The organism is Siccirubricoccus deserti, from assembly GCF_014283215.1.
In the GTDB taxonomy this organism is placed as follows: domain Bacteria; phylum Pseudomonadota; class Alphaproteobacteria; order Acetobacterales; family Acetobacteraceae; genus Siccirubricoccus; species Siccirubricoccus deserti.
Map to the genome: position 1 here is coordinate 1 of NZ_JACOMF010000034.1, position 54,036 is coordinate 54,036.

General features: G+C 70.4%; 47 protein-coding genes, 1 tRNA gene and 2 pseudogenes. 16 read left to right on the forward strand and 34 right to left on the reverse strand.

Going from position 1 to position 54,036, the window contains the following annotated elements; translation table 11 throughout:
* Window positions 1-280: 280 nt before the first annotated feature.
* Window positions 281-703, reverse strand: a complete 423-nt coding sequence (locus tag H7965_RS20730; RefSeq protein WP_229682725.1) for a DUF1489 family protein — start codon at window positions 701-703, stop codon at window positions 281-283.
* Window positions 704-859: 156 nt separating this feature from the next.
* Here H7965_RS20730 and H7965_RS20735 point away from each other — a divergent pair, with 156 nt between their 5' ends.
* The 3 genes from H7965_RS20735 (at window position 860) to H7965_RS20745 (ending at window position 2,995) form a co-directional block, all read left to right on the forward strand.
* On the forward strand, window positions 860-1,288 hold the full coding sequence (locus tag H7965_RS20735; protein WP_186772494.1) for a cysteine peptidase family C39 domain-containing protein: 429 nt from the start codon (window positions 860-862) through the stop codon (window positions 1,286-1,288).
* A gap of 93 nt (window positions 1,289-1,381) precedes the next feature.
* On the forward strand, window positions 1,382-1,846 hold the full coding sequence (locus H7965_RS20740) for a 6TM ABC transporter family protein (protein WP_186772495.1): 465 nt from the start codon (window positions 1,382-1,384) through the stop codon (window positions 1,844-1,846).
* A 174-nt stretch (window positions 1,847-2,020) separates the two neighbouring features.
* Window positions 2,021-2,995 (forward strand): glycosyltransferase family 2 protein, encoded by a 975-nt coding sequence (locus H7965_RS20745; RefSeq protein ID WP_186772496.1) that lies wholly within the window; start codon window positions 2,021-2,023, stop codon window positions 2,993-2,995.
* Between the two features lie 71 nt (window positions 2,996-3,066).
* On the opposite strand, the gene rpsD is transcribed toward H7965_RS20745, so the two are convergent.
* Window positions 3,067-3,684, reverse strand: a complete 618-nt coding sequence (rpsD, locus tag H7965_RS20750) for a 30S ribosomal protein S4 (protein ID WP_186772497.1) — start codon at window positions 3,682-3,684, stop codon at window positions 3,067-3,069.
* Between the two features lie 188 nt (window positions 3,685-3,872).
* Between rpsD and H7965_RS20755 the strand changes: the two genes are divergently transcribed.
* The gene (locus tag H7965_RS20755) at window positions 3,873-4,124 is read left to right on the forward strand and encodes a hypothetical protein (RefSeq protein WP_229682724.1); all 252 of its coding nucleotides are present in this window, start codon (window positions 3,873-3,875) and stop codon (window positions 4,122-4,124) included.
* Window positions 4,125-4,287: 163 nt separating this feature from the next.
* Here H7965_RS20755 and H7965_RS20760 read toward each other — a convergent pair whose 3' ends face one another.
* Entirely contained in the window at window positions 4,288-5,088 is an 801-nt protein-coding gene (locus H7965_RS20760; RefSeq protein WP_186772537.1) for an RNA methyltransferase, read from the reverse strand.
* A 403-nt stretch (window positions 5,089-5,491) separates the two neighbouring features.
* Window positions 5,492-6,919 carry a cysteine--tRNA ligase gene (gene cysS / locus H7965_RS20765; RefSeq protein WP_186772498.1) on the reverse strand — a complete coding sequence of 476 codons (1,428 nt, stop codon included), beginning with the start codon at window positions 6,917-6,919 and terminating at the stop codon, window positions 5,492-5,494.
* 323 nt (window positions 6,920-7,242) lie between these two features.
* On the opposite strand from cysS, the gene H7965_RS20770 reads away from it, so the two are divergent.
* The 5 genes from H7965_RS20770 (at window position 7,243) to H7965_RS20790 (ending at window position 14,152) form a co-directional block, all read left to right on the forward strand.
* Window positions 7,243-8,637, forward strand: coding sequence for an amidase (locus H7965_RS20770; protein WP_186772499.1), 1,395 nt, complete (start codon window positions 7,243-7,245; stop codon window positions 8,635-8,637).
* A 39-nt stretch (window positions 8,638-8,676) separates the two neighbouring features.
* The gene (locus H7965_RS20775; RefSeq protein ID WP_186772500.1) at window positions 8,677-9,561 is read left to right on the forward strand and encodes a fumarylacetoacetate hydrolase family protein; all 885 of its coding nucleotides are present in this window, start codon (window positions 8,677-8,679) and stop codon (window positions 9,559-9,561) included.
* Entirely contained in the window at window positions 9,558-10,538 is a 981-nt protein-coding gene (locus H7965_RS20780) for a Bug family tripartite tricarboxylate transporter substrate binding protein (protein ID WP_186772501.1), read from the forward strand. Before H7965_RS20775 ends, H7965_RS20780 begins: the two co-directional genes overlap by 4 nt.
* Window positions 10,539-10,598: 60 nt before the next feature.
* Entirely contained in the window at window positions 10,599-11,786 is a 1,188-nt protein-coding gene (locus tag H7965_RS20785) for a M20 family metallopeptidase (RefSeq protein ID WP_186772502.1), read from the forward strand.
* A gap of 194 nt (window positions 11,787-11,980) precedes the next feature.
* Window positions 11,981-14,152: a malate synthase G gene (locus tag H7965_RS20790; protein WP_186772503.1), complete on the forward strand. Its 2,172-nt coding sequence runs from the start codon at window positions 11,981-11,983 to the stop codon at window positions 14,150-14,152.
* A 221-nt stretch (window positions 14,153-14,373) separates the two neighbouring features.
* Here H7965_RS20790 and rfbA read toward each other — a convergent pair whose 3' ends face one another.
* Genes rfbA through rfbC form a run of 4 tightly spaced genes read right to left on the reverse strand, consistent with a single transcriptional unit; the run spans window position 14,374 to window position 17,814 of the window.
* Complete coding sequence (gene rfbA, locus H7965_RS20795) at window positions 14,374-15,246, reverse strand: glucose-1-phosphate thymidylyltransferase RfbA (RefSeq protein ID WP_186772504.1); 873 nt, start codon at window positions 15,244-15,246, stop codon at window positions 14,374-14,376.
* Window positions 15,243-16,145 (reverse strand): dTDP-4-dehydrorhamnose reductase, encoded by a 903-nt coding sequence (rfbD, locus tag H7965_RS20800; RefSeq protein WP_186772505.1) that lies wholly within the window; start codon window positions 16,143-16,145, stop codon window positions 15,243-15,245. Before rfbD ends, rfbA begins: the two co-directional genes overlap by 4 nt.
* On the reverse strand, window positions 16,145-17,212 hold the full coding sequence (rfbB, locus tag H7965_RS20805) for a dTDP-glucose 4,6-dehydratase (protein WP_186772506.1): 1,068 nt from the start codon (window positions 17,210-17,212) through the stop codon (window positions 16,145-16,147). The genes rfbD and rfbB overlap by 1 nt, the downstream gene beginning before the upstream one ends.
* Window positions 17,213-17,220: 8 nt before the next feature.
* Complete coding sequence (gene rfbC, locus H7965_RS20810) at window positions 17,221-17,814, reverse strand: dTDP-4-dehydrorhamnose 3,5-epimerase (RefSeq protein WP_186772507.1); 594 nt, start codon at window positions 17,812-17,814, stop codon at window positions 17,221-17,223.
* Between the two features lie 267 nt (window positions 17,815-18,081).
* Here rfbC and H7965_RS20815 point away from each other — a divergent pair, with 267 nt between their 5' ends.
* The gene (locus H7965_RS20815) at window positions 18,082-18,915 is read left to right on the forward strand and encodes a flagellin (RefSeq protein WP_186772508.1); all 834 of its coding nucleotides are present in this window, start codon (window positions 18,082-18,084) and stop codon (window positions 18,913-18,915) included.
* 191 nt (window positions 18,916-19,106) lie between these two features.
* Window positions 19,107-20,078 (forward strand): Bug family tripartite tricarboxylate transporter substrate binding protein, encoded by a 972-nt coding sequence (locus tag H7965_RS20820; protein ID WP_186772509.1) that lies wholly within the window; start codon window positions 19,107-19,109, stop codon window positions 20,076-20,078.
* A 46-nt stretch (window positions 20,079-20,124) separates the two neighbouring features.
* Here H7965_RS20820 and tcuA read toward each other — a convergent pair whose 3' ends face one another.
* Window positions 20,125-21,615 (reverse strand): FAD-dependent tricarballylate dehydrogenase TcuA, encoded by a 1,491-nt coding sequence (gene tcuA, locus H7965_RS20825; RefSeq protein WP_186772510.1) that lies wholly within the window; start codon window positions 21,613-21,615, stop codon window positions 20,125-20,127.
* 165 nt (window positions 21,616-21,780) lie between these two features.
* Window positions 21,781-22,446, reverse strand: a complete 666-nt coding sequence (locus H7965_RS20830; protein WP_186772511.1) for a GntR family transcriptional regulator — start codon at window positions 22,444-22,446, stop codon at window positions 21,781-21,783.
* Between the two features lie 104 nt (window positions 22,447-22,550).
* Between H7965_RS20830 and H7965_RS20835 the strand changes: the two genes are divergently transcribed.
* Window positions 22,551-23,414, forward strand: a complete 864-nt coding sequence (locus tag H7965_RS20835; RefSeq protein ID WP_186772512.1) for an HpcH/HpaI aldolase/citrate lyase family protein — start codon at window positions 22,551-22,553, stop codon at window positions 23,412-23,414.
* 42 nt (window positions 23,415-23,456) lie between these two features.
* Here the strand turns inward: H7965_RS20835 and H7965_RS30425 are convergent, their stop codons facing one another.
* The 11 genes from H7965_RS30425 to fusA all read right to left on the reverse strand — a co-directional run bounded on the left by H7965_RS30425 (window position 23,457) and on the right by fusA (window position 36,080).
* Window positions 23,457-24,371, reverse strand: coding sequence for a hypothetical protein (locus H7965_RS30425; RefSeq protein WP_222440726.1), 915 nt, complete (start codon window positions 24,369-24,371; stop codon window positions 23,457-23,459).
* 38 nt (window positions 24,372-24,409) lie between these two features.
* The gene (locus tag H7965_RS20845; RefSeq protein ID WP_222440727.1) at window positions 24,410-24,829 is read right to left on the reverse strand and encodes a hypothetical protein; all 420 of its coding nucleotides are present in this window, start codon (window positions 24,827-24,829) and stop codon (window positions 24,410-24,412) included.
* A 106-nt stretch (window positions 24,830-24,935) separates the two neighbouring features.
* Window positions 24,936-25,793, reverse strand: a complete 858-nt coding sequence (ypfJ, locus tag H7965_RS20850; protein ID WP_186772513.1) for a KPN_02809 family neutral zinc metallopeptidase — start codon at window positions 25,791-25,793, stop codon at window positions 24,936-24,938.
* A gap of 75 nt (window positions 25,794-25,868) precedes the next feature.
* Window positions 25,869-27,107, reverse strand: coding sequence for a CaiB/BaiF CoA transferase family protein (locus tag H7965_RS20855; protein ID WP_186772514.1), 1,239 nt, complete (start codon window positions 27,105-27,107; stop codon window positions 25,869-25,871).
* Window positions 27,104-28,078: a Bug family tripartite tricarboxylate transporter substrate binding protein gene (locus H7965_RS20860; protein ID WP_186772515.1), complete on the reverse strand. Its 975-nt coding sequence runs from the start codon at window positions 28,076-28,078 to the stop codon at window positions 27,104-27,106. Before H7965_RS20860 ends, H7965_RS20855 begins: the two co-directional genes overlap by 4 nt.
* A gap of 5 nt (window positions 28,079-28,083) precedes the next feature.
* Entirely contained in the window at window positions 28,084-29,640 is a 1,557-nt protein-coding gene (locus H7965_RS20865; protein ID WP_186772516.1) for an ABC transporter substrate-binding protein, read from the reverse strand.
* The gene (locus H7965_RS20870) at window positions 29,640-30,494 is read right to left on the reverse strand and encodes a fumarylacetoacetate hydrolase family protein (RefSeq protein ID WP_186772517.1); all 855 of its coding nucleotides are present in this window, start codon (window positions 30,492-30,494) and stop codon (window positions 29,640-29,642) included. The genes H7965_RS20865 and H7965_RS20870 overlap by 1 nt, the downstream gene beginning before the upstream one ends.
* Window positions 30,495-30,497: 3 nt before the next feature.
* Window positions 30,498-31,400: a TauD/TfdA dioxygenase family protein gene (locus tag H7965_RS20875; protein ID WP_186772518.1), complete on the reverse strand. Its 903-nt coding sequence runs from the start codon at window positions 31,398-31,400 to the stop codon at window positions 30,498-30,500.
* Between the two features lie 49 nt (window positions 31,401-31,449).
* Window positions 31,450-32,310, reverse strand: coding sequence for a phytanoyl-CoA dioxygenase family protein (locus H7965_RS20880; protein ID WP_186772519.1), 861 nt, complete (start codon window positions 32,308-32,310; stop codon window positions 31,450-31,452).
* A 107-nt stretch (window positions 32,311-32,417) separates the two neighbouring features.
* Window positions 32,418-33,854 (reverse strand): bifunctional D-glycero-beta-D-manno-heptose-7-phosphate kinase/D-glycero-beta-D-manno-heptose 1-phosphate adenylyltransferase HldE, encoded by a 1,437-nt coding sequence (hldE, locus tag H7965_RS20885; RefSeq protein WP_186772520.1) that lies wholly within the window; start codon window positions 33,852-33,854, stop codon window positions 32,418-32,420.
* Between the two features lie 144 nt (window positions 33,855-33,998).
* On the reverse strand, window positions 33,999-36,080 hold the full coding sequence (fusA, locus tag H7965_RS20890; protein ID WP_186772521.1) for an elongation factor G: 2,082 nt from the start codon (window positions 36,078-36,080) through the stop codon (window positions 33,999-34,001).
* 333 nt (window positions 36,081-36,413) lie between these two features.
* On the opposite strand from fusA, the gene H7965_RS20895 reads away from it, so the two are divergent.
* Window positions 36,414-36,490: transfer RNA gene (locus tag H7965_RS20895), tRNA-Arg, on the forward strand.
* A 370-nt stretch (window positions 36,491-36,860) separates the two neighbouring features.
* Here H7965_RS20895 and H7965_RS32030 read toward each other — a convergent pair.
* Window positions 36,861-37,238: pseudogene (locus H7965_RS32030) on the reverse strand (GAF domain-containing protein); the annotation flags it as partial.
* A gap of 238 nt (window positions 37,239-37,476) precedes the next feature.
* Between H7965_RS32030 and H7965_RS20905 the strand changes: the two are divergent.
* Both H7965_RS20905 and H7965_RS20910 read left to right on the forward strand, forming a co-directional pair.
* Window positions 37,477-37,683, forward strand: coding sequence for a hypothetical protein (locus H7965_RS20905; RefSeq protein WP_186772523.1), 207 nt, complete (start codon window positions 37,477-37,479; stop codon window positions 37,681-37,683).
* 330 nt (window positions 37,684-38,013) lie between these two features.
* The gene (locus H7965_RS20910) at window positions 38,014-38,334 is read left to right on the forward strand and encodes a hypothetical protein (protein WP_229682723.1); all 321 of its coding nucleotides are present in this window, start codon (window positions 38,014-38,016) and stop codon (window positions 38,332-38,334) included.
* A 556-nt stretch (window positions 38,335-38,890) separates the two neighbouring features.
* On the opposite strand, the gene H7965_RS20915 is transcribed toward H7965_RS20910, so the two are convergent.
* The 7 genes from H7965_RS20915 to H7965_RS20945 form a co-directional block, all read right to left on the reverse strand.
* On the reverse strand, window positions 38,891-41,002 hold the full coding sequence (locus H7965_RS20915) for a PAS domain-containing sensor histidine kinase (protein WP_186772525.1): 2,112 nt from the start codon (window positions 41,000-41,002) through the stop codon (window positions 38,891-38,893).
* A gap of 287 nt (window positions 41,003-41,289) precedes the next feature.
* Window positions 41,290-42,048 carry a DUF4336 domain-containing protein gene (locus H7965_RS20920; protein ID WP_186772526.1) on the reverse strand — a complete coding sequence of 253 codons (759 nt, stop codon included), beginning with the start codon at window positions 42,046-42,048 and terminating at the stop codon, window positions 41,290-41,292.
* Window positions 42,049-42,059: 11 nt separating this feature from the next.
* Entirely contained in the window at window positions 42,060-43,307 is a 1,248-nt protein-coding gene (locus H7965_RS20925; protein WP_186772527.1) for a NupC/NupG family nucleoside CNT transporter, read from the reverse strand.
* On the reverse strand, window positions 43,304-44,320 hold the full coding sequence (locus tag H7965_RS20930) for a DNA recombination protein RmuC (RefSeq protein ID WP_186772528.1): 1,017 nt from the start codon (window positions 44,318-44,320) through the stop codon (window positions 43,304-43,306). Before H7965_RS20930 ends, H7965_RS20925 begins: the two co-directional genes overlap by 4 nt.
* Window positions 44,321-44,380: 60 nt before the next feature.
* Window positions 44,381-44,986, reverse strand: coding sequence for a carbonic anhydrase (locus H7965_RS20935; protein ID WP_186772529.1), 606 nt, complete (start codon window positions 44,984-44,986; stop codon window positions 44,381-44,383).
* Between the two features lie 90 nt (window positions 44,987-45,076).
* Entirely contained in the window at window positions 45,077-46,654 is a 1,578-nt protein-coding gene (gene purH / locus H7965_RS20940; protein WP_186772530.1) for a bifunctional phosphoribosylaminoimidazolecarboxamide formyltransferase/IMP cyclohydrolase, read from the reverse strand.
* Between the two features lie 104 nt (window positions 46,655-46,758).
* A complete protein-coding gene (locus H7965_RS20945; RefSeq protein ID WP_261394325.1) occupies window positions 46,759-47,358 on the reverse strand; it encodes a Bug family tripartite tricarboxylate transporter substrate binding protein in 600 nt (199 codons plus the stop codon).
* An 11-nt stretch (window positions 47,359-47,369) separates the two neighbouring features.
* Here H7965_RS20945 and H7965_RS20950 point away from each other — a divergent pair, with 11 nt between their 5' ends.
* The gene (locus H7965_RS20950) at window positions 47,370-48,536 is read left to right on the forward strand and encodes a hypothetical protein (RefSeq protein WP_186772532.1); all 1,167 of its coding nucleotides are present in this window, start codon (window positions 47,370-47,372) and stop codon (window positions 48,534-48,536) included.
* Between the two features lie 91 nt (window positions 48,537-48,627).
* Here the strand turns inward: H7965_RS20950 and H7965_RS20955 are convergent, their stop codons facing one another.
* From H7965_RS20955 to H7965_RS20975, 5 genes and pseudogenes are all read right to left on the reverse strand, one after another.
* Window positions 48,628-49,737, reverse strand: a complete 1,110-nt coding sequence (locus tag H7965_RS20955; RefSeq protein ID WP_186772533.1) for a glycosyltransferase family 4 protein — start codon at window positions 49,735-49,737, stop codon at window positions 48,628-48,630.
* Window positions 49,738-49,813: 76 nt separating this feature from the next.
* Window positions 49,814-50,734 (reverse strand): class I SAM-dependent methyltransferase, encoded by a 921-nt coding sequence (locus tag H7965_RS20960; RefSeq protein WP_222440728.1) that lies wholly within the window; start codon window positions 50,732-50,734, stop codon window positions 49,814-49,816.
* 137 nt (window positions 50,735-50,871) lie between these two features.
* On the reverse strand, window positions 50,872-52,530 hold the full coding sequence (locus tag H7965_RS20965) for a heparinase II/III family protein (protein ID WP_186772534.1): 1,659 nt from the start codon (window positions 52,528-52,530) through the stop codon (window positions 50,872-50,874).
* Window positions 52,530-53,195: a ribulose-phosphate 3-epimerase gene (rpe, locus tag H7965_RS20970; RefSeq protein WP_186772535.1), complete on the reverse strand. Its 666-nt coding sequence runs from the start codon at window positions 53,193-53,195 to the stop codon at window positions 52,530-52,532. The genes H7965_RS20965 and rpe overlap by 1 nt, the downstream gene beginning before the upstream one ends.
* Before the next feature lie 269 nt (window positions 53,196-53,464).
* Window positions 53,465-54,036, reverse strand: a pseudogene (locus H7965_RS20975) (integrase core domain-containing protein); the annotation flags it as partial.

Genomic DNA, 54,036 nt, shown 5'->3' on the forward strand with positions numbered 1-54,036 from the left:
GGCGCGTAGATCTTCGGACAGGGTTCTCGCCATGCAAGCTGGCCTCCGTGCCCAGCAGGCACGGTGAATCAGATTTCGCGCCGGGCGGGAATCCTCAGCGACTCTGAATGGTCAGATTTCGCTCTAGGCCCGTGCCGCAATGGATTGCAACGGTGACTTCGCCGGGACCCAGGGCGAATTCTTCGGCTTCGGCATTTGTATTTATGATGGTGATGGCCGCCGCGGTTGGAAACTGCGGCGCGCATCGCGTAATGTGCAGGGAAATTGGCGAAGGGGCGCGCTACAGCAGTCCCAGCGCGCGCAGCTCGGCGCGCAGCCGCTCCGGCAACGCCTCCGCCCCCTGCGCCTCGGCCATGGTGGCGACATCGTCCGGCGCGGCCTCCGGCACCAGGTAGCGCCAGCCCTGGAAAGGCTTCATCTGCCGCGCCGCCACCGGCACCAGCTCCGGGTCCAGCACCAGCCCGGCGCAGCTGCTGCCGTCCTCCCACTGCTCCTCCCGCACCTCCAGCAGGCGCTGGCGAACCTGCACGAAGCCGGCCACCACCCAGTAGATCGAACCGCCCGCGGTCAGCTCCGCCGCGCGACGGGGAAACATGCGGGTGCGGTGCCGCAGCGGCGGGTCTTCCTGGGCGCGGCGTGCCTGGATATCGCGCAGCTGGCCGACATCCTTCGGGCCGACGGAAAGCTTGATCAGGTGGAGCACACCCCGGGTGTACCGCCCCGCCGGCGCCACGCAAGCCGGCCATGTGGCGCAGCACCGGCCATAACGATTGCTCAACATTGTCCACGCCATCCCTGGGCCGGACGACACCCCAGGCCACAGGCTGGCCTTCGCCACAACAGCAGCCGGGAACAACTGTTGGCCCCCGAACTCACAGCGCTGCGCTCCATGTTCCTCGTCGCCATGCACCATGGGCTCCATCAGGCGCCGGAGGAACTGCCGACGATCGAGGGCCCGGACATGCTGCCGGCGGTGCTGCGGGCGATGCGCCAGCTCGGGCTGCACGGCAAGGTCATGCGGAACTGCGGCTGGGAGAAGCTCGGCGCCCTCGGCACCGCCTACCCGGCCATGGCGATCCGCAGGGATGGCAGCTGGGTGATCCTGGTGCATGTCATCCCCGCCGGCGACGGCACAAGGCACGCCGCCATCCTCGACCCGGCGGAGGAACACCAGGGCATGCAGCTCTGCGCCGAGGCGAGCTTCGTCGACACCTGGGCCGGCACGCTGGTGCTCTGCAAGCGGATCCATGCGCTGCGGGACGAAAGCCAGCCCTTCGGCCTGTGCTGATTCCTGCCGGAGATCATCCGCCAGCGCCGGTTCTTCCGTGGCGTCGCCATCGCCGCCATTCTCTCCAGCCTCATCGGCTTCGCCACGCCGCTGATGTTCCAGGTGCTGATCGACAAGGTCGTCACCCACCATGCCTACCGGACGCTCTACGTCGTCGCCGGCAACTTCGAGCTGCTGACCCTGTTCGACGGCTGCTTCGGCCATCTGCGGCAGCGGCTGATGCTGCTGGCGACCAACAAGATCGACGCCCGGCTCGGCGCCCGCACCTTCCGGTACCTGCTCGGCCTGCGGCACATGCAACAGGCCGAGAAGCTGCGCCACTTTCTCACCGGGCGGCTGTTCCAGACCATGCTGGATGCCACCCAGCCCCCGCCGCCATCAGCCCCGGCGGCGCTTCCATGCCAGCCGCGTCACGCTGGAGGCGGGATGCCCGATGGCAGCCGCATCCTGCCGGGGATGGCGCTGAGCGCCGAGATCAAGGTCGGGACCCGGCGGGTCCTCGGCTATTTCCTCGACCCGCTGCTGCGCGGCCTGCGCGAGAGCATCCGTGAGCCTTAGCGCGGGGTGGCCTGGCGATCGCCCGGGCGGGTCTATCGCCGCCCTCTCCTGCCCCCTGGCGGACGGGGTGTGGGCAGTCCTCCGCCCATTCGCGCGATCGCCCAAGCCTCACAATCCCGCGCGGGCGCGGTGGCGTGACTGCCGCACCGGCGCCATCCATGGCACCCAGCCGGGGTGCCACGTGATCTCGTCACCCCCGCCCCCGCCGTCTCCATCATCATGCCCGCGCATGACGTCGCCCGCTTCATCGGCGTCGCGGTGGACAGCGTCCGCGCCCAGGATTTCGCGGATTGGGAACTGCTGGTGGTCGACGACGGCTCCCGCGACGGCACCGGCGCGGTGGTGGCGGCACGGCGCGACCCGCGCATCCGCCTGATCCGCCAGGCCAATGCCGGCGTCTCCGCCGCCCGCAGCCGGGCCATGGAAGAGGCGCGCGGCGAGGCGATTCTGTTCCTCGACGCCGATGACTGGCTGGCGCCGGACGCACTCGACCGGCTGGTGCTGGCGCTGGCCGCAGCGCCTGAGGCAGTGGGCGCCCATGGTGGCTATGCGGTGATGGAGGAGGCGGCGGCGCCGGGCGACGCGCCGCTCCGCCTCCGCCCCGGGCCGCTGCCGGCGGGCGAACTTCTCGAGATGCTGCTGGTGCAGAACCTCTTCGCCAATGGCGGCCATGTGCTCCTGCGGCATGAGGCGGTGCGACGGGCCGGCCCCTTCCTACAGCACCTCCGCTACGGCGAGGACTGGGAATACTGGATCCGCCTGGCACTGCAGGGTCCCTATGCGGCGGCCGCGGGCCGGGCGCCGGTGCTCTTCGTGCGGCAGCGCCGCGGCGGCGCCTACCACCGCATGGCGCGCGACCCGGCGGCCTTCGCCCCAGCGATGGCGGCGATCTTCGAGAATGAGGCGCTGGCCGAGCGCCTGGGCCCGGCACGGCTGGCGGCGCTGCGGCGTCGGTCGGAGGCGGAGAATGCCTGGATCATCGGGCGGGAGCTGGTGCGCCACGGCGAGCGCGCGGTGGGACTGGAACGGCTGCGCGCCTCAGTCGCCGCGGCGCCCTCGCCGAAGCGGGCGCTGCTGCTGGCGGCGGCGCATGCGCTGCCGATGCTACCACGGCGGCTGCATGGGCCGTTCATGGCCTATCCGGGGTAGCCAGGGGCCCCATATGAAAAACGCTGGACCCGAAGGCCCGGCGTTCCCGAATTCCGCGATGGCTCGCCGGATCAGCGCGAGTAGAACTCGACCACCAGGTTCGGCTCCATCTGCACCGGGTACGGCACATCCGACAGCTTCGGCACGCGCAGCAGCCGGCCGCGCATGGCGCGGTGATCGATCTCGACATACTCCGGCACGTCGCGCTCACCACTCTGCGCCGCATCGAGCACGGAGGTGAGCTGCTTCGACTTCTCCTTCACCTCGATCAGGTCGTTGTCCTTGACCTGGTAGGAGGGGATGTTGAGCCGCTTGCCGTTGACCAGAACATGGCCGTGGTTGACGAACTGCCGTGCCGCGAACGGCGTCACCGCCAGCTTCATGCGGTAGATCACGGTGTCCAGCCGGCGCTCCAGCAGGCCGATCAGGTTCTCCGAGGTGTCGCCCTTGCGGCGAACCGCTTCGTCGTAATACTTGCGGAACTGCTTCTCGCCGATGTTGCCGTAGTAGCCCTTCAGCTTCTGCTTCGCCATCAGCTGCACGCCGAAGTCGGTCGGCTTCTGCTTGCGTCGGGCGCCATGCTGGCCGGGGATCGTTTCACGCTTGTTGATCGGGCTCTTGGCCCGGCCCCAGAGATTCACCCCGAGGCGGCGGTTGATCTTGTACTTGCTTTCGACGCGCTTGGTCATTCTGCGCTCGTGCCCGCCCCGATGCCGGGTGCGGTCCTTCTGTCGCGATGTTGTCCCGGTAGGCCCCTGCCCCGCACAGGCAAGGACGGGCGCGCGCCCCGAAGGCACGTCCACGTTCCCAGGAAGTGGCCGGCCTATAGGCGGTGGCCGGCCGGCTTGTCAAACCCGCGGCTGGCTGAATCCCTGGCTTGTCAACCGCCGTCCCGGCCGCCTATTCCGCCCGAATGGTGACGCGCGCGGAGATCCTGATCCTTGGCCTGACCGCCGGCGTGGTCGGTAGCCTGGTTGGCGGGCTGATGCTCGGGGTAGGGCTCGGGCTGGCGGTAAACGGGGCGCATATCGGCTGGCTTCTGGTGCTGCCGGCTGCGCCGGTGGCGGGCCTCATCGGCTATATGCTGGCGCGGAAGCTGGCGAAGCAGTTGCCTGAGGGGCCGCTCTAGCAGGCGTCGCAGCAGATCCACCATGATGCACGGGCTTGGCCCGTGCATCCACTTCCGGTGCAGGAACAACGGGTTGGATGGCTGGGTCAAGCCTGGCCATGACGGTTGCAGGACGGCCCCTGCCATGCGGACCGGCCCAGGCGGCCGTGCCGCCTCCGGGGACTCAATCCGGCCTTCCCCGCCGCATCCGTCCGCGGCTCAGCTCCGTCACCACCCCATGCAGCGTCCGCAGTTCCTGCGCCGTCACCTCGCCGCGCTCGAACCAATGGCGCAGGTTGCGGACCATGCCGGGGCGCTTGTGCGCCGGCTCCAGGAAGCCGCTGGCGTCGAGCTCCGCCGTCAGCCGGTCGAGGAAGCCCTCCAGCTCCCCCTTCGTCGCCACCTGGGTGCCATGGGTCTGCAGCTGGCGCGGCGGGGTGGGCTCGGCGGCGGTCCACCATTCATAGGCGAGGATCATCACCGCCTGCGCGAGGTTCAGCGACATATGCTGCGGATTCAGCGGGTAGCGCACCAGGGTGTCGGCGCAGGCGACATCCTCATTCTCCAGCCCGGCCCGCTCCGGCCCGAACAGCACCGCGGCCCGCAGGCGGCGCCCGTTGACCTCGCGCAGGTCCTCGGCCGCGGCGCGGGCGGTGCGCAACGGCACCACGATGTGGCGTGGCCGCGGGCAGGTGGCGAAGACCCGCTGGCAATCGGCGACGGCGCTCGGCACGTCTGGGAAGACCTGGGCCGCTTCCAGGATGGCGTCGGCGCCGGAGGAGGTGCGCCAGGCGCGGTCCTGCGGCCAGCCGTCGCGCGGGGCCACCAGCCGCAGGTGGAACAGCCCGCCATTCGCCATCGCCCGCGCCACCGTGCCGATGTTCTCGGCCAGCTGCGGCCGGACCAGCACAATGATGGGGCTCTCCCCCGGCGGCGGGGAGAGGTCGGCGGCCGGCTTGCCGCCGCGGGTCCAGGCTTCCGGCAGGATGCGGTGGGCACCGAGGGCGAAGGCCAGCGGCGGCCGCAGCACCCATGCCTCACCGTCACGCTCGGCCAGCAGCGCCAGCGGCTCGGCCGGGGCGTCGCGGTCCAGCGCCACCGCCAGCTCGACAGCCAGCGCCCGGTAGGCGGCGATGGGCTGGCCGGCCGCGGCCTCCAGCGCATCCTCCGTGGCGGCGCAGCCGGGGGCGGCGAGATGCGCCTGGAACCAGGCGCGCTTCGGATCGGTCAGCGAGATGCGCTTGAGGGCATCGATCCAATCCTCGGTGGAGGCACCCGGCTGCCCATGCCCTTGCCCGGTCCCCCAGCCCGTCCCCTGCTCCCCCTCCGTCACGGCCGGGCTTGACGGGAGAGCCTGGAGCGGGGCCCGCGGCTGGTCCGGCATTCGCCTAAACCCGCCGCCACGTGGTCCCCTGCGGCCCGTCCTCCAGCAGGATGCCCTTGGCCTTCAGATCGTCGCGGATCCGGTCGGCGGCGGCAAAGTCGCGTGCCTTGCGGGCGGCCAGCCGGTCGGCGATCGCCTGCTCTACCCAGCCGGTATCCTCGCCGCCCTTCAGCCACACCACCGGATCGCTGCCGCAGAGGCCGAGCACCCCGGCCGCCTCCCGGAAGGCCGCCGCCGCCAACCCCGCCACCACCGGCCAGGGCTTGCCGATGCGGGCGAGCACCGCCTTGGCGCTGCCGCCGACGCTGGCGACATTCTCCAGGGTCCGCAAGTCGCGCAGCCGGGCCAGCGCCAGCGGGGTGTTGAGGTCGTCGCGCAACGGCGCCAGCGCCCATTCCACCATTTCGCGGCGGAGGTCATCCATCTCCGGCGGCGTCACCGCGCGGGCCAGCATGGCGTAGCTGTCGTCCAGCTCGGCCTTCGCCTCCTCCAGCGCGGCATTGGTGAAGTCGAGGTCCTGGCGGTAGTGGGTGCGCAGCACCAGCATCCGGAAGGCCTCGCCGGCCCAGGCGCCGCGCGCCAGCAGCTCCCGTAGCACGACGAAATTGCCAAGGGATTTCGACATCTTCTCGCCATCGACCCGCAGCATGCCGTTGTGCAGCCAGACATTGGCCATGCGCTGGGTGCCGAAGGCGCAGCGGGTCTGCGCCAGCTCATTCTCATGATGCGGGAAGATCAGGTCGTGGCCGCCGCCATGGATGTCGAAGACTTCTCCGAGAGCCTGCCAGGACATGGCGGAGCATTCGATATGCCAGCCTGGCCGTCCCTTCCCCCAGGGGCTGTCCCAGGCAGGGACACCGGGGGGCGAAGGCTTCCACAGCACGAAATCCCCGGCATCACGCTTGTAGGGCGCCACATCCACGCGGGCGCCGGCGACCAGCTCCTCCGGACTGCGGCCCGAGAGCGCGCCGTACTCGCCGAAGGAGGGCACGCTGAACAGCACATGCCCCTCCGCCACATAGGCGTGGCCGCGGGCGATCAGCTTCTCGATCAGCGCGATCATCGGCGCAATCGATTGGGTCGCGCGCGGCTCGAGGTCGGGCGGCAGGGCGCCGACGGCTTCCATGTCGCGGTGGAAATCGGCGGTGGTGCGGGCGGTGATGGCCTCGATCGGCTCGCCGCTCTCCTGGGCGCGGGCGTTGATCTTGTCATCGACGTCGGTGATGTTCCGCACATAGGTCACGCGCGGGTAGAGCCGGCGCAGCAGCCGGTAGAGCACGTCGAAGACGATCACCGGCCGGGCGTTGCCGATATGCGCCAGATCGTAGACGGTCGGGCCGCAGACATAGAGCCGCACATGCTGGGGGTCGATCGGCGCGAAGCTCTCCTTCGCGCGGGTGAGGCTGTTGTGCAGCTGAAGATCGGCGGTCATGCGGCGATGCATGGGGCCAAGTGCCGGTGAAACGCAATGGGCTGGCCGCGCCGATCACGCGCCACTGTGCTTGAAGCAAGCGCAATGTTCCTATTTGTTCTTAAACCTTCGCACCTCAGGGGCCCCATGCCGCAGGCGCCGTCCCCGCCACCCCGGCGCCCTTGCGCACCGGCGTCCCGACCCGGGGCGGCGGGGGATTTGCCCGGAACCCGTTGCGGCGATGGGAGCACCGCCTGGAAAGGATTTGGCCCACCCCCGCAGCCTCCGGGTTCCGCCGCCGCGCCCCGCGGCGCAGAATGCCGCCTTCCCGCCAAGGCGCCGCGATGACCCCGACCGATCCCGCCCTGATGTCCGCCGAAACCCTGATCGGCCTGTATGCCCGAAGGGCGCTCTCGCCGGTCGAGGTGCTGCAGGCGGTGCTGCAACGGGTGGCGCTCTACAACCCGTGGGTCAACGCCTTCGCCGCCATGAATCCGCAGGCGCTGCGCCAGGCCGGGGAGAGCGAGGCGCGCTGGATGGCCGGCCGGCCGATCGGGCCGCTGGATGGCGTGCCGGCCACGGTGAAGGACCTGCTGAACCTTGCCGGCTTCCCGACCCGCCGCGGCAGCAAGACCACCGCCTCGACTCCGGCCGCCGAGGATGCGCCGGCGGTGCTCGGGCTGAAGCAGGCCGGGGCGGTGATCATCGGCAAGACCACCACCACCGAATTCGGCTGGAAATCTCCCGGCGACTGCCCGCTGCACGGCATCACCCGCAACCCCTGGAACCGCGAGCGGACGCCGGGCGGCTCCAGCAGCGGCGCCGGCGCGGCCGGGGCGGCCTGCTTCGGCCCGCTGCACATCGGCACCGATGCCGGCGGCTCGGTCCGCATCCCCGCTGCCTTCTGCGGCCTGGTGGGGCTGAAGCCGAGCTTCGGCCGCGTCCCGCAATGGCCGCTCGGCGCCTTCGCCAATGTCGCCTGCGCCGGACCGATGACCCGCACCGTGCGGGACAATGCGCTGCTGTTCTCCGCCATGGCCCGGCACGACCTGCGCGACCCCTTCTGCCTGCCGGACGAGCCGCGCGACTGGCGCGCCGGAATCGAGGATGGCGTCGCCGGCATGCGGGTCGCCCTGGTCCGCCGCCTCGGCTTCGAGCCGCCGCTGGACGCCGACGGCGTCGCCGCCCTGGAAGGTGCGGCGAAGCTGCTGGAGGAGCAGGGCGCCATCGTCGAGGAAGCCGACCCCGGCCTGCCCGACACCCGTGCCATCTTCGGCCGGGTCTGGGGCGTGGCCCTGGCCCGGCAGGTCGCCACCACCCCGGCGGAGAAGCGCCCGCTCCTGGACTCCGGGCTGGAGGAGGTGGCGGCGCGCGAGGGGCAGATGCTGGCCACCGATTTCCTCGGCGCCGAGGCGCTGAGGATCGAGGCGGCGCACACCATGGCCCGGTTCCACCAGCGCTACGACCTGGTGCTGACCGCGGCGACGCCGACCGCCGCCTTCGCCGCCGACCAGCCCACCCTCCGCCCCACTGAGGCGCTGTGGCGCGACTGGGCGCCCTGGACCTTCGCCTTCAACCTGACCCGCCAGCCCGCCATCAGCGTGCCGATCGGCCTCGACGAGCACGGCATGCCGCGGGCGGTGCAGCTGGCGGCGGCGCTCTACCGCGACGATCTGGTGTTACGCGCCGCGAGGGCGCTGGAACGCGCCGCCGAACTGCCCCTCGCCACCCCTGGCTGAGCGGTCTCCACCAACAAGAAACCCCGGGGAACGGTCTTCATGCGTCTCGTCACCTTCAGGCAAAAGGATCGGTTGCAGCACCGGATCGGCGCCCTGACGCCGGATGGCACCGTGCTCGACCTGGCGGCGGCCGATCCGGCGCTGGACGGCGGCTTCATGCCGGCGCTCATCGCCGGCGGCAGCGCCGTGCTGCACCACGCCCAGGCCGCCGCGGCGAAGGCGCCGGAGGCCAAGGGCGCGATGCTCTGTGCGCCGATTCCCCGGCCGGCCAAGAACATCTTCTGCGTCGGCAAGAACTACCACGAGCACGCCAGGGAGTTCGCCAGCAGCGGCTTCGACGCCAGCACGCAGGAGGTGGTGCCGGATGCCCCGGTCGTATTCAGCAAGCCGCCGACCAGCGTCATCGGCCCGGGCGAGCCCATCCCCTCCTTTCTAGACCCCACCAATTCGGTGGATTACGAGGGCGAGCTGGCGGTGATCATCGGCCAGGGCGGCCGCGGCATCCGGTCAGCGGATTGGCGGCAGCATGTCTTCGGCTACACCATCGTCAACGACGTCACCGCCCGGACCCTGCAGCACAAGCACCGGCAATGGATCCTCGGCAAGGGCCTCGACGGCTTCTGCCCGATGGGCCCCGCCATATTGACGGCGGATGAGGTACCGGACCCGGCGGCGCTACGCCTGACCACCCAGGTGAACGGCGAGGCGCGGCAGGATGCCGTGGTCGCCGACCTGATCTTCGACATCCCGACCCTGATCGCCACGATCTCCGCCGGCATCACGCTGGAGCCGGGCGACATCATCGCCACCGGCACGCCGGTCGGTGTCGGCATCGGCTTCAAGCCACCCCGCTTCCTCAAGCCCGGCGATGTGGTGCGTATCGAGATCAGCGGCATCGGCGTGCTGGAGAACCCCGTGGCATGAGCACCCTCACCCCTCGCCGCGCCCTGCTGGGCACCGCCGCCACGCTGGCACTGCCCTGGCCTGCGCGAGCGCAGGACTACCCCTCCCGCCCGGTCACCATGGTGGTGGCCTTCCCGCCCGGCGGGCAGGGCGATGTGATCGCCCGCCCGGTCGCCGCCGGGTTGGAGCGGCTGTGGAAGGTGCCGGTGCCGGTGGTGAACCGGGCTGGCGCCGCCGGCGAGATCGGCTATGCCTCGGTCGCCCGCGCGGCGCCGGACGGGCAGGCACTGCTGATGGGCCTCTCGTCGCTCGCGGTGCTGCCGGAGGCGGCACGGCTGTTCGGCCGCACCCCGGCCTATGAGGTGGACCAGCTCATCCCCGTCGCCCTCTTCACCGCCGACCCGACCTTGCTTGCGGTGCCGGCAGAGGCGCCGTGGCAGACATTGGAGGAGTTCTTCGCCGATGCCCGGTCCCGGCCGGGGGCGATCGCCTATTCCTCCTCCGGCCTCTACTCGGCGCTGCATGTGCCGATGGCGATGCTGACCACCGTCGCCAACATCGACCTGCTGCACGTGCCCTTCCAGGGCGGCGGCCCGGCGATGACCGCCATCCTCAGCCGCCAGGTGCAGCTTCTCGCCTCCGGCCCCGGACCGCTGACGCCCCATGTGCGGGACGGCAGGCTGCGGGTGCTGGCAAGCTGGGGCGCAAAGCGCATCCCGGGCTATGAGGATGTGCCGACCTTGATCGAGCGCGGCTTCCCCGACGCCGAATTCTACATCTGGGCCGGTGTCTTCGCCCCCGCCGGCACACCGGCGCCGGTGCTGGCGCGGCTGCGCGAGAGCATGGCCGCCGTGGCGCGGGATCCCGAGGTGCTGCGGGCGCTGGCCGCCTCCGGCAACAACCTCGACTATCGCGACGCCGAGGCCTTCGCCGCCTTCTTCGAAGCCGATGCCGCCAGGCTGCGCCGCGCGGTGCAGCGGATCGGCAAGATCGAGTAGGGCTTGCCCGCCGCGGCGCGGCGGAACAGGCTCCCCTGCACCCAAACCCATGAGGCCCGCATGACCGCCGAGAGTACCGAAGCCACCATCACCGCCTGGCTCGCAACCCAGCAGGAGGCGATGCTCGGGGTGCTCGAAGCCATGGTGAACACCGATGGCGGCAGCTACGACAAGGCCGGCGTCGATGCGGTGGGCGAGATCGTCAAGCGCTTCATGGCGGAACGCGGCATCCCGGTGGAGGTGGTGCCGCGCGAGAAATACGGCGACTGCATCAAGGCCCGCGTCGCCGGCGGCACCGCGCTGGCCAGCGGCAACCAGCAGCAGTCGATCGTGCTGATGGGCCACCGCGACACCGTCTTTCCGAAGGGCGAGCCGCAGCGCCGGCCGTTCAAGGTGGAGAACGGCATCGCCACCGGCCCTGGCGTCGCCGACATGAAGGCCGGGCTGGTGATGAACATGTTCGTCCTCGCCGCCTTCCACCAATTCGGCGGCGCCCCCGGCCCGCTGCTCGGCCTCTTCACCGGCGACGAGGAAATCGGCAGCCCCGAAGGGCGCGAGGTGATCGAGGCGACCGCCCGCGAGGCAAGGGTGGTGTTCAATTCGGAGCCTGGCCGGCCGAATGGCGGCGTCGTCACTGGACGCAAGGGCGGCGTCTTCTCGATCCTCGACATCGAGGGCAAGGCAGCCCATTCCGGCGGCAATTTCGAGGCCGGCATCAGCGCCATCGGCGAGCTGGCGGCGAAGATCACCGCCATCCATGCGCTGACCGACCTGAAGCGTGGCATCACCCTGAACGTCGGGCTGGTCTCGGGCGGGCAGAGCGTCAACACCGTGGCGCCCTGGGCGCAGGGCCAGATCGACCTGCGCTATGTCGAGCCGGCCGACCGCGACGAGGTGATGGGAAAGATCCACGCCATCGTCGAGCGCAGCTTCGTGCCGGGAACCAGGGCGAAGCTGACCATCCGCGGCGAATTCCTGCCGCTGACCCAGACGCCGGCGGCGGCGAAGCTGTTCGAGATGTACAAATCCGCGGCCGGTGAGAGCGGCCTCGCCATCACCGGCGAGTTCAGCGGCGGCTGCGCCGACAGCGGCTTCACCGCGGCGGTCGGGGCGCCGACCATCTGCGCGGTCGGGCCGGTGGGCGGCAAGGCGCACAGCCCGGAGGAATACCTCGAGGTCGCCAGCATGGTGCCGCGCGCCCAGGCCACGGCGCGGGCGATCCTGCGGCTGGAGAAGGTGGGGCTGTAGCCCGCGGCCATCCTGGGTGGAATCACCCGGGATGTGAAGGCTGGCTCAACCAAAGCCAGCCTGCCGCAGGCCGGTACCGCACGGCCTGCCGGTGCGCTGCCGGCCCGCCTCTTTCGGCCTGGGCCAAATCCGCCTAGGTAACCGCTTCGCATTCCCCGCGACGGGGCAGATCGAGACAGAGCGGGAGGCACGCTGTGGTTGAACGGGTCGAAGTTGCTGGTCTCAGCGTGGCGCGCGCGTTGCGCGACTTCATCGACACCGAGGCGCTGCCGGGCACCGGCATCGCGCCCGAACGCTTCTGGTCCGCCTATGCCGGCATCCTGCGCGACCTTGGTCCGGCGAATGCGGCGCTGCTGAAGAAGCGCGACGAATTGCAGGCGAAGATCGACGCCTGGCACCGGGCGCATCCCGCAAAGCCGGTCGACCTCGGCGCCTACACCGCCTTCCTGCGCGAGATCGGCTATCTGCTGCCGGAGGGCCCGGACTTCCAGGTCGGCACCACCAATGTCGATGCCGAATTCGGTCATATCGCCGGGCCGCAGCTGGTGGTGCCGGTGTCCAACGCCCGCTACGCGTTGAACGCCGCCAATGCCCGCTGGGGCAGCCTGTACGACGCGCTCTACGGTACCGACGCGATCCCGGAGACGGATGGCGCGACGCGCGGCCGCGGCTACAACCCGGCGCGCGGGCAGAAGGTGATCGACTACGCCCGCGGCGTGCTGGACCAGATCGCGCCGCTGGCCGGCGGCGTTTCCCACCGGGATGCCAAATTCTACGCCATCACCACCGGCGCGCTTTCGGTGATGCTGCAGGACGGCCGCAGCATCGGCCTTGCCCAGCCGGGCCAGTGCATCGGCTACCAGGGCGATGCCGCGGCGCCGAGCACGATCCTCTTCACCCACCACGGCCTGCACGCCGAGTTGCGGATCGACCGCGACCACCCGATCGGCAAGGACGACCCCGCCGGCATCGCCGATCTGGTGCTGGAGAGCGCGGTCACCACCATCATCGACTGCGAGGACAGCGTCGCCGCGGTGGATGCCGAGGACAAGGTGCTGGTCTACCGCAACTGGCTCGGCCTGATGAACGGCAGCCTGGAGGCGAGCTTTGAGAAGGGCGGCGGCACGCTGGTGCGCAAGCTGAACGCCGACCGCATCTACCTGAAGCCCTCGGGCGGCGCGCTGACCTTGCACGGCCGTTCGGTGATGCTGGTGCGCAACGTCGGCCATCACATGATGACCGATGCGGTGACGCTGGACGGCGCCGAGACGCCGGAGACCATCCTCGACGCGATGTGCACCGTCGGCATCGCGCTGCATGACCTGCGCGGCCAGGGCAAGGGCCGCAACTCCCGCGCCGGCAGCGTCTACATCGTCAAGCCGAAGATGCACGGGCCGGAGGAAGTGGCCTGGGCCGACCAGCTCTTCGCCCGGGTCGAGGACGCCTTTGGCCTGCCGCGCGCGACCTTGAAGATGGGCATCATGGACGAGGAACGCCGCACCACGGTGAACCTCAAGGAATGCATCCGCGCGGCGAAGGACCGGGTGGCCTTCATCAACACCGGCTTCCTCGACCGCACCGGCGACGAGATCCACACGGCCATGGAAGCCGGCGCGGTGCTGCGCAAGAACGACATGCGCGGCGCCGCCTGGATCAAGGCCTATGAGGATTGGAACGTCGATATCGGCCTGGCCTGCGGGCTGCGTGGCCGCGCGCAGATCGGCAAGGGCATGTGGGCGGCGCCGGACGCCATGGCGGCGATGCTGGAGCAGAAGGTCGGCCATCCGAAGGCCGGCGCCAACACCGCCTGGGTCCCCTCACCCACCGCCGCCACCTTGCATGCGCTGCACTACCACCAGGTGGATGTGGCGGCGCGGCAGGAGGCGCTGGCGCAGGGCGGCCGGCGGGCGAAGCTCGACGACATCCTGACCGTGCCGCTGGCGGTCAACACCAATTGGTCGCCGGCCGATGTGCAGGCTGAGCTGGACAACAACGCCCAGGGCATCCTGGGCTATGTGGTGCGCTGGATCGACCAGGGCGTCGGCTGCTCCAAGGTGCCGGACATCAACAATGTCGGGCTGATGGAGGACCGTGCCACGCTGCGCATCTCCGCCCAGCACATCGCCAATTGGCTGCGCCACGGCATCGCCAGCGAGGCGCAGGTGGAGGAGACGCTGCGCCGCATGGCCGGGGTGGTGGACAAGCAGAACGCCGGCGACCCGCTCTACACCCCGATGGCGCCGGGCTTCGACGGGCCGGCCTTCACCGCGGCGCGGGAGCTGGTGTTCTCCGGGCGCGAGCAGCCGAATGGGTATACCGAGTTCGTGCTGCATGCGCGGCGGCGGGAGGCCAAGGCGCGGGGATAGTCGTTGGGGAAGGAGCTGCCTTCCCCAGACTCCATCCGCCAGGGGGCGAGCGCCCCCTGGACCGGCATTCATTTACCTGCCTGTCAGCCTACTGTCGGTGCCACATCAACTGCCGGCCCGCTGGCCGCGCATGGCACTTCACCTGACCGAGCGGACCAGCGCCTGCACCGCCAGCCCCTTACCCGCAGCGATCTCCGTCGCGGGCATCGGCTTGGCGCGGTTCAGCCGTTGGCGTGGTGCAGCAGGTTCTCCAGGTAGCGGCCATAGCCGCTGTTGCGCAGCGGCCGCGCAACCTCCAGCAGCTGGGCATCGTCGATGAAGCCCTTGCGCCAGGCGACTTCCTCGGGCGAGGCGACCTTCTGGCCGGTGCGCTTCTCGATGGCGCGGACGAATTCGCCCGCCTCCAGCATGCTGTCATGCGTGCCGGTGTCGAGCCAGGCATAGCCACGGCCGAGGCGGGCGACGCGCAGCGTGCCCTCCTCCAGATAGACCCGGTTGAGGTCGGTGATCTCCAGCTCGCCGCGCGGCGAGGGCTTCAGGGCACGGGCCAGCGCCGGGGCACGGCCATCGTAGAAATAGAGGCCGGTGACGGCCCAGTCGGAGCGCGGCTGGGCCGGCTTCTCCTCGATGGTCAGGGCGCGGCCGCTGGCGTCGAACTCCACCACGCCGTAGCGCTCGGGGTCGGCGACACGGTAGGCGAAGACGGCGGCGCCGCGCTCCGCCTGGGCCTCGGCCATGCGCTCATCCAGCTCATGGCCGTGGAAGATGTTGTCGCCGAGCACCAGGGCGGAGGGCCCACCGGCGAGGAATTCCTCGGCCAGCACCAGCGCCATGGCGATGCCGTTGGGCTTCTCCTGCTCGACGAATTCCAGGCGGATGCCCCATTGGCTGCCATCGCCGAGCAGGCGGCGGAACAGCGGCAGGTCGTGCGGCGTGGAGATCACCATGATCTCCCTGATGCCGGCCAGCATCAGCACCGACAGCGGATAGTAGACCATCGGCTTGTCGTAGACCGGCAGCAGCTGCTTGGAGACGGCGAGGGTCGCCGGATACAGCCGCGTGCCACTGCCGCCGGCGAGAACGATGCCCTTCATCGGGTGGACTCCTTCGTGACCGGCAGCAGCGCATCCAGGCAGCGCGCCAGCCCGGCGCGCCAATCGGCGGCGGCGATGCCGAGGCGCTGCGCCGCGCGGCTGCAGTCGAGGCGGGAATTGGCCGGGCGGGTTGCCCGCGTGGGGTAGTCGGCGGTGGTGATGGCGGTGAGCTTCGGCGCCGGCTGGCCGCGCTGCGCCGCGCCCTCGAAGATCGCCGCGGCGAAACCATGCCAAGTAGTGAAGGGCTGGCCGCTCAGGTGGAAGACGCCGAACACCGGGTCGCCGGCCGGCGCCGCGACCAGCCGGGGCAGCAGCGCGACGGCGGCATCGGCCAGATCGTCGGCGAAGGTCGGCGCGCCATGCTGGTCGGCGACCACCCGTACCTCCGGCCGCTCTCTGCCCAGGCGAAGCATGGTCTTGACGAAGTTGTTGCCATGCGCCGAGCAGACCCAGGCGGTGCGCAAGGTGACCGCGCGCGGCTGCGCCGCATGCAGCCGCCGCTCGCCATCGAGCTTGGAAGCACCGTAGACGCCGGCAGGGTTGGGGGCGTCATCCTCGGTGTAGGGGGTCGGCTTGTCGCCGGCGAAGACATAGTCGGTGGAGTAGTGCACCACCGGCACCCCTGCCCGCGCCGCCGCCTCGCCAAGCAGACCCGGGCCGGTGCCGTTCACCGCGAAGGCCAGCGCCTGATCGTCCTCGGCCTTGTCCACGGCGGTGTAGGCGGCGGCGTTGATCACCGCTTCCGGCCGGAAGCGAGCGAAGGCCGCTGCGACCTGCGCCGCATCCGTCATGTCGAAATCCGGCGGTTCCAGCGCCAGCGCCTCATGCCCCGCGGCGGGCAGGCGGGCGAGCAGCTCGGTCGAGATCTGGCCGGTGCGGCCAATCACCAGGACGCGCATCAGCCGGCCTTTGCAAGGGCGGGAATCAGCCCGAGGCGTTCCCCGGCATACCGCTGCTGGCGCAGGGGCTGCCACCACCAGTCATTTGCCAGATACCAGTCGATGGTGCGGGCGATGCCGCTCTCGAAGCTTTCCTGCTGCCGCCAGCCCAGCTCACGCTCGACCTTGCCGCAGTCGATGGCATAGCGCTGGTCGTGGCCGGGACGGTCGGTGACGAAGCGGATCTGCTCGCGCCGCGGCCGCGCCGCCGGCAGGCGCTGGTCCAGCAGGTCGCAGATCACCTGCACGACCTCCAGGTTTCGGCGCTCGCTGCGGCCACCGATGCAATAGGTCTCGCCTGGCACGCCGCGCTCCACCGCCGCGACCAGCGCCCGGGCGTGATCCTCGACGAAGAGCCAGTCGCGGATGTTGCTGCCATCGCCGTAGACCGGCAGTTCCTTGCCATCCAGGGCGTTGAGGATGATCAGCGGGATCAGCTTCTCCGGGAAATGGTACGGCCCGTAGTTGTTCGAGCAATTGGTCACCAGGGTCGGCAACCCGTAGGTCTCCCGCCAGGCCCGGGCCAGGTGGTCGGAGGCCGCCTTGCTGGCCGAATAGGGCGAGCGCGGGTCATAGGGCGTGGTCTCGCAGAAGGCGCCGGTCGGGCCGAGCGAGCCGAAGACCTCATCGGTCGAGACGTGCAGGAAGCGGAAGGCCTGCTTCGCCGCGGCATCCAGCGTGGCATGGTAGCCGCGCGCCGCCTCCAACAGGGTGAAGGTGCCGTGGATGTTGGTCTCGATGAAGGGCGCGGCGCCGGCGATGGAGCGGTCCACATGGCTTTCCGCCGCCAGGTGCATCACCGCCTCCGGACGGAACTCGGCGAAGGCGGCATCCATCCGTGCGCGGTCGCAGATGTCGGCCTGCAGGAAGCCGAACCCGGGCCTGCCCTCGCAGTCGCGCAGGCTGCGGCGGTCGCCGGCGTAGGTCAGCTTGTCGACCACCAGCACCTCGGCGTCCCGCTCCAGCACCAGATGCCGGACCAGGGCCGAGCCGATGAAGCCGGCGCCGCCGGTGACGAGAATGCGCATGCGGGGCCTCAGTATTCGAATGCCGGCGGCAGGTCGCGCAGCCGCGGGGCGCGCCGGTCCTTGTCGGAAAGCTGCACCGCCTCGGCCTCGAAGGGCCAGGGCAGGGCGAGGTCCGGGTCGTCCCAGGCAATGCCGCGGTCGCAATCAGGTGCGTAGGTGTCGGTCACCTTGTAGGCGACCTCGGTGTCCGGCTCCAGCGTGCAGAAGCCATGGGCGAAGCCCACCGGCACATAGAGCTGGTGGGCATTGGCCGCTGAAAGCTCCGCCGCCACATGCTGGCCGTAGCTCGGCGAGCCACGGCGGATATCGACCGCGATGTCGAGAATGGCGCCGCGCAGCACGCGCACCAGCTTGGCCTGGGCGCGGGGCGCCAGCTGGAAATGCATGCCGCGGATCGTCCCGGCCTGGGCCGAGAGCGAGTGATTATCCTGCACGAACAGATCGGTGATGCCGAGCGCGGCGAAATCCCGGGCGCTGTAGGTTTCCAGGAAGAAGCCGCGATGGTCGCCGAAACGCCGCGCGGTGATCAGCACCGGGCCGGCCAGGGCGTAGCGGGTGGCCGTGAAATTGCCGGCCGCGACGGTTTCGGACGCAGCGGTCATGTCAGACGATTCTCGCGCCAGCACCAGACACCCCCGGATGGTGAGCTAGGGACAAAGCCAAGTTGCAATGTCGAATTGATCATGCGGTTTGTCCGTCTTCGCCGGGTTCTGCCTCTGAACCCTCCACAAAGTCAAGCAACATGACCCGCGCCAGTTGCAGGACCTGATACGAATTCGCGCTTGGTTTTCACCCTCCGTTCAGTTTCATCCAGCATTCTTCGTGCATCCGACCCGAGGACCGCGGTCGATTGCCCGAGGGAAAACCCCATGCCGCTGAACTCAGTGAATACCAATGTCGGCGCCATGGTGGCGCTGCAGTCGCTGAACCGGACCACCGATGAGCTGGCGGCCACCCAGAAGCGCATCTCGACCGGCTTCCGGGTCGCCGATGCGAAGGATGATGGCGCGGCCTTCGCGGTGGCGGAACGCATCCGCGGTGACATCGCCGCCACCACCTCGGCCAATCAGCAACTCGGCGGCGTGAAGGGGTTGCTGGACGTTACCAATGCGGCACTGGAGAATGTCTCGACCGCCCTGAAGACGCTGAAATCCGTCAGCGTGAAGCTGGCCGACGGCACCATCACTGATGACCAGCGCACCCAGTACCAGGCGCAGGTGAAGGAGCTGACCAACAACATCAAGGCCTTCATCGACGATGCCAGCTACAACGGGCTGAACATCCTGAACGACCCGGCGGCCCTTGGGGTGAACGTCGTCACCAATGGCCAGGGCACCTACTACACCTTCAGCGGCTATGCCGCCCTGACCAACATCTACAACACCGTCTCGACCGCCAACACCTGGACCGCGGGCAGCGCCGCCGCCCTCAGCAGCACCGGCGCAATCGGGACGGCCATTTCCAACACCCTGACCCAGCTCAATAACTTCGGCAGCTACTCGAACTACATCGAGAGCCAGATCAACTACAACAAATCGATCCTGGACGCCCAGGAAAGCGGCCTCGGCGCGTTGATCGACACCGACATGGCCAAGGAATCCGCCCGGCTGCAGGCGCTGCAGATCCGCCAGCAGCTCGGCACCCAGGCGCTCGGCATCGCCAACCAGGCGCCACAGTCGCTGCTGAGCCTGTTCCGCGGCTAGAGCGGATGGCGGAGGGGCGTGAACGCCCCGGAGCGTGAATCCGCTCTAAAGACAACGACCTACAACGGATTGGCGTTCAGACATGAACGCACTCCGCTGCAGGCCGGCGCTCCGCGCCTGAGCGCCCCGGGGAGGTGAAGCTGCCGTTGCGGAATGCTAAAGCGAGACCGAGGCTCTTCCGGAGGAACGCCATGGCTCGCCTGTCCCGACGCACCGCACTGCTGGCCCCCGCCCTGCTCGCCGGCACTGCCCGTGCCCAGCCGGCGTGGCCTGCCCGGCCGGTGACGCTGATCGTCCCCTGGGCGCCGGGCGGCTCCAATGATGTCGCGGCCCGGCTGATCGCGCCCCAGCTGGAGGCCCGGCTCGGCCAGCCCTTCGTGGTCGAGAACCGCCCGGGCGGCGGCGGCAGCCTCGGCATGGGCATGGTCGCGCGGGCCAGGCCGGACGGCCAGACCATGCTGGTCTCCTCCGCCTCCAACCATGTCTTCCACCCGCTCATCGCGCCCGACCTCGGCTATGACGTGCAGCAGGCGCTGGCCGGCGTCGCCATGCTGGTCGATGTGCCGAATGTGCTCGCCGCCACCAACAGCCTCGGCGTCCGGACCATCCCCGAGCTGATCGCCAAAACCCGCGGCACGCCCGGCGGCCTCAGCTTCGCCTCCTCGGGCGTCGGCTCCTCCAACCACCTGGCGGGCGAGCTGTTCCGGCTTCGCACCGGGCTCGACCTGACGCATGTGCCCTATCGCGGCGGCGGTCAGGCGATTTCCGACCTGATCGCCGGCACCGTGCCGATCGCCTTCCTGAACCTGCCGACGGTGCTGGGCCCGGCTGAAGCGGGGCGAGTCCGCATCCTGGCCGTGGGGACCGACCAGCGGGTGCCGAGCCGGCCCGAGTTCCCGACGGTGCAGGAACAGGGCGTGGCGGATTATGCCGTACGGTCCTGGACCGGCCTGTTCACCCCACGCGAGACGCCGCGGCCGATCGTCGAACGGCTGGCGGCAGCGCTGAAGGAGATTCTCGAAGCCCCGGCGCTGAAGACCCGGCTGGTGGAGATGGGCAGCGAGCCGATCTGGATGGACCCGGAGGCGACGGACCGTTTCGTCGCCGCCGAGTTCGACCGCTGGCGCCCGGTGGTGAAGGCGGCCAACGTAAAGCCGGAATAGGCTGGGCCGGCGCCAGGGCGGCGGACCACCCTGGCGTCGGTTCCTCTCAGGCGTTGCGCCGGGTGTCCGCCACCGCCGTCGCCCCGGCAAGCTTGCCGAAGACCGCGCCGTTGATCAGGCCCGAGCCGCCCGGATAGTTGAAGTAGAAGACGCCGCCCACCAGTTCGCCGGCGGCGTAGAGGCCGGTGATCGGCTGCTGGTCGGCATCCAGCACCCGCGCCTCGGTGTCGATCCGCAGCCCGCCGAAGGTGAAGGTAATCCCGCAGCCGACCTGATAGGCCTCGAAGGGCCCATCCTCGATGGTGTTGGCCCAGTTCGACTTGTTGACCGCCAGGCCTTCGGTGCAGCGGCCGTCCTTGATGTTCGGGTTGAACGGCACGTCCTTCTTCACCGCGGCGTTATAGGCGCGGATCTCCTCCAGGAAGGCCTTGCCGTCGACGCCTTCGAGCTTGCTCGCCAGCTCTTCCAGCGTGTCGGCCTTCACCTTGGTCACCTGCTTGATGCGGTACTCGTCGCGCAGCTGCGCGGCGACCTTGCGGTCGAACACCTGCCAGGCGAAATTGCCCGGCTGTTCCAGCACGACCCGGCCGTATTTCGCATAGGTGTAGTTGCGGAAGTCGGCGCCCTCATCGAGGAAGCGGCGGCCGTTGGCGTTGATCAGCACGCTCCAGGGGTAGCTGTGCTTCTGGAAGGCGTCGCCGACCGCAAGGTCGCCGTACTCCGGCGCGTTGAAGTCCCACTGCACCGCATGGCAGCCGGAGTAATTGCCGAATGGGCTGGCGCCGATCTCGAGCGCCATCTTGATGCCGTCGCCGGTGTTGAAGCGGGTGCCGCGCACCTTCGCCAGTTCCCAGCCCGCGCCCAGGTAGCGGGTGCGCATCTCCGCATCGCCCTGGAAGCCGCCGGCCGCCAGGATCACCGAGGGCGCCTTGATGTCGTAGATGCGGCCGGGCGACTTCACCTGCACGCCAGTGACCTTGAAGCCATCGTAGATGAGCTTCATGGCGCGGGTCGCGTAGCGGATCTCGATGCCACGCTTCTTCGCCGCCTCGGTCTCGGCCTGCACCAGGCCGGGGCCGCCGCCATAGGCCGCGACGGTCAGGCCGCCCCAGAACTTGAACCTGCCATCCACCTTGAAGGCCTGCTGGCCCCAGATCGGGGCGAATTTCACGCCCTTCTCCTTCAACCACTTCATCGTCTCGAAGCTGCGGCGGACCAGGATCTCGCAGAGTTCCGGATCGGTACGGTTGCGGGTCACCCGGAACATGTCATCGAAGAACTGGTCTTCGGTATAGGTGCCGAAATCGGTGATGGCGCATTCGGCGTCCGTCAGGTCCGGCATCAGGGTCCGCAGATCCTCGACACCGCGATAGGCGAAGCGGATGTTGCCGGCGGTGAAGCGGGTATTGCCGCCGGCCTCATCCTCGGGCGCGCGTTCCAGCACCACGACGCGGGCGCCCTGTTCCTGCGCGGAGAGCGCGGCGCAGAAGGCGGCATTGCCGCCGCCCACCACAATCACATCGAATTCGTCGGCCATGCCGGGGATCCTTCGCTGGCGTATCTGTGCACCGATGTATACGTGAACGCGGCGGGCTGTCCAGCCAGAGCGGATCACTGGAAGGCCGGCAGCCTGCTGGCCTGGATCTGCTCGGGTGGTGATTGGTCGCAGTGGATCGCGGTTCCAGGCGTGCTGTGGTCCACGCTAGGCCGGCTCGGCCGCCGCCATGCGCAGCCGCGCCTCATGCGCCGCGGCGATATGGGCCCGCGCCGCAGCCTCCGCCGCACCGGCATCCCGGGCGGCGATGGCGGCGACGATCCGGGCATGCTCCTCCCGCGCCGCCGCCGCCCGGCCGGGCATTTCCAAGGTGGTCGGCCCCAGCAGCAGCAAGGAATCGGCCAGGGCGGAGAGCGCCCGCAGCAGGTAGCGGTTGTGCGCCGCCTGATACAGGGCGCGGTGGAAGCGGCGGTTGTGCTCGGCCAAGGCCTCTGCCGGCAGGGTGGCCTCGGCCTCCACCATCCGTTGCAGCAACAGCAGGTCCGGCCGCCCGGCGTGCTGCGCCGCCAGCCGCGCTGCGGTGCCCTCCAGCGCCTCCCGCATCACATAGAGCTCGTCGACCTCGGCAGGGTCATAGGCGACGACACAGAGGCCGCCGGCCGGTCCATGGGCGATCAGCCCTTCCGATTGCAGCCGGCGGATCGCTTCCCGCACCGGGGTGCGGCTCATGCCCAGGCTTTCGGCCAACTCGGCCTCCAACACCCGCTGGCCAGGGGCAAGCGCGCCGCTGCGCAGCCCCTCGCGGAAGCGGCCATAGGCCTGATCGGCCAGGCTCAGCCCAGCGGCGGCGGGCGAGGTGGCGGTGCGTCGCATGCCTGTTGCATACGCTTGCATGCGCCCTTGCCGCAAGCCCGGCATTGACCCTGCCCGGCAGCGGGGGGAGCATCCGCCGCCGCATGACCTGGGGGAGATAGCGAGTGCGCAACCTGCCGAACTGGCGTTCGCTGCTGTATGTGCCGGCGACGCGCGAGAGCTTCGTCGCCAAGGCGCACACCCGTGGCGCGGATGCCGTCATCCTCGACCTCGAGGATGCGGTCGCGCCGGCCGAGAAGCCCGCCGCCCGGGCCGCTCTGGCCAAGGCGGTGCCGAGCGTCCGCCAGGGCGGCGCCGAGGTCTGCGTGCGGATCAACCGGCCGCTGCGGATGGCAGTGCAGGACATCGACGCCGCGGTCGCCGCCGGGGCGGATGTGCTGGTGCTGACAAAACTGATGGGGCCGGAGCATGTCCGGCTGCTGGCCGAGCTGACCGCCGAATCGGAAGCGGCGCATGGCGCGACGCCGGGACGCACCCGCTTCATCGGCCTGGTCGAGACCGCCGATGCGCTGGGCCATATGGAAGCGATCGCCCGGGCCGACCCGCGGATGGTGGCGCTTGGCGCCGGTGGCGAGGACCTGGCGACGGATCTCGGCATGGAGCCGACGCCGGATGCCCTCTACGTGCCGAAGATGATGGCGGTGATGGCGGCGCGGGCCGCCGGCATCCTGCCGCTCGGCTTCATCGGCACCGTCGCCGGGCTGTCGGACCCCGAGGGCTACCGCGCCATGCTGCGGCGCTCGAAATCCGTCGGCTTCGCCTGCGCCAGCTGCGTCCACCCCTCTCAGGTGCCGGTGATCAACGAGGAATACGGCGCCCGGCCGGAGGAGGTGGACCGCGCCCGCCGCATGGTCGCCGCCTTCGCCGAGGCCGTGGCCAAGGGCGTCGGCGCCGTCACCTTCGAGGGCGCGATGATCGACGAGCCGGTCGTGGAACGGGCGCGCCGATTGCTCACGCGCGCCCGCTGAACTCACCCGTCGTGCCTGCCCGTCCAGGCAGAGGATCGGAGGCTAGATCCGGCCCTTGCGGTCGCTCTCGTTCTCCGGATGCGCGCTGCTGACGTTGGTGCCGAAGTTGCGGTCGGCCGCACGGCTGGCCGCCGTGCCCGGCGGGTTGCCAGGCGTGCCATCCGGCCTGCTGCCGCCAGCCATGCCCGACCGCTCGTTCTCCGGCCGCGCCCCGCTGACGTTGGTGCCGAGCGCATCATCGACGCCGCGCGACAGCTTGGTGCCCGGTGGGTTGCCCGGCGTACCGTCCGGCGGGCTGCCGAGCGCCGCATCGGTGCGGCTGCCCATGCCGGTGCGGGTGCCCATCTGCGCCGCCGCGGTGGTGGTGCCGACACCGGCCGCAGTGCCGAGTCCCGAGGCCGGGGTGGCAGCCTCGTCGTAGCCGGTCCAGCCGCCGGAGCGGTAGCTGGCGCCGCGCTCCTCGGCATCGACCGCATTATGCCGGGCAAGAATGGCCTCGGCCTCGGTGGCGCGGCTGTCGTCGGTGCGCAGCGTCACGAGATTGCCGCCGCGGCGGACGCCCTCGGCATAGACATGCGCATGTTCGTCGCCGACGCCGGCCTCGGTCAGGGCGCCGAGCAGCCCGCCCGCGGCGGCGCCGACGCCGGCCCCGGTGAGCGCCGCGACCAGCCAGCCAGCGGCAACGATTGGGCCGAGGCCCGGGATCGCCAGCGCACCGATGCCGGCCAGCAGCCCGGCGCCGCCACCGACCACCGTGCCGATGGTCGCACCGGTGCCGGTGCCGCTGCCGGTGTCGTCAGTGGTGGAAGTGTCGGCGGTGTCAGTGCCGGTGGCCTCGCTGCCGCGGGCGATCAGGCTGATGTCGTCGCGGGGGAAACCTGCCGCCTCCAGGTCGCTGATGGCGGCGGAGGCGTCAGCATAGCTGTCGAACAGGCGCGCAATGGTGCGGGTTGCCATATGGATCTCTCCTTGAAGCGGCTCAGCGGGAATTCGGCTCACTGGGTCGAGACATTGCCCTGGTAGTCGAGCGCCACGCCGACCTGCTGGCCGCCGCGCATGGCCCGGCCGCGCCAGATGCCCTGGTCATCCTTCTCCAGCCCGGTGACATCGGCGAAGCCGGCCGCCTCGATGCGGCTGCGCGCCTGGCCTTCGGTGAAGCTGTTGGCGCCGGCCGCAGGGGCATCGGCGGTGCGGGTGCCGCGGTCGATGGTAGCGGCCGGCGGGGTGCGTTCAGCACCCTGGCTCGGCACCGTCGCACCGCTGCGCGCATCGGGCGCGGTCATGCCGGGGCGGGTGGTGTTCTCGGTTGCGGCGCCAGGGGCAGTGCGGTCCGGCGTGGCGGGGGAGAGCTGCGCCTGGGCGGGAAAGCCAGCAACCGCGCCCAGCAGAGCGAGGCTCAGGATCGTTGTGCGCATTATTCTGTTCCCGTGTCTTGGCGTGGCGGGCTCGCTGCCCACCATCTGGGCCTTCAACGGGGATCGCGGCACGGCGTTCCTTCACCGCTGCCGGCGGCGTCGGCGGTCAGAGCGCACCGCCAGCGAAACTGTCGCATTGCCGGACATCGCCGCTTTCAAGGCCGCGCCGGAACCAGCGCACCCGTTGGGCCGAGCTGCCATGGGTGAAGCTCTCCGGTACAACCGTGCCACGGGCGCGGCGCTGCAGACGGTCGTCGCCGACCGCGGCGGCGGCGTTCAGCCCTTCCTCGATGTCGCCCTCTTCCAGCACCTGCCGCATCCGCTGGGTGCGGTTGCCCCAGACGCCGGCGAAGCAATCTGCCTGCAGCTCCACCCGCACCTGCATGGCATTGGACTGCGCCTCACCCAGGCCGCGGCGCTCCTGCTCCACCCGGCGCAGGATGCCGAGCTGGTTCTGCACATGGTGGCCGACCTCATGCGCGATGACATAGGCGCGGGCGAAATCGCCGGGGGCGCCCAGCTTGCGCTCCATGTCGCGGAAGAAGGCGAGGTCGAGGTAGACCTTCCGGTCTTCCGGGCAGTAGAACGGCCCGACCGCGGTCTGGGCAAAGCCGCAGCCGCTCTGCGTGCCGCCGCTGAACAGCACCAGATTGGGCGGCTGGTAGTCCTGCCCGCCGCGCCGGAACACATCGGTCCAGACATCCTCGGTGGTCGCCAGCACCTGCGCCACGAAGCGGCGCTGGTCCTCCTGCGCCGGATCGGCAGGTGCCCGCGAGTCCGATACCTGGCTTTCCGGCGCGCCGCCGCCCGAAAGGATGACCGAGGGATCGACGCCGAACACCAGCGCCAGCACCACCAGCGCGATCGTGCCCAACCCGCCGCCAGCGATGCCGATCGGCAGCCCGCCACCGCTGCCGCGGCGATCCTCGACATTGCTGCTTTCCCGCTGACCGCCGAGGCGCATCGCCGACCCTCCCGTTACGCGGGAGAGAACAACGGGGAACCTCCCCGGTTCCGGCGGCGCCCGGGCCGGCCGGCCTCAGCCTTCCCGGACCACCCCGGCCTCGCGCAGCCGGCCCAGCTCCGCCTCGCCCAGCAGCGGGCCGAGGATGCTGCCATTGTGCTCGCCGAGCTTCGGCGCCGGGCGGGCCAGGATGCCCGGCGTGGCGGACAGCCGCGGCACCATGCCGTGCATCGGCAGCCAGCCTTCCGGCATCTCGTCATCCGGCACTTCCACCACCGCCTCGCGCTCGATCACGTAGCGGTCGTGCTCCAGCATCTGCGCATCCATGATCGGGCCGATGGTGACGCCGGCGGCATCGAACTTCGCCAATGTCTCGGCCAAGGTCAGGCCGCGGATGTGCTCGGCGATGATGGCATCCAGCTCCACCCCATGCTGCACCCGGTCGGCATTGGTGCGGAAGCGCGGGTCGGTGATGAGCTCGGCGCGGCCGATGCTGCGCAACAGCTTCTCGGTCATGCCCTGGGTCGAGGCGGAGAGGCAGACCCAGCCGCCGTCGCTGGTCTGGTAGGCATTGCGCGGCACCGCATTGGTGCTGCGGCTGCCGGTGCGCGGCTTCAGCGTGCCGGTCAGCTTCCAGTTGGCGAGCTGCGGCTCCATCATGGTGAAGATCGGGTCGAACAGGGTGAGGTCGATCACCTGCCCCTGCCCGGTCGCCTCGGCATGGCGCAGCGCGATCATCGCGGTGGCGGCGCCATAGAGCCCGGCGTAGCCATCCGCCATGTACATCGGCGGCAGCACCGGCTCCCGGTCGGCGAAGCCGTTTACCGCGGCGAAGCCGGAGTAGCCCTCCACCAGCGTGCCGAAGCCCGGCTTGTGACGGTACGGCCCGTCCTGCCCCCAGCCGCTGACCCGGACGATGACGAGGCGGGGGTTGAGCGCCAGCAGCAACTCCGGCGCCAGCCCCATCGCCTCCAGCACTCCGGGGCGGAAGCTTTCCACCAGCATCGCCGCGTCGCTCGCCAGCCGCTTCACCACCTCGACCGCCGCCGGGTCGCGGAGGGTGAGGCAGACCGAGAGCTTGTTGCGGCTCAGCGTCTTCCAGGTGGTGGAGATGCCGCGGATGCGCCAGGCGCGCAGCGTATCGCCCTCCGGCGGCTCGACCTTCACCACCTCGGCGCCGTGGTCGGCCAGCACCTTGGTCAGCATGTTGCCGGCGACAAGGCGCGAGAGATCGACCACCCGCACGCCCTGCAGGGCGCCGGTGGCGGCGGGGTCGAAGCTGCGGCGGCGCGGGGCCGGGGGCGCGTCGCTCATTCGGCGCGGATGTTGGCGGCCTGGGCGACCTGCCGCCAGCGGGCGAGGTCGGCGCGCAAGACGGTGGCGAATTCATCCGGGCCGACCGGCGAGGGCGTGGCGCCCTCGGCGTCATAGACACGGCGGAGCGCGGGATCGCCCAGCGCCTCGTTGACCGCACCATGGATGGCGCGGCGGATGTCCGGCGGCACGCCGCGCGGGGTCAGCAGGCCCCACCAGATCGCCACCTCGTAATCCACCCCCTGCTCCTTCACCGTCTTCACCGGCGGCGCTTCCGGCGGCAGCCCGCCGCCTGGCGCGGTCGCGGCGATGACCCGCACCCTGGCGTCGCGGATCGCCGCATTGGCGCTGGCGACGGTGGTGAGCATCAGCTGGATGTTGCCGGCGACCAGATCGGTCACCGCCGGCGCGGTGCCGCGATAGGGAATGTGGTTCATCTGGATACCGGCCTGCAGGCAAAAGAATTCCGTGATGAAATGGTTGATCCCGCCGGCGCCGGAGGTGCCGTAGTCGATGCTGCCCGGCTTCGATTTGGCCAGCGCCACCAGGGAGGCGACGTCGCGCGGGGCGAAGCCCGGATTGGTCATCAGGAAGAAGGGCGCGCGGGCCAGCACCGCCACCGCATCGAAGCTGCCCTCGGCGTCCCAGGGGGTCTTCTGCAGCACCGCCGTGGTGGCGAAGGAGGAGGAGGTGACCATCAGCGTGTAGCCATCGGCCGGCGCCTGGGCCACCTGCCCGGCGCCGATGGCGCCACCGGCGCCGCCGCGGTTCTCCACCACGAAGGGCTGGCCGAGCCGGGCCTGCAGCCGCTCCGCCAGCGGCCGGGCGACGACGTCGTTGGAGCCGCCCGGCGGGAAGGGCACGACGATGCGCACCGGCCGGTTGGGCCAGGCGCCCTGGGCGCGGGCGATGGCGGGGATGGCGAGAGCCGCCACGAACAGCGTGCGGCGGGGCAAGCGGTGCAAGGTCATCGGTGTCATTCTCCTGCCCCGATATCCTGCGGCCGGGTCCGTTCGTCTACCCGTGGCGTGTGGGTCAGGCCGCGCTTCATCGCCCAGACATTCACCTGGACATGGGTCGGGATGATGGCCTGATCGTCGATCACGATCCGGGTCGCCTGCTGCAACAGCCGGTCGCGCGCAACATCGTCCAGGGTGTTGGCAGCGGTGGCCAGCACCGCGTCGAAGCTGGGGTTGCTGTAGCGGCTGCGGTTCACCGCCCCCTGCCCCTTCGCCGTGTCCCATGTGCCCATGGTGGCGCGCAGCCCGACCAGCGGCTCCCCGGTGGAGCTGCCCCAGGAGACCAGGAAGGCGGAGTATTCCTGCCGGCTGGCGCGGGCGATGAAGGGACCGTAGGGCGCGGTCTCCACGGCGGTGCGCACCCCGGCGCGGGTCCACATCTGCGCCACCGCCTGGACGATGCGGGCATCGTTCAGGTAGCGGTCGTTCGGCCCGTGCAGGGTGACGCGGAAGCCCTGCGGATAGCCGGCCTCGGCCAGCAGCTTCCGCGCCGCCTCGGTGTCAACCGCGGGGACCGTGATGTCGGGGTTGTAGCCGAAGGCGCCGGGCGGCATGAATTGCGCAACTGGCACGGCGACGCCCTCCATCACCCGCTCGACGATCGCCCGGCGGTCGATGGCCAGCGATAGCGCCCGCCGTACCCGCTGGTCCTTGAACGGGTTACGCGCCAGCGGCTTGCCGTCATTGTCGGTGACGAAGGGCGAGCCATCCGTCCGCAGATGGTCGAAGGCGAGGTAGACCAGCCGGAGGCTGGCGGCCTCGGTCAGGGTCAGGCGGGAATCGCGGCGCAACCGGGACAGGTCGCCGGTCGGCACCTGGTCGATGAAGGCGACGTCGCCGGCGAGCAGCGCCGCAACCCGCGACGCATCATTCAGGATCAGCCGGTAGTCCACCGACTGCCAATGCGGCTTCGTCCCCCAGTAGGCATCGTTGCGGACGAAGCCGAGCCGTTCCCCGGCGCGCCAGGAAACCAGCTTGTAGGGCCCGGTGCCGATGGCGAGCTGGCCGCTGTTGAAGCCCTCGGTCGTCGCCCCCTGGTGCAGCGCGCGGCTGAGGATCTGGACCTGGGCGATATCGGCCGGCAACAGCGGCGCCGGGCCCTCGGTGCGCAGCACCACGGTTTGCGGGTCCAGCACCTCCACCGCGCGGATCGCGCGGGTATAGGCGGTGAACAGGCCCGGGCTGTTCGGCACGGTGGCGAGGCGCGCCAGGGTGAAGGCGATATCCTCGGCGACCAGCGGCGTGCCGTCGTGGAAGCGCACGCCAGGGCGCAGGCGGAATTCCCAGCCGCCCTCGACCGGCCGCCAGGATTCCGCCAGGCCGGGCCCGACGCGCGACTGCGCATCGAGCATCAGCAGGCTGTCGTACATCACCGAGGCAACGGCGTTGTTCGGGCCGATGTTGTGGAAATGCGGATCGATCGAGGTAACCGGCGCGCCGGCGCCCATGACGAGCGTCTGGGCCTGGGCGGGCGCTGCCAGCAGCAGCAGGGCGAGGGCAAGCAGGGAACGCATCAGCCCGGCTCCGCGATCACCGGATTGCGCAGGATGCCGATGCCGCTGATCTCGACCTCGATCACATCACCCGGGACCAGCCAGGGCGGTGGCTTGCGGGCGTGGGCGACGCCTTCCGGCGTGCCGGTGGCGATGACGTCGCCCGGCGCCAGCGGGGTGAAGGCGGAGATGTACTCGATCAGCGCCTGCACCGTCAGGATCATGTCGCCGGTGCTGGTGCGCTGGCGCTGCTCGCCATTCACCCGGGTGGTCAGGGTCAGCGCCGCCGGGTCGGGGATCTCGTCGGCGGTGACCAGCCAGGGGCCGAGCGGGCCGGTGCACGGGAAGTTCTTGCCGGCGGTGACCGAATGCTTCTGGTAGTCGCGCACGCTGCCATCCTGGAAGATGGTGTAGGCGGCGACGTGCTCCAGCGCCCGGGCGGCGGGAATGTGCCGGCCCGGCTTGCCGATGACGACGGCAAGCTCCCCCTCATAGTCGAAATGCGTGGAATTGGCGGGGCGCCACAGCGGCGCGCCATGGCCAATGATGGTGTCGGCCAGCCTGGCGAAGATGCGCGGCTGCTCCGGCACCTCCCGCCCCGCGCTCTCCGCCACATGGGCACGGTAGTTCAGCCCGACGCAAAGCACCTTGCTGCCCCCTGGGCGATCCTGCGGCACCGCCGGCAGCACGGTGACATCGGCCAACGCATGGTCCGGCGCGGCGCCGGCCAAGGCGGCGAGTTCCGCCAGGGCGCCGGCCTCCAGCACCTGCTTCACGCCGGGATAGGGCAGCCGCTTCCCGGCATCGATGATGCCATCGCCGCTGACGAGGCCGTAGGAGGCGCCGGCGGCGGTGGCGAAGCTGATGATTTTCATGGCTCAGGCCGCCTTCAGCCAGCGCTGCTGGAAGCCGGGGTCGAACACCTGCTGCGCCATCACCTGGCAGCGCAGCATCATGCGGGGCTCATCCGGCCGGTAGTCGGGGATGGCGTTGTGCAGCGTGCCGATATGGTCCCAGATCAGCACGTCGCCTTCGGTCCAGTGATGCGCGTGGAGGTATTTCTCCTGCAGCTGGTGGGCGAAGAGGAAGTCGAGCATCCGGGCGCTTTCCGCCTCGTCCAGCTCATTGATCCGCTCGGCGTAGCCGGGGTTGCAGTAGAGGACGGTGCGGCCGGTGATCGGGTGGGTCATGAACACCGGGTGCACCGCCGGCGGCCGCTTGGCGCGCTGCTCCGGCGTCAGCGGGGCGCGGGCGCTGCCCGGGCGGGTGCGCATGCGCTCCCAGAAGATGTTGAAGTCATGCGTCGCGGTCATGCCGGCAAGCCGCTGCTTCACCTCCACCGGCAGCCCTTCGTAGGCGGCATGCATATTGGCGAAGAGCGTGTCGCCAAGCGGCTTGCCGTCGCGCATCGGCACCTTCACCGCGTAGAGCACGTTCACGAAGCCCTTGGTCGCGGTGTAGGACATGTCGGTGTGCCAGTCCTGCCCGGCGTCGGCCAGGCCGATCGGCCTGCCGTCCTCGACGATGTTGGAGAGAATGCCGACCTCCGGCACCGCGGCATCGCGGAAGCGGTCGGCCATGCCGGTCTGGATCGGGCCGAAGCGCAGCGAGAAGTCGCGCAGATGCCGCGCCTCGATCCGCTGGCCCGGAATGCGCAGCACGCCATGCTCGCCGAGCGCGCGCAGCAGGCTGGCGAAGTCGGCATCGCTCAGGGGCTGCGACAGATCCAGGCCGTGTACGGTGGCGCCAAGCACCTGGCCGGTGGGTTCGATGGTCGGCATGGCGATATCCTCCTGCTTTGCCGCGATCCTGGCACCGCGGAGCAGGACGTCAACGCCCCCCGGCCGGTGCGATCGTCGCCCCGAGCTTGCCGGGCTGGGCGGCGCCCCGGTAGAGGATGGCCAGTTGCCGATCGAGGATCGCGGCATGCCGCGCCACCGCATCCGGATGCATCGGCGCTTCCGGCGGCTGCTCCGCCGCAAAATTCCCGTACCGGTCGGTGCCGCGGACCAGCAGGGCGCTGTCGCGCTCGCCGGAACGCTGGCGGAGATGCGTCGGCACATAGCGGATGGCGAAGCCGATGCGCGGCCAGGCCGCCCGGTTGGGCTCCGAGCCATGCACGATCAGCACATGGTGCAGGCTCATCTCGCCGGGTTGCAGGGTGATGTCGACGGCGGCGGCGGGATCGACCGCGACCGCCACCTCCTGCCCGCGCGACAGCAGGTTGGCCTCCGCATAGGTGTCGGTATGCGGGACCGGGGCGCGATGGGTGCCGGGCACCACGCGCATGTTGCCGCTCTCCGGCACCGAGGGGGTGAAGGCGATCCAGGCGGTGACCACCTCCGGCGCCGACAGCCCCCAATAGGTGCCGTCCTGATGCCAGGAGACATAGGCCGGGTCGCCGGCCGGCTTGCTGAAGAACTGGCTGCCCCAGCAGAGGATGTCCGGGCCGATCACGCTCTCGACCGCATCCAGCACGGCGGGGTGGGTCACCAGCGCATGCAGCCAGGGAAAGAGCAGATGCGGCTTCTGGTTCATCCGCCCTTCGAGCCGCCCGCCGAGCGCCGCCTCCGTCTCCCGCAGCCGGATGAGCAGCGCTGCCGCTTCCGGGGCGGTGAAGGCGCGGATCGGGAAGTGGTAGCCGTCGCGGTGATAGGCGGCCGTCGCGGCCGCGGTGAGTGACCCGGTCATCCCTGCCCTCGCTTCCGCCGCAGGCCAGCATGCGGCGGCGGCCGCTGTCAAACGCCGCGGCGACCGGCGGGGGCGGATGGGAGGGGGCCGTGGGCCTGGCGGCCGCGTTACTGCCGCAACTTCCTTATGGTCGCCGTGGTCGACCGCCCCGGCACCAGATCGATCAGGGCGACCTCGCCACCGGCCTGCTGCACGACATCGGCGCCGACCACCTGCTCCACCGTGTAATCGGCGCCCTTCACCAGCACATCCGGCAGCAGCAGCCGGATCAGCGCCAGCGGCGTATCCTCGCCGAAGCCGACCACCGCATCCACCGCGGCCAGCGCCGAGACCACCGCGGCCCGGTCGGCCAGCCCGTTCACCGGCCGCGCCGGCCCCTTCAGTCGCGCCACGCTGGCATCGGTGTTGAGCGCCACCACCAGCCGGTCGCAGCGCTTCCGCGCCGCCCGCAGCAGGGCGACATGGCCGGCATGGAGGATGTCGAAGCAGCCGTTGGTGAAGCCGACCCGCAGCCCATGCGCCTTCCACTCGGCAACCAGCCGCTGCGCCTGGACATGGTCCAGCAGCGCCTCCTCCCCCGGGGTGGAGCCGGCCTCGGCGCGCAACGCATGCTCCAGCTCATCGGCCGAGACGGTGGCGGTGCCGAGCTTGCCGACGACGATCCCGGCGGCGGCATTGGCGATGCGCATCGCCTCCTCCAGCGGCCGCCCGGCGGCATGGGCCAGGGCCAGCGTGGCGATGACGGTATCGCCGGCGCCGGAGACGTCGAAGACCTCCCGCGCCTCGGCCGGCACGCTGGTGGCGGTGCCCTCGGCCCGGACCAGGACCATGCCCTTCTCGGCCCGGGTGCAGAGCAGGGCCGGCAGGCCGGCCTCCGCCATGGCGCGTCGCGCCGCGGCCACCACCTCGGCCTCGGTGCCGACCGGCAGGCGGGCGGCACGGCCCAGTTCGCGGGCATTGGGGGTCAGGCAGCCGGCGCCACGGTAGAGCGAGAAATCATCGCTCTTCGGATCGGCCAGCACCGGAATGCCGGCCGCCGTGGCGGCGGCGATGGCGGCGGCGACCACTGGCCGGGCCAGCACCCCCTTGGCGTAGTCGGAGAGAATCAGCGCCCGGCAGTTGGGCACAGCGGCGGCGACGGCGGCGATCAGCGCGGCGGCCTCCGCGGCATCGGCCGGGCCGGTGACCTCATCGTCGATCCGCACCACCTGCTGGGTGCCGGCGATGACCCGCATCTTGCAGACGGTGGGACGGGTGGGGCTTTCGACCAGCGCATCGGTGATGCCGGCGTCCCCGGCCAGCAGGGCGCGGCATTCCGCGGCGGCGGCATCCCGCCCGACCAGCCCGACCAGCACCGCCTGACCGCCAAGGGCGGAGATGTTGCGGGCGACGTTGCCGGCGCCGCCCGGCATGGCGCGGCTGCGGCGCTGCCGCAACACCGGCACCGGCGCTTCCGGCGAGATGCGCTCGACCTCCCCGTACAGGAAGCGGTCGAGCATCACATCGCCAAGGACGAGGATGCGAAGGCCGGAGAAATCGAGCATGACCGCGGAATAGCGCTGCGTGGCCCGGAAAGGCAAACGGCGCGGCGGGTTGCCCCGCCGCGCCGCTGCGACCTTGGAAGGCGGGCCGGTTCAGGCCTTCGCGCCATGCGGCGCTCCGGCCATCGGGCCGCCCGCTCCGCAGGATCAGGCGGAGTTCTTCATGATCTCCTCCGCGACGTTGCGCGGCACCGGATCGTAGTGGTGGAACTGCATGGAGAAGCTGGCGCGCCCCTTGGTCATGCCACGCAGGTTGGAGATGTAGCCGAACATCTCCTTCAGCGGGACATGCGCCCGGACGATGACCGAGGTACCGGCCATATCCTGGCTCTGGATCACGCCGCGCCGGCGGTTGAGGTCGCCGACCACGTCGCCGACATGGTCCTGCGGGGTGGTCACCTCGACATCCATGATCGGCTCCAGGATCACCGGGCCGGCCTTCTTCATGCCTTCGCGGAAGCAGGCCTTGGCAGCAATCTCGAAGGCCAGGGCCGACGAGTCGACGTCGTGGTACTTGCCGTCCACCAGGCTGAACTTGAAGTCCACCGTCGGGAAGCCGGCCAGCACGCCGGTATCGGCCTGCACCTTGATGCCCTTGTCGACCGCCGGGATGTACTCCTTCGGCACCGAGCCGCCGACCACGGCGTTGACGAACTCGATCCCGGTGTTCCGCTCCTTCGGCTCGAAGGTGATCTTCACCTCGGCGTACTGGCCCGAGCCGCCCGACTGCTTCTTGTGGGTGTAGGTCTCGGTGTGGCTCTTGGTGATCGTCTCACGATAGGCCACCTGCGGCGCGCCGATGTTGGCGTCGACGCCGTATTCCCGCTTCAGCCGGTCGATGATGATCTCAAGGTGCAGCTCGCCCATGCCGGACAGGATGGTCTGGCCGGTCTCCTGGTCGGTCTTCAGGCGCAGCGAGGGATCCTCGCCGGCCAGCTTCTGCAGGCCGAGCGTCATCTTCTCGATGCCTTCCTTGGTCTTCGGCTCGACGCTGATGTCGATGACCGGAACCGGGAAGGCCATGCGCTCCAGCACCACCGGATCATCCTGCGCGGCCAGGGTGTCGCCGGTGCCTGTGTCCTTCAGCCCGACGAAGGCGGCGATGTCGCCGGCGGAGACCTCCTTGATCTCCTCGCGCTTGTCGGCATGCATCTGGAACATGCGGCCGATGCGCTCACGGCTGTCCTTGGTCGTGTTCATGACCATGTCGCCCTGGCGCAGCGTGCCGCGGTAGACACGGACGAAGGTCAGGTTGCCGTACTTGTCGTTGATGATCTTGAAGGCGAGGCCGGCGAAGGGCGCGTTCGGATCGGCCGGGATCATCGCCCGCTCGGCGGTCTCGTCCTGGCCCTCCTCCGGCGCGACCTTGATGCCGGGGATGTCGATCGGGCTCGGCAGGTAGTCGATCACCGCGTCGAGCAGGGGCTGCACGCCCTTGTTCTTGAAGGCGGTGCCACAGAGCACCGGGCGGAACTCGCCGGAGATGGTGCCCTTCTTGATGCACCTCTTCAGGGTCTCGACCGAGACGTCGCCCTTGTCGAAATACTCCTCCATCGCCGCCTCGTCGACGCCGACGACGGTGTCCAGCAGCTTGGCGCGGTATTCATTCGCCTTCTCGACCAGATCGGTCGGGATCGGCTCCTCATGGTAGGAGGCGCCGAGGTCGTCGCCTTCCCAGATGATCGCCTTCATCTCGACCAGGTCGACCAGGCCCTTGAAGGTGTCCTCGATGCCGATCGGCAGCTGCAGCGTGACCCAGTTGATGCCGAGCTTCTCGGTCAGGGTCGCGGCGGCGCGGTAGAAATCGGCGCCAGTCCGGTCCAGCTTGTTGATGAAGATGATGCGCGGGACGTTGTAGCGGTCCGCCAGGCGCCAGTTCGTCTCGGACTGCGGCTGCACGCCGGCCACGCCCTCGATAATGAAGATGGCGCCGTCGAGCACGCGCAGGCTGCGGTTCACCTCGATGTTGAAATCGATGTGGCCGGGCGTGTCGATGACGTTGATCCGGTAATCCTTCCACACCGCGGTGACGGCGGCGGAGGTGATGGTGATCCCCCGCTCGCGCTCCTGCGCCATGTAGTCGGTGGTGGTGTTGCCGTCGTGCACCTCACCGATCCGGTGGGACTTGCCGGTGTAGTAGAGGATCCGCTCGGTCGTGGTGGTCTTCCCGGCGTCGATATGCGCCGTGATGCCGATGTTGCGGATGCGATCGAGCGGGGTGTGCGCCACGAGGGGCCTCCATAGGCGAAGGCGGGCACGACAACGGGGGTCTCCCCGTGCCGCCCGCCGAAGGGTCTGACTGGTCGGTATGGTGTCGGCCGGGGAGATGCCCCCTCCGGCGGTGATTTGCAAGCAGGTTTCGTGGATATCGCGCCGTATCAGGTGGGCTGCCGCTCGTTGCATCTGCCGCCGATGCAACAGCCACGGGGCGGCGGATGGCGGGCCCAGCCGGGCGGACTTGGCGCCACGGCCGGCCTCGGGTGCCATGGGGGCATGATCGGCGCCTTACTGCAGTCCGGCCCTTCCCAGGTGCCGCAGGTTCGGCTAGGAACACCCCGGCACGGACCCGTAGCTCAGCTGGATAGAGCGTTGCCCTCCGAAGGCAAAGGTCGTACGTTCGAATCGTATCGGGTCCGCCAATTTTTTCAAGGCGTTAGCTGGCCACTGCACCCGGTCCGGGGCTGATCTTCCGGGACGAGTCAGCAAAGAGTCAGCGGGATTTGGCCTTTCGAAGGCCTGCTGAGACCCTCCCAGACCGTCTCCGGATCGTCCTTGGTCATCCCTGACGATGGTGAATCGGCGCTGGAAGCGGGCTCAGCATCCTGGCCGATGCCTCGGGCTGGGTTTTCAGGATGATCATCCCTGGTCGTCCGGGATGGTTAGGGATCGTCCCCGATGCCTGCCTCGGCTTTGCCGCCGATCTCAGGACCATTGCCCGGTCGACTCCCGGTCCCTTGGGGAGCGGCGAGATGGCACCGCACTGGTTCCAATGTTCCAGCCAGATCTTTGTCAGAACCCTCCCAGGGAGGGCCACCCTGACCCTCTGAAATCGTAGATCATTATGCTCGGCGATAATGGCCAGCTTTCGCCAAAATCTTTGTAGGCGACGGCGGCGGGCGTCGGCCCGGGTGACGGCCTCCCGGCGCTGCAACGCGCCGCCAGGGCTTCCAGGAATTCCGCGTCAAGGTCGTCGAATTGGCCGGGCTGTCCGCTGTCGACCTCCAACATGCCCCAGATATTCCCATCGAGCCGGATCTGGATGCTCAGGAGTGAGACGATCCCGTGCCCTACGAGCACCGGATGCAGCCCGCACTCGGGATGGTGCGGAAATCGTCGATCGCCACCGGCTGCCCGCTTTGCAGGGCGCGGGAGGCGAAGCGGCATTCGATGCCGGGCGGCTGCGGCTCAGTAGGAAGCGCCTGCGCGGCAGGGAGACCGCCGTAGAGCGCCGGGCCTGCGGCTTGCTTCCCGGATGGCTCCTGACGCATCGGCCGCTTGGCGGAGTATCACCCGCGCGGCTTGGGTTCCGGCGATGAGATCTGCGCACGAACGTGCCGATCTTTCGAAATCGCCCAGCGTTCAGCAACCACCCCGCTGAATGTTCGGCGGGGCAGGAGGCCAAGACATGGCGCACAACCAAGGCCAGAACCAACAGGGCCAACAGAAACGCGGCCAGCAACCGAGCCCCGGCCAGCCCATGGGTGGGCGGCGTGACGACGAAGCCGGGCACCAGGGCGGTGGGACGGATGTGCACCACCAGCAGAGTGGCACCCAGGGCCAAAGCCAAATGGAGCGCGACAAGGCGGGCAAGAACAAGGGCGGCCCGGCCTGACGATCAGGGGCGCGCCGGGCTGCGTAGACGAGGCGGAGGTCGGGATGCCGCTCAAAGCGGTTGCGGGGCCACCCCGGCGGTGACCAGCAACGCCGCACCGGCCACGACGCTGAGCACAACGAGGGCAGCCTCGGGAAAATTGCCAGAGGCGCCAACCGCTGGCCGGCGACGCATGCCGCAGTTCGGGGACGAGCAGCGGCGGTTGAGCCCAGCCGCGGCCGCCGGTCACGTGTCCCGCCCGCGTTGAGGTGCTTGGGTACCGGCAAGGGGCGAGAGATGGCTGGGCACGTCGCGGGTTGGCTGTTGCACCCGGAGGACCGGGACCGGCTCATGGCGGTGTTCCCGCCAACCTACCCGGAGGTGGTGGCCCATCACGTCACACTAAGGTCCAGGGTCCCGCAGGACTTCCCGCTCCCGACCGAGACGGAGGGCTTCGTCGTGGGCATGGCCAATGACGGCGCAGGCGTGCAGGCGCTCGTCGTCGAGATCGGCAACAGCACGCGGCGGCCGGACGGCTCCACCTACCACATCACGTGGTCGCTCGGGCCGGGCCGCAAGCCGGTGGAGAGCAACGATGTGATCCGGGAGCGCGGCTGGACGGCGGTGGGCGAACGGCACCGGGTCCGGCTGCAACCGAAGATAGTCAGCTAGACGGCGGCTGGCCATGCGATGCACCTGGGCGCCTGCTGTCGCGGCCGATATTGCCCGACGACGGCGCCTGACCGTTGAGGGCGAGCGAATCCGCTCGAACGGAGCGCAATCCGGCCGCGTTCCTCGCCTGACCCGGCGGGATGCTGCCGGCCGCCCAGAAATACCGGAGTACACCATGCCGCGCGCGTGTCTGAGGTAGGCCGTAGCGGAGGTTAGGAGTTCGGCTTGCGTGTTACCAAAGCCGCGGTGCGTGGGCAGCTTGGTGGCTCGGTGGTACGGCGCTGGGTGCGGACAGGCCTCCTCTGCGAGGTCACCCTACCACTCGGGCGAATTGTGGCTCCTACAGCCATTGCAACCACCGCCTAACCGTCAACGTCAGGCGGATGGTACGCGCCAGTGTCTTCCCGGTGTGGATGGCCTGGAGCAGGGCAACACAGCCTGAGCATTGTGTGCTGCTGGCGCAAGAGAGCACCGCGATTGGCCGCGGCTTCACTCATCGCCGGCTGGCGGACGGCGACGGCCTTTCACTCGATGCCGGTCACTACTGTGCCAAGCCCTATGTCTGGGAATCGACCGGTAGTGGCGCCAGGCGCAGCGTGCAGCGCACGCCTTCCGGCTCGAACCGGATATCCGCGCCGACTCCTGTTTTCGTTGCCAACCCGCGTTCCAACAGCCGGAGCCCGAAGCCTCGCCGCGCCGGTGGCCCGTCTACCCGAGGTCCGCCCCGCTCGGTCCACTCCACAACCAACGCGCCGTCGCCATGATCGACGCCATGGCAGAGGATGGAGACGCGTCCCTCCGGGACCGAGAAGGCGCCATGCTTGCGGGCGTTCGTGGCGAGTTCGTGCATGGCCATGGCGAGGGCCAAGGCCGCAGCAGGCGGCAGAGCCACATCTGATGCGCAGCCGGATAGGTCCACCTGGGCGGCGTCCAGGGCAAACGGGTCCAAGGCCGCCCGGATCACCGCGTTGAGCACGGCGCCCTCCCAGTGCTCACGCATCAGCAGGTCGTGGGCGCGGGCCAGTGCGATCAGCCGCGCCTGGAAGGCTCCCGAGAAGGAAGGCAGGTCTGCCGCACCACGTGCCGTCTGGAGGGCAATGGACTGCACCACGGCAAGGGTATTCTTCACGCGATGATTCAACTCATTCAGGAGCAGCCGCCCCCGCTCCTCGGCGCGCGCCCTCTCGGCCAAAGCCCAGGCACGCTCAGCAGCCCCGCGGACAAAGACAATCTCCTCAGCCGACCAACGCCGCGGGACCGTATCCTGGAGGTAGAGGATGGCCGCGACCCGGCCCTCGGCAACCACGGGAACTTTGAGGAATGACTGCACGCCTCTGGCGAGGTAGCTATCGGAGCTACCCTCTGTCCGGGGGTCCTGGGCCACATCGTCGACCGCGACAACCTCGCCGCGCCCGAGTTCTTCGGCAAAGCCGGTCCAGAAGTCGCCGAGGCGCCAATCGCCAGCGCTGCTCGCCACCTGGCCGTCCGCCCAATCCCGCTCGACGCGGAAAATCTTCCGCGAGGCGTTGACCGTACCATAGCCCGCCCGCGCAACGCCGAGCGCCCGGCCGATGACCTCGGCAGCGGTGCCCGCGATCTCGGCAGAGTCCCGGAGGTCACGCAGCCGGTCGCCGAGTTCAACCAGGGCATCGCGCCGAACCTCGGCGGCCCTCCGCTCCGTCACGTTCAGGAACAGGGCGGCAAACCGCCCCGGCTCAGTCCGATATGCCAGCACCTCGAACCAACGAGCCACCGGGCCGAGATAGCGCACGAAATGGGCGGGCTCCCCGGTCTCGACCACCCGCGCGTAGGTGCTGATCCAGATGTCCTCGATGCCGGAGAATATTTTGGTGGCGAGATGGCCCAGGGTCGCCGCTGCTGGGATGCCGGTCAGCCGCTCCCAGGCAGGATTGACGTCAAGAAAGCGCAAGTCGATCGGCGTCCCGTCTGCGCTCCAGACCATCTCGCAGAGGGCGAAGCCCTCGTGCATGTGCTCGAATATGCGCCGCCAACGGGCCTCGCTCTCGCGCAGCGCCTCCTCCGCCCGCCTGCGTTCCGTCTGGTTCCGAATGACCTTGAGGAAGCCAAGCGGCGGTGCGCCCGGATCGGCCGCCCTCTCCCGCAGGAGCAGCACCAGCCCACTTCCCCAGAACCGGGAGCCGTCCTTGCGCTGGCACCAACGCTCATCCTCGGCGCGACCCTCGGCCAGCGCACCGCCCGCCGCTCGTTCCGGTTCGCCTCTAGCCCGGTCCTCCGGGATGAAGATGATGTCGGCGGTTCGGCCGACCATCTCCTCCGCGGTCCAGCCCAGCAGCCGCTCCGCGCCCGCGTTCCATGACATGACCCGCCGGTCGAGGTCCGTGGTGAAGATTGCGTAGTCGGCCGCGCTGTCGAGGATGACGCCCGACTGCTCCTCGCGCCTCAATAGGGCGGTGCAGCTCCCGGCCTGAGCAGCAATGTCCTGCGGCAGCCTCTCGTTGTCCGCCGCCGTCTTTTGTCCAAGCCGCGCCTCCTCAGATGCCATCTCATGCGCCGGCTTCATCTCAGCCGCGCCACGAGCCCACTCCTCTCCGAGTTCGCCAGCCCGGCAGGCGCCGCCGCCGTCGGCCAAGAGGCCGGTGCGGGCGAGTGCCTTGCGTAGTGTGGCGACCTCCGCCTCGAGTTCCACAATGCGGGCGCGACCAGCCAATCGCTCCCGCCGCCTTCCGCCAGCAGCATGCCGACTTGTCTCGTGCTCTCTTCTGGGCATGGGCGCGCCGCGATAAGGGGATCGTTGGCAATCCCAACAGGCGCGGTGGGCGAGCGTTCCCGCTAGGCCAGTATCCGTCCCACTTATACCCGCCGGCGAACTGCTACCTCTCCTGTGTAGGGCGGTGTCGGGGACGTCGTGGTTCCCTGTGTTCCGATCTGACGGAGAGCAGCCCCTCGTGCGCGTCGGAGCGGAGTCAGGGTTCATCAGATGCCCGCTTGATCCGGGAGGGACTTCAGCATCCAGCCCCAGGCCCGGCGCAGCCGGGCCGCGCCATCCTCGGCGAAGAACGCCCCATGGGCGAAGATCACCCGTTCCGGCGCCAGCGCCAGCAGCCGCTGCACCGCTTCGCAGTTGGCTGCGGCATGGCGGCGCATCAGCAGCCGCACATGCCGCGGCGTCCCGCCGGCCGGACCGGCCGCGCCCAGCAGCCGCACCAGCCAGCCGGTGACGAGGGGCAGCCGCGCCGGCTCCATCGCCTGCACCGTATCGGTCAGCACAAGCGTCCGGCTGGCGGCGTGGTGGAAGGCAAATTCGACGAAGCCGCGGCCGCGCAGCACCTCATGCGCGATCTGGCCCGCCCAGTCCGATGGCGGCGCCGCGTCCAGCGTGCCATGCGGGTGCAGCGTCACCCCCTGCCCCGCGGCCCGCGCCACCACCTCGGCCGGAGCCCAGAGCCGGGCCTCGGGCATGGCCTGCTGCCAGCCCGGCAGATGCACCCAATGCGCCGTCCCGGGCGAGACCAGGTGCCGCACCGGGCCGAGGGCCCGTAGCGCCTGGGCCAGCGGCCCTGAATACCGGGTCGGCGAGTGCAGCCAGAGCCCGCCATCCGCCAGCCGCAGCACCGTCATCCGCACCGGCAGGGGCTGGCCGAGGATATGCTGCGGCCCGCTGTCCACCACCCAGACGCCCTCGGCAACGGGCTTGGGCACATCGAGCGGCGGGTAGGTTCCGTCCTGTGGCATCGACACCTCCCTCAGGGGGAGGTCAGCACGCCCACCGTTGCACCCGCCATGCAACACGCAATGCTGGCAGCAACAAGGCTCGGCAGGCCGAGCCGCACGATCTCCGCCCGCCGCTCCGGGCACATCGCCGCCATGCCGGTCATCATGATCCCGACCGAACCGAAATTGGTGAAGCCGCAGAGCGCAAAGGCCAGGATGATGCGAGAGCGTTCCGCCAGCCCGGCCCCGCCGCTGCCGGCCAGTTCCAGGTAGCTCACGAACTCGTTCACCACCACCTTCACCCCAAGCAGCCGGGCAACCGTCGCGCAATCCTCCGCCGGGATGCCCATGGCGAAGGCCAGCGGCCAGAACACCCAGGCGCCGATCCGTTGCAGGGTCAGCCCGGTCAGCGGCTCCAGCATACCGTTCAGCAGCGCCACCAGCGCCACGAAGACAATCAGCGAGGCCATGATGCCGAGCAGCAATTGCAGCCCATCCGCGGTGCCGGTGACGATGGCGTCCATGGTGCTGTCGTGCAGGCGCGGCGCGGCTCCCTCGGCCGCCACCGTGACCGGCGTCTCGCGTTCCGGCAGCATCAGCAGCGCGGCGAGGATGGCGCCAGGCGCCGAGATCAGGCTGGCGGTCAGCAACTGCCCCGCGGCATCCGGCACCACCGGTGCGATCATCGTCGCATAGACCACCAGCATGTTGCCGCTGATGGTGGCGAGGCCGGCGACCATGGTGACGAAGAGTTCCGCCCGCGTCAGCCGGCCGAGCCAGGGGCGGATCAGCAGCGGCGCCTCCACCATGCCCACGAAGACATTGGCGGCGACCGAGAGGTTGCAGGCGCCGGACAGGCCGAACAGCCGCCTGAGCCCACGCGCCAGCCCATCCACCACCAGCGGCAGGATACGCCAGTGGTACAGCACGGCGGAAAGCGCGCCGACCACCAGCACCAGCGGCAACGCCTGGAAGAACAGGATGAAGCTGGCGCCGGCCGCGGTTTCGGTGAAGGGCAAGGGCGCGCCGCCGAGGTAGCCGAAGACCAGCGACGTGCCGGCCCGCGTCGCCCGCGCCAGCGCCTCCACACCATCCCCCACCGCGGCGAAGCCGGCGCGCAGCACCGGGACATGCAGCAGCAGCGCGGCGACCAGCAGCTGGCCGAGCAGCCCGGCCACCACCACCCGCGGGCGGACGCCCCGGCGGCAGCCGCCGCAGAGCCAAGCGAGCAGGCAGAGCAGCGGGAGGCCGGCCAGGGCCTGGAGTTGCAGCGCGCTCATTCGGCGGCGCGGGCCGTGCCGGGCGGGTCCATCTCCACCGCCTCGATCCGCGCCGCGGCAGCCAGGATCTTCTGCGTGGTGATGGCGATCTGGTCCATGTCGGCCTGCGACTCCGCATGGTGTCGCCGGAGGTTCGCCACCCGCCGGTCCAGCCGCCCCACCTCCTCCGCCAGCCGCGCCACCCCGAGGCGCAGCGCCTGCGCCTCCGCCTTCAGCCGCACGTCGCGCATCAGCGCCCGCATGGCGCCGAGCACCGCCCAGAGCGTGCCGGGAGAGACGAGATAGACCCCGCGCCGCGCGGCTTCCGCGATCAACGCGCCATGCTGGGCGTGGAGGTCGGCGTGCAGCGCCTCGGAGGGCAGGAAGATCAGCGCCCCCTCGGCGGTCTCGCCGGGGCAGATGTACTTCGTCGCCACATCGTCCACATGCCGGCGGATGTCGGTGGCGAGCCGGCGCAGCGCCGCGGTGCGGGCGGTATCATCCATCGCCAGCCGCAGCGCCTGCCAGGCCTCCAGCGGGAATTTGCTGTCGATGGCGATCGGCCCCGGCGGGAAGGGCAGCCGGATCAGCGCGTCGCAGCGGGTACCGTTCGCCAGCGTGTGCTGCCAGGCCCAGCCCTCGGTGGGCAGCCGGTCGGCCAGCATGTCGCGCAGCTGCACCTCGCCGAAGGCGCCGCGCGCCTGCTTGTTGCCGAGGATGGAGGCCAGGGTCGTCACTCGGCCACTGAGGGATTCGAGGTTGGCCCGCGCCGCGTCGATGACGGCCAGGCGTTCATGGATGCGCCTGGCGCTGTCCTGGGTGCGGTCGGCACTTTCGGCCAGGGCGCGGTGCATCCGCTCGCTCTGCGCCGCGACGGCGGTGTCCAGCCGCTGCGACAGCGCCTCCATCCGCTCGGCCAGCAGCAGCACGGCGTCGCCACCGCCGCCACCGCGCGGGCGGAAGGCGAGCATCAGAAGCGCACCGGCAAGCGCGGCCGCCATCGGCACCAGCAGCGGCAGCAGCCAATCCGGCACGCAATCTCCCCCCGAGTCGCGGCGCCGAGTGTCCCACGCGGCAGCACGGCACCGCCAGCCTCAGGCCGGGACGAACTCCCCATCCGGGCCGAGCCGCAGCAGCCGCCCCGTCGCCACGCCGAAATGCCCGCCATGCAGGGTCAGCCGCCCCTCCGCCACCGCCTCCGCCACCCAGGGGAAGGTCAGCAGATTGGCCAGGGTGATGCGCACCGTCTCATGCTCGCAGGCTTCCTGGCGCTCCGCCGGGTCGCAGCGCAGCACCCGCTCCCGCGCCCGCTCGGCGATGCTCATCCAGCCGGCGACGAAATCCCTCGCTTCCGGCGGTGCCCCTTCCAGCAGCGCCCGCACGCCGCCGCATTGCGCATGGCCGAGCACCACCACCTGGCGCACCCGCAGCACCCGCACGGCGAATTCCAGCGCCGCGCTGGTGCCATGGAAGGCAGCATCCGGCATGTAGGGCGGCACCAGATTGGCGACGTTCCTCACCACGAAGAGCTCGCCCGGCGCGGCCGAGAAGATCATCTGCGGATCGACCCGGCTGTCGGAGCAGGCGATCACCATGGTCTGCGGGCTTTGGCCCTCGGCCGCCAGCGCCTCGAACCGGGCACGCTGCTGCGGCCAGGTTTCGGCGCGGAAGCGGCGGTAACCATCGATCAGCGCGTCCATCGCATTACTCCCCTGCTCTTGCCTTACGGCCGCCGCCAGTGCGGCGAGCCAAGCGCGCGGAGGCGCGTGCCCGGCACCTGAGGGCACTCATCAATGCCGAAAATGCCGCATGCCGGTGAAGACCATCGCCAGCCCGGCCTTGTCGGCGGCGGCGATCACCTCGGCGTCGCGGATGCTGCCGCCGGGCTGGATCACCGCCGTGGCGCCGGCCGCCGCCGCCGTCTCCAGCCCATCGGCGAAGGGGAAGAAGGCGTCGGAGGCGACGACGCTGCCGCGGGCCAGCGGCTCCGCCAGCCCGGCCGCCTTGGCCGCCGCCTCGGACTTCCAGGCGGCGATGCGGCTGCTCTCCACCCGGTTCATCTGCCCCGCGCCGATGCCGACCGTCGCCAGCCCCTTGGCATAGACGATGGCGTTGGACTTCACATGCTTGCAGATGCGGAAGGCGAAGAGCAGGTCGGCCAGCTCGGCCTCGGTCGGGGCCCGCTGGGTCACCACCTTCAGCGTCTCCGCCGTCACCTGACCGGCATCGCGCGACTGCGCCAGGAAACCGCCGGCGACGGATTTGAAGACCATCCCCGGCGCCGCCGCATCCGGCAGCCCGCCGGTCAGCAGCAGCCGCAGGTTCTTCTTCTTCGCGAAGACCGCCTGGGCCGCCGCATCGGCGTCGGGGGCGATGACCACCTCGGTGAAGATCGCGGCGATCTTCTCCGCCGCCGCCGCATCCAGCGGACGGTTTGCGGCGACGATGCCGCCGAAGGCCGAGACCGGGTCGCAGCGCAGCGCCGCATCCCAGGCGCTGGCCAGGTCGCCGGCCACGGCGACGCCGCAGGGGTTGGCGTGCTTGACGATGACGATGGCTGGGCGGTCGAATTCGGCGACGCATTCATAGGCGGCGTCGGTGTCGTTCAGGTTGTTGTAGGATAGCTCCTTGCCCTGCACCTGCCGCGCCGTGGCGATGCCGGGGCGGGCCGAGCCATCCAGGTAGAAGCCCGCCTGCTGATGCGGGTTCTCGCCATAGCGCAGGGTCTGCCGCAGCGTGCCCGCGAAGGCGAGGCGCGGCGGGAAGCTCTCGCCGAGCTGGCCGGCGAACCAGCCACTGATCGCGGCGTCATAGGCCGCGGTCCGCGCATAGGCCGCCGCCGCCAGGCGCTTCCGCGTCGCCAGGGTGGTGCCGCCCTTCGTCGCAACTTCCTCCTGCACCGTGGCAAAATCCGCCGGCTCGGTCAGCACCACCACATGGGCGTGGTTCTTGGCGGCGCTGCGGATCATCGCCGGGCCGCCGATGTCGATATTCTCGATGCAGTCCTCGAAGCCGGCACCTTTGGCGACGGTCGCCTCGAAGGGATAGAGGTTCACCGCCACCAGATCGATCGGCGCGATGCCATGCTGCGCCATCTGCGCCTGGTGCTCCTCCAGATCGCGGCGGCCGAGCAGCCCGCCATGCACCTGCGGCACCAGCGTCTTCACCCGACCGTCGAGGATTTCCGGGAAGCCGGTATGGTCCGAGACATCCTTCACCGGCACCCCGGCATCGCGCAGCGCACGGGCGGTGCCGCCGGTGGAGAGGATCTCGGCGCCCTGGGCTGCCAGGAACCGCCCGAACTCCACCAGCCCGGTCTTGTCGGAGACGGAAAGCAGCGCGCGGCGGATGGGGACGAGATCGGTCATGAGGGGTACTCCGCAGAGGGCGGCGGCATACCCCCCCAGGCGGCCCCGGGGCAACCTTTGCCGGCGACCGGCATGACCCCGACCGGGTCTGATGGCGGTTCGGGTTACCCCGGCCTGATCCCGGCCGTCCGCACCTCATTGCCCCAGCGCTCGCCCTCCCGGGCCACGAAAGCGGCGATCTCCGCCGGCATCGGTACGCCGAGCGGAATGACGCCCGAGGCCTCCGGCCGCGCCCTTGCCGCCACCTCGCCCAGCGCCACCCGCACCGCGGCACGCAGCTTGGCCGCGATCGCGGGGTCGAGCCCGGCCGAGGCGATGAGCAGGAAGCAATTGGTCGCCACCAGCCCGGGGAAGCCCGCCTCGATCACCGAGGGCACCGCGCCGCCCCGCGTCGCCGCGGACAGGCCGAGGCCGCGCGGCCCACCGGCGCGGAGTACCCCCGACATTGGCCCGACCGTGTCCCACAGCCCATCCGTATTGCCCGACAGCGCCGCCTGCTGCGCCTCCGCCGCGCCGCGGAACCGGATGTGCAGCAGCTGCGCCCCGGTTCGCATGTCGAACAGCACCCCGGTCAGATGGCCAAGCGAGCCAACGCCGGGGAGCCGAGGCTGACCGCCTCCGCCGCGGCGACGTAATCCGCCATGCGCGCCGCTCTTAGCGCAATGGAAACGAAGTCCCCGCCATCCTGGGCGCCTCCCCTTCAGGCAAAACGCCCATGCATATCAGAATGGTCTTCCTGCTCGGATTCCTCGCCGCGGCGCTGCCCGGTCTCGGCGTCACCGCCTGGCGCGCGACAGAGGCCTGGGGCACGGCGCGCCAGGCGGAACGCGCCATCCTCGCCACCCGCGCCGTCGCCGCGCTGCAGCGGGCGCAGACCGCCTTCTCCGCCCAGATCGGCCAGCTCCTCGCCGCCGCCCAGGCCCCCGCCCCGGATCTGGAGGGCACCCGCCGCTCCGGTCTGGCCGCCACCGCGCTGCTGGCCGAAGGCACCGCCGCCGCCAGCGCCGCCGGCTTCCGCGCAAACCTGCCGGAGGAGGCGAGCCGCACCGCGGTCGCCCTGCTCCGCCGGGTCGAGGCCGCGGCGGCCCAACCGCCAGCCCGGCGCGACCCCACGCTGGTCCGCGACATCACCGCCGCCCGCAGCGGCTTCGGCGACCGCCTCGGACAATTGACGCGGGAGGCGGGTCGCGGCCTGGGCGCGGATGCGCCGCAGCTCGCCGCGCTGGTCGAGATCGCCAGCCATGCCGTGGCGCTGCGCGACAGCCTTGGCCGGCGCAGCCTGCTGATCTCCTCCTGGCTCGGCGGCCAGCCGGTGACGCCGGCGACGCATCTCGGCGCGATGGTGCTCAACGGCCGCGTGGAGCAGAGCTGGCAGGAGCTGCAGCGGCTGGTGCCCACCCTGGACTCGCCGGCGCTGCACCAGGCGCTGGAGGTCCAGCGACGCGACTTCGCCGAAGCGGCCGAGCCGCGCTGGCGCCGGCTGGTGGAGGTAGCCGGGACGCGCATCGCCGCGGAGGGGCTGGATTGGCCGGAGCCGGCGGCCAGCTTCCGGCAATGGAACCTGCCCGCCCTCGCCGGGGTGGTGGCGCTGCGCGATGCCGCGCTCGAGGCGGCGCTGCTGACCGGCGAGGCAAGGCTCGCTTCCGGCCGCTGGCTCCTCGCCGGGATGCTGGCGCTGATCCTGGGGCTGCTCGGCCTGGCCGGCGCCGCAGTCACCGTGCTGCTGCGCCGGGTGGTGCGGCCGCTGGGGGCGCCGACCGGGCGGTCACCCGCATCGCCGGCGGCACGCTGGAGCTCACCGTGCGGACAGGTGGACAGGTTCCTGGCTGCGATCCGCGCGGCGTGGCGTTTCGGAGCCTCCGCCCGTTATGACCGAGCATGACCCATCGCGATCGATTGTTCCGAGGCAGGAATCGGATGCACGGGTCAAGCCCATGCTTGCCAGGAGAGGGGTGGCCGTCGCTCGGACACCGCTACAGGCCGAGCAGGTCCAGGGTTCGCCCCACCACCTTCGCCTCGTCAAAACGCTCCAGCGCCCGTGCCCTGCCCGCCTCGCCCATGCGGGCCCGCAGCGCCGCGTCGGTGGCAAGGCGCTGCAGCGCGGCGGCCAGCGGCGCCACCGTCATAGGCGGCACCAGCAGCCCGGTCTCGCCCTCCACCACCATCTCGCGCGGGCCGCGGATGTCGGTGGCGACCACCGGCAGGCCGCAGAGCATGCCTTCGATGACCGACATCGGCAGCCCCTCGAAATGCGAGGGCAGCGCGAAGACATCCGCCGCCGCCAGCACCCGTGCCACATCGTGCCGGTAGCCGAGCCGGCGGAAGCGGCGGCCCAGCACCGCGGCGGCGCGGGCGAAATGCGGCTCCAGATCCTCGCCATGGTCGGAGGCGAGGCGTTCGCCGACCACCCAGAGGCTTGCCGCCGGCGCCGCCTCCATCGCCCGCAGCAGCTCCGGGTAGCCCTTGTGCCGCACCAGGCGGGAGACGACGACCACCACGCAATCCCGCTCCGCGACACCCAGTTCGGCGCGCAATGCGGCGCGCGCCGCCGGGTCGGGGTGGAACACCGACGGGTCGCGGCCGTTCAGCACCGCCGTCGCGCCGCGGTGGATGCCGAGGCGGCGGGCATCGGCCGCCTCCTCCTCACTGACCGTGAGGTAGGTGTCGGTGATCCGCCCGGCGGCGTATTCCAGCCCCAGCGCCAGGTTGCGCCGCCACCACGGGCCCGGCTGGTTGAACAGGAAGCCGTGGCAGGTATAGGCGATGCGCGGCACGCCGGCAGCCCGGGCGGCGGCACGGGCCAGCAGCCCGCTGATCGGCATATGGGCATGCACCAGGTCGAAGCGCTCTGCCACGAAGATGCGGCGCAACGCGGCGAGGCATTGCGCCTGCGCCACCGGGTTCAGGCTGCGCGCCATCGGCACCGGGATCACCCGGAACCCCTCGGCCCGCGGCAGGTCGAGCAGCGGCCCCTCGGCGCAGAGCCCCACCACCTCATGCCCGCGCGCGCGGGCGCCGCGCATCAGCGGCAGCAGGAAGTGGCGCAGCGAGAAATCGACATTGGTGATTTCGGCGATCTTCATGCGGCCCGGGCATCCCCCTGCGCGTGAGGACGGGCGGCGCTGGCGCCGGAGATCAAGAAGGACGCCAGTTCAGCCCTCAGGCGGCCGCCCGGCGCACCTTGCGCATGCGCAGCCGCGATGCCGTTGCGCGCAACAGAGGCAACAGACCGGGCACCGCGTGCAGCCCGGCGTGGATGCGCCGCGCCGCCTGCCAGGTCAGGCTGCGCTCGATGGCCGCCAGGCGGGCGATTTCCGGCTCCGCCCGCCAGCCGCCGCCGACGGTGGCGAACATCTGCCGGACCAGGGCGGCATCTGCCGGATCTGACAGGTCGCAGAGCTGCCGGACCGCCGCCGGCGCCTCGGCCCCTACGGCGAGGATGCCGAGGCCATGGGAATGATCGAAGGCGAAGGACGGGTAGCGGGCCGAGACCTCCGCCCAGAACCGCCAGACGCCGAAGCCCTCCTGCCGTTCGGCGATGTCGTGCAGCAGCACCACGGCGCGGGGCGAGAGCTTGGGGAGCCAGGTCTCGAAGTCGTGGCGCACCGCCTCGTAGCTGTGGAAGCCGTCGATATGCAGGAGGTCCACCGTGCCATCCGCGAAATCGGCCAGGGCCTCGTCGAACCGGCAGCGATGCAGGGTGGAGAAGCCGGCGTAGCGGGCGGCATGGAAGCGGGAGAACTCCTCCCACACCGTGTTCTCGTAGTGGCCGGCATGGGCGTCGCCCTGCCAGGTGTCGACCGCATGGCAGCGGGTCTCCAGCCCCTCGGCCAGCACCGCTTGGCAGAAGGCGGCGTAGGACACCCCGGCATGGGTGCCGAGTTCCACCAGGGTGGCCGGGCGCGCGGCGCCGATCAGCCATGCGGCGAAGGGCACATGGCCCCACCAGGCGCTGTGGGTGCCGCGCCGGTCCGGCACGCGCAGCAGCCAGCCGAGGCTGCCGCCGAGCAGCCGATCCACGCCGGGGCTGGCCTTGGCCATGGGTTCGGCAACAGGTGCCTTGGTGTCGGCTTCAAGCATATCACGATGACGTTACCACGAATCGGCCGGCTCTCAATGCTTTTTCGGAACGGCTTCTCACCGGCGTGCAATGGTCCGCAGGGACGGTGCCGGCGCACCCGATCCTGCCGCAGCAGGCGACGCTCAGAGAGGGAAGCCTAGGGTGGGGCCGGCCCCTCGCCCGCCGCGCCGACGCGGGAGATGGCCCATTGGATGGTGTCCTCGCGCGGCTCCGCCTGCAGCACGATCTGGCTGGTCTTGCGCGGCTCGGTGCCGATGTAGACGCTGTCCTCCAGCGTCACCCGGGCCCCCTTGGCGCGGAGCCGCCAGCCCTGGCCGGAGGGCAGCCGCAGCAATACCGCGCTGTCATCCTGCTGCAGGCTGGCGACCACCGCCGGGTGCAGGTGGAAGCGCAGGACGAAGCCCGGCAGGGTGGCCTGGCCCTCGGCCACCTCCAGCATGTCCTCGCCGCGCAGGTCGTCGCCGGTCTCGGCGAGGTAGAGGCGGCGGCGGTGGATGGCGCCAAAGGGCTTGCGCCAGCCATCATGGCTGGCCTCCAGCCATTGCGCGCCATTGGCCTCGTGCCGGTCGGCCTCCACCCGTTCGGGGCGGCGGCCGAGGCCGTCCTCCTTCAGCTCACTGCTGTTGGTGTCGGCCAGCACCAGGGTGGAATGGGCGGCGCTGGCGCGCAGCGCGTCGCGCCATTCCGCCTCGGCGGCGGGGGCGGCGCCGCAATTCACCACCAGCCGGTCGCGCCCGACCGACATCTCGAAGGCCAGGGTCCCGGCATGGGCGAAGCGGTCCGCGGCGCGCGGCAGGCCGGAGGCGGCGTCGCGAACACGGGCCGGCGGCGGCGCCCCGGCATCGGCGATCACCACGGTGCGGCCGGCCTGCAGCCGGTGGAAGCCGGTCTCCTCCAGCAGCAGCGGGGCGCGGCCGCGGGCCTGGCCCTGGGTCAGCACCAGGTCGACGAGGCCCGCCCCTTCCTCCCGCGTGCCGTTGAAATGCGCGAGGCCGCCGTCGCCATGGCGGAACAGCCGCAGCGCCTGGCCGGCGCGCTCCAGCACCGTTGCCAGCAGCGCCGGCGGGTTGATGCCGGCGCCATGCAGCAGGTTGCGGATCTCGATCAGGTCCTGCAGTGCCAGCAGCAACTGCATCGGCGAGCGTTCGACATGCCCGCCATCGGGGTGGAATTGGCGTTCCAGCTCGCCCGGGAGGAAGCGCAGGGCGCGCTGCATCCAGGCATCCTCCTCCAGCGCCACGGCGGCGGCGATGGCGCCCTTCAGCGTCACCAGCGCGCCGCGATGCATTGCCTCGGCGGGCAAGCCGGAGACCACGCCACGGGCATCCTGCGCCAGCCGGACCAGCAGCCGGCGGCGGAAGCCGTCCTCGGCGGTGGCGGCGAAGAAATCCCAATGGCCAAGCCAGGCGGAAACCCGCGCCGCCGCCACCTCCGTCGCCTGGGCGAGGTCCTCGTTGGCGCCACGGGTCAGCCAATCCTCGGCCAGGTCGCGCGCCCGCATCCGCGCGGCGTCGGTGCCGAGCGCCCGCAGATCGCGCATCCAGGCGAAGCCATGCGCCGCGATCCGCCAGGCGGTCGGGCCAGAGTCGGCGTCCCAGCCCTCGGTCGCGCCCTCGGCGCCGGGGTCGAGCTGCCGGGTGGTGCCATGGATCTCGAATTCGCCACGCATCAGCCGGGCGCCGCGGGCGGCATCGCCTGGCCAGAGGTCGCGGAAGGCCCGCGCCGGGGCGTCCGGCACCTTCATCGGCTTGAGGCCCGAGAGGAAGCGGCGGGTGCCACGCAGCAGGTCGCGCATCAGGCGGGATTCCCGCGGATCGCGGCGATAGCCGCGGCATAGTCGGGCTGGGCGAAGACCGCGGTGCCGGCGACCAGCACATCGGCGCCAGCGTCGATGCAGGCGGGCGCGGTCGCCGGGGTGATGCCGCCATCCACCTGCAGGGCGATGTCGCGGCCGGAGGCGTCGATCATCCGCCGCAGCGCGGCGATCTTGCCGAGTTGGGAGGCGAGGAAGGCCTGGCCGCCGAAGCCCGGGTTCACCGACATCACCAGCACCAGGTCGAGCAGGTCCAGCACGTTCTCCACCGCGGCGACCGGCGTGCCCGGGTTCAGCACCACGCCGGCCTGCTTGCCGAGGCCGCGAATGCTTTGCAGCGTGCGGTGCAGATGCGGCCCGGCTTCCGGATGGACGCTGATGAGATCGGCGCCGGCGGCGGCGAAAGCCTCGATGTAGGGGTCGGCCGGGGCGATCATCAGATGCACGTCGAAGGGGATGCCGGCGTGTGGCCGCAACGCCTTCACCACCACCGGGCCGAAGCTGATGTTGGGCACGAAATGCCCATCCATGATGTCGAGATGCAGCCAGTCCGCCCCCGCCGCGGCGACGGCGCGAGTTTCCTCGCCCAGCCGGGCGAAATCGGCGGCGAGCAGGGAGGGTGCGATCCGAACTGGGCGACGGGGCATCCCGAAGCTTCTAGCGGCGTGGGGAGCGGCGGGGCAAGGCGGGCCACGCCGCCGTTCCGGCCGGGACAGGCGTTGCCGGGCAACGGCTCGCGAATGGTTCAGCCGAAGGCGGTGCCACGCCCTTGCCACGCCCTATGGAAAGGATCGGCCGCTGCTGAGCTAGCGGGCTGCCTGGGAATGCCCATGGCCCGTTTGAGATGGGCTCTGCCCCTCTCGCGCTCACCCTGCCAAAGGGCCAGTCCACTCTTGGTGAGTTTTGAGGAGTCTAAAGTGTTTGGTCCCGGCATTTGGTGGTGCGGGTTTGCTGTGAAGCGTTGCGGCTCCGCCGTCCATGCCTTGCAGATGAATTCGTATGGTGTGAGGCCGCGTAGTCGCTTGAGCCGGCGACCGAAGTTGTAGGCTGCGACGAAGTCATCGAGGTGCCGCCGGAGCTGCTCGTGGCTGTCGTAGTGATAGCGTTTGACGGTGGCATCCTTGATGGTGCGGTTCATCCGCTCGACCTGGCCGTTGGTCCAGGGGTGGTTCACCTTCGTCAGCCGATGCTCGATGCCGTGTTCGTCGCAGACGCGGTCGAAGATGGGGTCGCTGTCCCAGATGTCCTGCTTGCGTGGGGTGAACTGCACGCCGTTGTCGGTCAGCACGGTATGGATGCGGTAGGGGACGGCCTCAATCAGGTCGCGCAGGAACTGAGCCGCCTCCATTTTGCCGGCGCTTCCGACCAGGCGGACGAAGGCGAACTTGCTGGTGCGGTCGATGGCCACGAGAAGACGGAGCTTGCCTGCCTCGGTGCTGACCTCGGCGATGTCGATGTGGAAGTAGCCGATGGGATAGGGCTTGAAGG

Bases quoted from the DNA above. Each gene is read 5' to 3' on its own strand.
- H7965_RS20740 (WP_186772495.1), top strand. From the start codon at position 1,382: ATGTTCCAGGTGCTGATCGACAAGGTCGTCACCCACCATGCCTACCGG.
- rpsD (WP_186772497.1), bottom strand. From the start codon at position 3,684: ATGACCAAGCGCGTCGAAAGCAAGTACAAGATCAACCGCCGCCTCGGG.
- cysS (WP_186772498.1), bottom strand. From the start codon at position 6,919: ATGACCGCCGATCTTCAGCTGCACAACAGCCTCACCCGCGCGAAGGAG.
- H7965_RS20770 (WP_186772499.1), top strand. From the start codon at position 7,243: ATGACCCCGACCGATCCCGCCCTGATGTCCGCCGAAACCCTGATCGGC.
- H7965_RS20775 (WP_186772500.1), top strand. From the start codon at position 8,677: ATGCGTCTCGTCACCTTCAGGCAAAAGGATCGGTTGCAGCACCGGATC.
- H7965_RS20780 (WP_186772501.1), top strand. From the start codon at position 9,558: ATGAGCACCCTCACCCCTCGCCGCGCCCTGCTGGGCACCGCCGCCACG.
- H7965_RS20785 (WP_186772502.1), top strand. From the start codon at position 10,599: ATGACCGCCGAGAGTACCGAAGCCACCATCACCGCCTGGCTCGCAACC.
- rfbA (WP_186772504.1), bottom strand. From the start codon at position 15,246: ATGAAGGGCATCGTTCTCGCCGGCGGCAGTGGCACGCGGCTGTATCCG.
- rfbD (WP_186772505.1), bottom strand. From the start codon at position 16,145: ATGCGCGTCCTGGTGATTGGCCGCACCGGCCAGATCTCGACCGAGCTG.
- rfbB (WP_186772506.1), bottom strand. From the start codon at position 17,212: ATGCGCATTCTCGTCACCGGCGGCGCCGGCTTCATCGGCTCGGCCCTG.
- rfbC (WP_186772507.1), bottom strand. From the start codon at position 17,814: ATGACCGCTGCGTCCGAAACCGTCGCGGCCGGCAATTTCACGGCCACC.
- H7965_RS20815 (WP_186772508.1), top strand. From the start codon at position 18,082: ATGCCGCTGAACTCAGTGAATACCAATGTCGGCGCCATGGTGGCGCTG.
- H7965_RS20820 (WP_186772509.1), top strand. From the start codon at position 19,107: ATGGCTCGCCTGTCCCGACGCACCGCACTGCTGGCCCCCGCCCTGCTC.
- tcuA (WP_186772510.1), bottom strand. From the start codon at position 21,615: ATGGCCGACGAATTCGATGTGATTGTGGTGGGCGGCGGCAATGCCGCC.
- H7965_RS20830 (WP_186772511.1), bottom strand. From the start codon at position 22,446: ATGCGACGCACCGCCACCTCGCCCGCCGCCGCTGGGCTGAGCCTGGCC.
- H7965_RS30425 (WP_222440726.1), bottom strand. From the start codon at position 24,371: ATGGCAACCCGCACCATTGCGCGCCTGTTCGACAGCTATGCTGACGCC.
- H7965_RS20845 (WP_222440727.1), bottom strand. From the start codon at position 24,829: ATGCGCACAACGATCCTGAGCCTCGCTCTGCTGGGCGCGGTTGCTGGC.
- ypfJ (WP_186772513.1), bottom strand. From the start codon at position 25,793: ATGCGCCTCGGCGGTCAGCGGGAAAGCAGCAATGTCGAGGATCGCCGC.
- H7965_RS20855 (WP_186772514.1), bottom strand. From the start codon at position 27,107: ATGAGCGACGCGCCCCCGGCCCCGCGCCGCCGCAGCTTCGACCCCGCC.
- H7965_RS20860 (WP_186772515.1), bottom strand. From the start codon at position 28,078: ATGACCTTGCACCGCTTGCCCCGCCGCACGCTGTTCGTGGCGGCTCTC.
- H7965_RS20865 (WP_186772516.1), bottom strand. From the start codon at position 29,640: ATGCGTTCCCTGCTTGCCCTCGCCCTGCTGCTGCTGGCAGCGCCCGCC.
- H7965_RS20870 (WP_186772517.1), bottom strand. From the start codon at position 30,494: ATGAAAATCATCAGCTTCGCCACCGCCGCCGGCGCCTCCTACGGCCTC.
- H7965_RS20875 (WP_186772518.1), bottom strand. From the start codon at position 31,400: ATGCCGACCATCGAACCCACCGGCCAGGTGCTTGGCGCCACCGTACAC.
- H7965_RS20880 (WP_186772519.1), bottom strand. From the start codon at position 32,310: ATGACCGGGTCACTCACCGCGGCCGCGACGGCCGCCTATCACCGCGAC.
- hldE (WP_186772520.1), bottom strand. From the start codon at position 33,854: ATGCTCGATTTCTCCGGCCTTCGCATCCTCGTCCTTGGCGATGTGATG.
- H7965_RS20905 (WP_186772523.1), top strand. From the start codon at position 37,477: ATGGCGCACAACCAAGGCCAGAACCAACAGGGCCAACAGAAACGCGGC.
- H7965_RS20910 (WP_229682723.1), top strand. From the start codon at position 38,014: ATGGCGGTGTTCCCGCCAACCTACCCGGAGGTGGTGGCCCATCACGTC.
- H7965_RS20920 (WP_186772526.1), bottom strand. From the start codon at position 42,048: ATGCCACAGGACGGAACCTACCCGCCGCTCGATGTGCCCAAGCCCGTT.
- H7965_RS20925 (WP_186772527.1), bottom strand. From the start codon at position 43,307: ATGAGCGCGCTGCAACTCCAGGCCCTGGCCGGCCTCCCGCTGCTCTGC.
- H7965_RS20935 (WP_186772529.1), bottom strand. From the start codon at position 44,986: ATGGACGCGCTGATCGATGGTTACCGCCGCTTCCGCGCCGAAACCTGG.
- purH (WP_186772530.1), bottom strand. From the start codon at position 46,654: ATGACCGATCTCGTCCCCATCCGCCGCGCGCTGCTTTCCGTCTCCGAC.
- H7965_RS20950 (WP_186772532.1), top strand. From the start codon at position 47,370: ATGCATATCAGAATGGTCTTCCTGCTCGGATTCCTCGCCGCGGCGCTG.
- H7965_RS20955 (WP_186772533.1), bottom strand. From the start codon at position 49,737: ATGAAGATCGCCGAAATCACCAATGTCGATTTCTCGCTGCGCCACTTC.
- H7965_RS20960 (WP_222440728.1), bottom strand. From the start codon at position 50,734: ATGCTTGAAGCCGACACCAAGGCACCTGTTGCCGAACCCATGGCCAAG.
- H7965_RS20965 (WP_186772534.1), bottom strand. From the start codon at position 52,530: ATGCGCGACCTGCTGCGTGGCACCCGCCGCTTCCTCTCGGGCCTCAAG.
- rpe (WP_186772535.1), bottom strand. From the start codon at position 53,195: ATGCCCCGTCGCCCAGTTCGGATCGCACCCTCCCTGCTCGCCGCCGAT.